Below are 55777 nucleotides of genomic sequence, written 5' to 3'. Positions count from 1 at the left end.
CTGGCGCCAGGATGTGGCTGTAGTTACCGGCGATGGCCAGCACTTGCTCGGCCACGTTTTCTGCCAGGCCATCGGCGAAATAGGGCGCGTCGGCCACGATGACTTTCGTCACGCCGGCGATTTGCGCGGCGGCAGCGGCGGCAGCCGATGCGTTCGAACCTGCGACGAGCACGTGCACGTCGCCGCCGCACTGGGCAGCCGCAGTCACGGTGTGGTGGGTGCTGCCCTTTAAGGTAGCGTTGTCGTGTTCAGCAATAACTAATGCGACCATGATTATTCCTAATAGTATATGCAACTGCCGAAGTCAGGCCTGAAGGACCGACCCCGGGTATAGATATGAACGGCGGGGCCGCGCTTAGATGACTTTGGCTTCGGTACGCAGCTTCGAGACCAGGGTAGCGACGTCCGCTACCTTGATGCCGGCCGAGCGCTTGGCTGGCTCGACGACTTTCAGGGTCTTCAGGCGTGGCGCAACGTCGACGCCCAGGTCTTCCGGCTTGACGGTCTCGAGCGGCTTTTTCTTCGCCTTCATGATGTTCGGCAAGGTCACATAGCGTGGCTCGTTCAGGCGCAGGTCGGTGGTGATGATCGCTGGCAAGGTCAATGCCAGCGTTTCCAGGCCGCCGTCGACTTCACGCGTGACGGTCACTTTGCCGTCTTCCAGCACGACTTTCGAGGCGAACGTGGCTTGCGGCCAACCCAGCAGGGCTGCCAGCATCTGGCCGGTCTGGTTGCTGTCGTCATCGATGGCTTGCTTGCCCAGGATGATCAGTTGCGGCTGCTCTTTCTCGGCCAGGGCTTTCACCAGCTTGGCCACTGCCAGCGGTTCCAGTTCAGTCGTCGTTTCCACCAGGATGCCGCGGTCGGCGCCGATGGCCATGGCGGTGCGCAAGGTTTCCTGGCACTGCGTCACGCCGCAGGAGATGGCGACCACTTCAGTGACCTTGCCGGCTTCTTTCAGGCGCATCGCTTCTTCCAGCGCGATCTCATCGAAAGGGTTCATCGACATTTTGACGTTGGCGGTATCGACGCCAGTGCCGTCACTCTTGACGCGGACTTTGACGTTATAGTCGACCACGCGTTTGACGGGTACCAAGACTTTCATAGCTATGCCTTTGGGAAATTATAAAAATGACGGATCAAGTGCTGATTGTGCGTTCGATTATAAGAGAAATTTGAATCCTGAACCGAATTTAAGCACGATCGTGCGATTTTTTGTTAGAGCAATCCATCTAAATTGTCCAGCTTCGAGTATTTCAGGGAAGTTTGCCGCTACGCTGCAGGGCAGCAAAAGGGCGTGAAAATAAAGAAAAAACTGCACGGCACGGTAGCAAGCAGGCCGCGCCACGGCGGCCCCGGCTGGCAGAATTATTTGCGTTGCATCAGGAAGACGAATTCGGTGCCCGTTTGCACATGCGACAGCAGGGCATTGCCCGTTTGCTTGGCGAAAGCCTGGAAGTCGCGCACGGAACCGGGATCGGTTGCCATGATGCGCAGCACTTCCCCGCTCTGCAGCTCTGACAAAGCCTTTTTCGCCTTCAGAATCGGCAACGGGCAATTCAAGCCGCGCGCGTCGAGTTCTTTGTGAAATTCCATAATCTCGGTATCAAGTAGTGTGTCGCTCATCATCAATATCCCACCATTGTTTTGTTGCACTGATTTTCGACATACTACTCTAAATCAGGGGCATTGACGCGCTGCACCAAAATAGTTCATCGGCTGTTGTGGTGTCACAACGAGATGCCACACGGAAAAACGGCCCGCAAACATCATCTGCGGGCCGTTTTCAAGGGGCTGTGGGGCGAAAACCCCGCATGTCCTCTAGCTTACGCCTTATTTCGCGCGTTCGCCGACCCAGGCCGGTACGCCTGCCAGGGCATTTGCCAGACCACTGGCATCGGTGCCGCCCGCCTGCGCCATATCGGGGCGTCCGCCGCCTTTTCCGCCCACTTGCTGTGCAACGAAGTTCACCAGCTCACCCGCCTTGACCTTGGAAGTCGCATCCGCAGTCACGCCGGCGATCAGGCTGACCTTGCCGTCCGTCACGCTGGCCAGCACGATGGCGGCCGTTTTCAGCTTGTCCTTCAGCTTGTCCATGGTTTCGCGCAAACGGGCCACGTCGGCGCCTTCCAGCACGGCAGCCAGCACCTTGATGCCGTTCACATCGACGGCTTGCGTGACCAGCTCATCACCCTGGCCAGAAGCCAGTTTCGATTTCAGCGCAGCCAGTTCCTTCTCCAGCGCCTTCACATGGTCTTGCACCTGGACGATGCGGGCAGTCAGTTCTTCCGGCTGCGCCTTCAGGGTGTTGGCCGCTTCGACCAGACGGCGGTTGATGGTTTGCACCAGCGCCAGCGCGCCCTCGCCCGTCACCGCTTCCACGCGGCGGATGCCGGCGGCAACACCGCTTTCGCCGATGATCTTGAACAGGCCGATGTCGCCCGTGCGCTGCACGTGGACGCCGCCGCACAGCTCTTTCGAGCTGCCGATGTCGAGCACGCGCACTTCGTCGCCGTATTTCTCGCCGAACAGAGCCATTGCGCCATGCTTGACGGCATCGTCAAACGACATCAGGTGGGCTTGGGTGGCGCGGTTTTCCAGGATCTCTTTGTTGACGATGGTTTCCACGGCGGTGATCTGCTCGGCCGTCATCGGCGCATGGTGGCTGAAGTCGAAACGGGTTTTGTCGGGGTCGACCAGCGACCCCTTTTGCGCCACGTGGCTGCCCAGCACTTCGCGCAAGGCCTTGTGCATCAAGTGCGTGGCCGAGTGGTTGCGGATGGTGCGCGCGCGCTTGGCCGTGTCGACTTGCGCCGAGACGGCGTCGCCCACCTTCAGCACGCCCGATTCCAGCACGCCATGGTGGCCGAATACGTCGGCCTGGACTTTCAGGGTGTCGCTGACGGCAAAGCTGCCCGCGCCCGAGCTGATCACGCCCTGGTCGCCCACCTGGCCGCCCGATTCCGCGTAGAACGGCGTGGTGTCGAGCACGACGATGCCCGCTTCACCGGCTTTCAGTTCCTGCACGGGCGTGCCGGCCGCGTACAGCGCCACGACCTTGCTGCTGAACGTCAATTGATCGTAGCCGACGAAGGTGTTTTTCTCGCCCGTGTACTCGACCTTGCTGTCCTTGTGCGTCTTGCCGCCCTTGCGCGACAGTTCCTGGCTTTCCTTCAGGGCCGCGTCGTAACCCACCTGGTCGAAACTGATATTGCGTTCGCGGCAAATGTCGGCCGTCAGGTCTGGCGGGAAGCCGTAGGTTTCGTACAGGGTGAAGGCGGTGGCGCCGTCGATGCCCGTGGCATCCTTGGCCAGCTGCGCTTCCAGCACTTTCATGCCCGTTTCCAGGGTTTCGCCGAAACGCTCTTCCTCGGCCTTGAGCATGTTGGCGACGTTTTCTTTCGCTTCTTCCAGCTCGGGATAGGCGCCGCCCATCTCGATGGCGAGATCGGCCACCAGCTTGTAGAAGAACGGTTTGGTCTGGCCCAGCTTGTGGCCATGGCGCAAGGCGCGGCGGATGATGCGGCGCAGGACATACGCGCGGCCTTCGCTGCCCGGAATGATGCCATCGACGATCATGAAGGCGGCGGCACGGATGTGGTCGGCGATCACGCGCAGCGACTTGTTTTCCAGGTCCGTGGCGCCCGTTTCGCGCGCGGCGGCGCGGATCAAATGCTGGAACAGGTCGATTTCATAGTTCGAATGCACGTGCTGCAGCACGGCGGCCAGGCGCTCCATGCCCATGCCCGTGTCGACGCACGGCTTCGGCAGCTTGTGCATGACGCCCGCTTCGTCGCGGTTGAACTGCATGAACACCAGGTTCCAGATTTCAATGAAACGGTCGCCATCTTCATCAGGCGAGCCCGGCGGGCCACCAGGAATGTCGGCGCCGTGGTCGTAGAAGATTTCCGTGCATGGACCGCATGGGCCCGTGTCAGCCATCTGCCAGAAATTGTCGGACGCGTAGCGCGAACCCTTGTTGTCGCCGATGCGGATGATGCGCTCGACGGGCACGCCGATTTCTTTCGCCCAGATATCGTACGCTTCGTCATCTTCGATGTACACGGTGACCGTCAGCTTTTCAGCCGGCAAGCCATACACCTTGGTCAGCAGTTCCCACGCGTATTGAATCGCATCGCGCTTGAAGTAGTCGCCGAAGCTGAAGTTGCCCAGCATTTCAAAGAAAGTATGGTGGCGCGCCGTGTAGCCGACGTTTTCCAGGTCGTTGTGCTTGCCGCCGGCGCGCACGCAGCGCTGCACGGAGGTGGCACGCGTGTACGGACGGCTGTCCGTGCCCGTAAACACGTCCTTGAATTGCACCATGCCGCTGTTCGTCAACAGCAAGGTCGGATCGTTGCCTGGCACCAGGGAGCTGGAACGGACGATGGAATGGCCCTTGGATTCGAAAAATTTGAGGAACTTGTCGCGGATTTCAGATGATTTCATGTTTTTTTGGCAAAGAGTGGCGGCAGCTTTAAAGGGAAGATTATACGTGATATGGGTACGGGAATTGACGCCGGGCAGGCAGCATTGTTGCAAGCCTGCCCAGCAATGCAGCCCTGCCCGCTCAGGCTGGGTCGTGGCCGCTGGCGCAGGCGTGCGGGGCCGCGCCAGCGGCAGCCGTACTGGCGCCGGCGGCGGCATTGCAGTCGGCGCAGCGGCCGTACAGGGTCAGCTCGTGGCGCTCGACGACAAAGCCTTGCGGCGCCATGCGTTTCAAGTCGCCCGGACAATCATGCACGTCAAACACACGCTGGCACGTGGTGCACTGGAAATGGTGGTGGTGGTGATTGGCTGCCGTGTTCGACTCATAGCGCGGGTTTTCGCCCGGCAAGGTCACCACGTGCACTTTTTCTTCCAGCACCAGCGATTTCAGATTGCGGTAAACGGTGGCGATGCCCAGCTGCGTCACCTGCAAGCTGGCCTGTTCGAGGATTTCCTGCGCCGAGAGGGGGCGCTGGGCCGATTCGATGGCGGCTTGAATAGCGGTTTTTTGACGTGTTGTGCGTTCCATAGCCGACAGAATACACCATCCGCCTTCTTGCACTACCCGGAAAAAATGTCACGCAGTAATGATAATGGGTTATCATTATCATCTTCGGGCAGTCTCCCCATCCGGCAACAGCCTGCCCAAACCCCGCAAACACCGATAGCCGATAAAGGAACTCTTGCCCATGTCCGTCCGTCCTCAACAACCCACTCCCCTCGCGCTGGCCATCATGCTGGCCTTTGCCGCCCCTGCCAGCGCCCTGGCGCAGCAGGCGGCCACCTTGCCTGCCGTCACCGTTTCGGCCAGCGCACTGGCCCTGGGCAGCGACGACATGAGCACGCCAGTCACCGTACTGGAAGGCGAGGAACTGGTGCGCGCCCGCGAGGCGACCCTGGGCGAAACCCTGGCCGGCCAGCCCGGCATCACGTCCAGCCATTTCGGCGCCGGCGCCAGCCGTCCCATCATTCGCGGCATGGATGGCCCCCGTGTCAAGGTGCTGTCCGACGGCGCCGAAGTGCAGGATGCCTCGACCATCAGCCCCGACCATGCCGTGGCGGCCGAACCGATGCTGTCGGAACAGATTGAAGTCTTGCGTGGCCCGTCTGCGCTGGCCTACGGCGGCGGCGCCGTCGGTGGCGTGGTCAATGTGATCGACAAGAAAATCCCCACACGCGTGCCGGCAAAAGGCTTTGAAGGCAGCGCGGAAGTGCGCGCCAACTCGGCTGCGCGCGAAAAGGCGGGCGCCTTTGAAGTCACTGGCGGCTCCGGCAACATCGCCTTCCACGCGGAAGGCGTCAAGCGCGACGCGAAAGAATACAAGGTCGGCAGCGGCTGGGAAGGCGGCTCCAGGGTGGCCGGCAGCTACAACAAGACGGATACGGGTAGCGTGGGCGTGTCGTGGGTGGGATCTCGCGGTTTCCTGGGCCTGGCCTTCACCAGCCAGCATGCGCAATACGGCTTGCCGGGCCACAACCACGAATTCGAGAGCTGCCACCCGCACGGCGCGCACCTGCATTGCGGCGGCCACGAAGGCCACGACCACGGTGCTGAAGAGGAACATGACCACGAGCACGGCAGCGTGCCGTTCGTGAAGCTGAAGAGCGAGCGCTGGGACGTGCGCGGCGAATTGCGCGATCCCGTGCCCGGCTTCGCCAAGCTGCGCCTGCGCGCCGCGTTCACCGACTACAAGCACGATGAAATCGAAGGTGCGGAAATCGCCACCACGTTTAAAAACAAGGGCCACGACGCGCGCCTGGAAATGGAACACCATCCCCTCTTCGGCTGGCGCGGCGTGGTCGGCCTGCAAACGTCGAAGCGCGATTTCTCCGCCCTGGGCGAGGAAGCCTACGTGGCGCCCACGGTAACGAAGAAACACGCCGCCTTCCTGGTCGAGGGATACAAGCTCGATCAATGGCGCTTCGAGGCGGGCTTGCGCCACGAATGGCAAGACATCACGGTCGACAGCGCCACCTTGCAGGACCGCAGCGCCAAGGGCACGTCCGTGTCGCTGGGCGCCGTATGGAAATTCGCGCCGCAATATTCGCTCGGTTCCACCATCTCGCGCACGCACCGTTTGCCCAGCGCCGAGGAACTGTATGCACACGGCGTGCACATGGCCACGGCCACGTATGAACTGGGCAATCAAAACCTGGGCAAGGAAACGTCCAACAATATCGACTTGACCTTGCGCAAATATGCGGGCGCCACGACATTCTCGGCCAGCGCCTACCGCAACAAGGTAGAAAACTACATCTTCGGCAGCACGCTGGACAGCCATGAAGGCTTCCAGCTGATCCAGTACGCCCAGCGCGACGCCACGTTTACAGGCGTGGAAGGACAAGTCCGCCAGCAGTTGAACCCCATGTTCGGCGCCAGCGTGTTCGGCGACTATGTGCGGGCCAAGCTGGCCGACGGCGGTGGCAACCTGCCGCGCATCCCCGCCCAGCGCCTCGGCGTGAAGTTTGACGCCAACTGGCAGGCGTGGAGCGGCGTGGCCGAGTTCTACCGCGTGGGCAAGCAGGATAAAGTGGCAGCGTTCGAAACGGCAACCCCTGGCTACAACATGCTGAACCTCTCCGCCAACTACGACACGCGCATCGGTACCACGCCCGCCCAGTTCTACGTCAAGGCGAACAATCTGACGAATGAACTGGCGTACAGCCACACTTCCTTCATCAAGAATGCGGCGCCGTTGACGGGACGCAATGTGACGGTCGGCATGCGCGTAACTTTCTAAGCTGTTTGAAACGTAGGTCGGCTTAGCGCGCAAGCGCGTAAGCCGACAACACCAATAACATCAACAATGTTGTCGGATTACGCGGGGCTTTGCCCCGCTAATCCGACCTACGCCATGGATGGAATAATATCTATCCTGTCCGTACAAAACCCATCTACGCCCCAGGCCAGCAGCTCGCTGGCCCGTTCCGGGGTGTTGACGGTGTAGCAGAACAGCCCGTATCCCGCCTCCTTGACTGCCAGCGCCAGCGCGCGCGTCAGCTGCCGATGGTCGCAATGGATGGCCACCACGCCCAGTTCCTTCGCCGTGCATTCCCAGTCAGCGGGAATGGCTTCGACCAGCCAGCCGCGCGCCAGTTCCGGCGCCGTTTGGCGCGCCGCCTGCAGGGCTTCGATGCTGAACGACGACAACAGCGGCAGTAATTGGCCAGCCGCGATTTCTTGCGCAAAGTAATCGCGCGTGGCCCGCGCCACCGCCGTCCCTGTCTGCACGTCGAAGCCGGGCGCCGGCTTGATTTCGATATTCATCCAGATGCGCTGCGCCTTGCAATACGCAACGACGGCGTCAAACGCGGGCACGCCTTCGCCCACGAAGGCAGCACCGAACCAGGCGCCCGCCTCCATGGCCGCCAACTGCGCGGCCGTGTAATCGTTGATATGGCCGCTGCCGGCCACGGTGCGGCCCAGCTCGGGGTCGTGCACGACGACGGGCACGCCGTCGGACGCCAGCATGACGTCGAATTCCACGGCGCGGTAGCCGTAGGCCAGGCCGCAGCGCAGGGCAGCCAGGGTGTTTTCAGGCGCCAGGGTGCCGCCGCCGCGGTGCGCCAGGATGCGTGGATAGGGCCACATGGGGTTCCTTTATCATGAGGAGGTTGTCGGTCAAGACCTCTTGCCATCATCGCGTGCCAGCGCCACCATGTAAAGGACGCGATCAGGCGATTGGCGCCACGCCTGCCCTGTTTCGTCGCAGCGGCGTTGCGCCCGCATGCAGAGCCGCCCATAATTGCCGCATTGCCAACCAGAATGCCCATCCGAAAGCGGTCCCGCATGCACACGACAGACACCGCCCCCAGCAAGAAGGGCTTCCCCTACCGACGCCTCTTGGGCGATGCGCGCTATGCGCTATTGCTCAATGTCCTGTGCGCCCTCTTCATCACCTACGTGCTGAGCGGCGGACAAAGCTTCTGGCTCAACCTGCTTGCGTCCATGTGCATCGGCAGCATCGCCTTCCTGCTCATCGACGGCATCCGCCTGGCGTGGTGGGGCGAACAGCGGCGTGCCCCAGTGCTCCCCTTCACTGCCCTCATCATCGTCAGCGCCGCCGTGGCGCAAGTAGGCGGCACCATGCTGTTCGGCTGGCTGGCCAATATCGACGTTCCCGCGCCCGTCTCCATGTCGCCGCGCAATGTCAGCATGACGGTCTTCACCTTGGCGGCGGCGGGGGCGGCCATCCTGTTTTTTGGCAGCAGAGAAAAAATTGCACGCCTGCAAATGGAGGCAGCCCAGGAAAAAGCCCGTGCCGAATCCGTTGCCCGCCAGGCCATGCAAGCGCAACTGCAGCTGCTGCAGGCGCAAATCGAACCGCACATGCTGTTCAATACCCTGGCCAACTTGCAGGGCCTGATCAGCTTTGATACTGAGCGCGCCCAGTTGCTGCTCGATCAGCTGATCCAGTATTTGCGCGCCACCCTTTCTTCCTCGCGCGCCGAATTCACCACCCTGGAGCAGGAGTTTTCCCTGATGCAAGCCTACCTGGGCCTGATGTCCATCCGCATGGGCGCGCGCCTGCGCTTTACGCTGGACTTGCCCGAGGCCTTGCGCCAGATCAAGGTGCCCCCCATGCTGCTGCAACCGCTGGTGGAAAACGCCATCCAGCACGGCCTGGAACCGAAGATCGAAGGCGGCCATATCCACGTGCAGGCATCGACGGACGGCGGTGTGCTGATGCTGACCGTCAGCGACGATGGCCTGGGCCTCGGGCATCCGGGCCAGACCAAGGGCACGCACCTGGGCGTGGCGAATATCCGCGAACGCCTGCGCGGCATGCATGGTGATGCCGCCAGCCTGTCGCTGGTCCCCAACCATCCGGCAGGCGCGACCGCCCGCCTGACACTCCCCCTTCCACCCACCATCATGAGCCACCTCACATGAGCCACCACACTGCGCGTGCGCCACGCGCCCTGATCGCCGAAGACGAACCCATCCTCGCCGCCGCCCTCGCCCACGCCTTGCAGCGGCTGTGGCCGGAACTCGACATCGTCGCCACCTGCCCCAACGGCGTGGAAGCCTTGCGGCAAGGCCTGGCACTGCAGCCCGACATACTATTTCTCGACATCAAGATGCCAGGCAAGACGGGCCTGGAAACGGCCGAAGAACTGGCGGAACAATGGCCCGACGGCATTGCGTTTCCCCACATCGTGTTCGTCACGGCCTATGATGAATACGCATTGGCCGCCTTCGAGCATGCAGCCGCCGATTACGTACTAAAACCCGTCAACGATACGCGCCTGGGCAAGACGGTGGAGCGCCTGCAGCAGCGCCTGCGCGACAGCGGCAACGGCACAACAACAGCAACCCCAGCGGCAGCGCCAGCCGCCACGACGGCGCCCATGGCGGCGACGGAGACAACAGCGTCCGCCAGCGACGACAACATGGCCCGCTTGCTGAGCCAGCTGCAAGCCATGCTACCGCCCGCGCCCCGCCTGCAAATGATACGGGCGGCCGTCGGCAACAGCGTGCGCATGATCGCGCTTGCCGACGTCGTATATTTCGAGGCGCTGGACAAATACATCAACGTCGTGTGCCAGGACAGCGAAGCGCTGATACGCACGAGCCTGAAGGAACTCTTGCCCCAGCTGGACCCGCAACAGTTCTGGCAAATCCACCGGGGCACCATCGTCAATGCCAGTGCCATCGCCACGGCCGTGCGCGACGAGGCGGGCAAGCTGTCACTGACCCTGCGCCAGCATCCTGCGCAGCTGCGCGTCAGTCCTTTATATGCCCATCTGTTCCGCCAGATGTAAGGCGTTCAAGAGCCAAGGCCTAATGCAGCTGGTGCTTCAGGTCCGACAGTTCATCGTGGACCTTGAGCACGGCGCTCTTCAGTTCCGGCGTCACGCTGGACGCCGTGCCGCACGCCCGCTTGGCGCGGTCGCCCAGCGATTCCATCTGGTCGACGGCCTGGCGGATGCGCGCATCGTCATGCGTGTCGATGGCTTGCCGCACGGCACTCTTTTGCTGGTCCAGCTGCTCGATGCAATCCTTCAAGTCCACGGACATGCCCAGCTGCTTGCCGCACAGCTGGGCCGCCTGGCCGATCGCGTGTTCGATGGCGCCAAAGCGCCGTGCCACCTCCTTTGCCTGCATCATGATCATCTCCTGTTCGCGTGGTATCCGGGTTGGATCGCCAAGCTGGCGCAGGGTTCCCCACCCGCGGCCATGACATCACAATTTCCATGAGGCACTTTTTTGTAAGCGCTTGTGACATTTTAGATAATGATCAAATACCTCAGATACATTGGCGTACCCGAACTACCATGCCTGCCATGACCTCGTTGCCCATCCTGCCCCGCCGCGCGCCCGGCCTGCTGCTGATCGTCCTGCTGCACGCGGGGCTGGCATATGTCATCCTGCAGTCGCGGCCCCGCCTTGCCATTGACGAGCACCTGCCGCAGGGTCCGGCCATCACCTGGCTGCGCCACACGCTCCCCGCGCCGCCCAAGCCCCTACCGTTGCCCAGCATCAAACCAGCCCCCGTGCGCCCTCCGCGCCCGCCAGTGGCGGCGCCAACCAGCCGCCCCCTGCCCGCCCCCAGCATCGAACTGGCGCCAGCGCCAGCAACGCCAGAAGCGATCACAGCGCCGCCAGCGCCCAGCGCGGCCGAGATCCTGGCACAAGCCAAACGCGACGTGGGCAAGATCGACAGGGATTTGCGCAAGGAATTCCCACAGCGTGGCGGGGAGAAATTCGACGACACAGGCTACAAGCGCATGCAGCAAGGCTTTGCCGAGGCCTACGCAGCCGTGCCGCCGAAATGGTATGAAGCGTCAAAAATCGAGGAAGTGGGCGCAAATGCGGCCAGGGGCAGCCGCACCTACAAGATCACCAGCGCGCTGGGCACCTTGTGCGTGACCACGCGCGCGGGCAAGAATGGGGAAACGATGATCGGCAACTGCCCCAAATAGCGGCCTCAGCCCACCGCTTCGCGCGCGCCCAGCGGCTGCAGATGGCGCAGGCGCAAGGCGATCAGCACGCCGCCGCCCAGGCACAGGCCCAGCATGATGATGACGCCCGTCCAGCCGTCGAAGCCCCACATCATGCCCGAGGCGGAACCGATCAGGCTTGAACCCAGGTAATAGAACAGCAGGTAGAAGGCCGAGGCCAGCGCCTGCGGCGCGCGCGCCCGGCGGCTGACCCAGCTGCTGGCGATCGAGTGCGAGGCAAAAAAGCCAAACGTGGCCAGCGCCATGCCGATGACGATCAGCGGCAGGGAATCAAACAGGGTCAATAAAATACCGGACAGCATCACCGACAGCATGATCCACAGCACGCCCCGGCGCCCCAGGCGGTCCACCAGACGACCCGCCCAGACGGAGCTGAAGATGCCGATCAGGTACAAAAAGGCCAGCAAGCCAACCGTACTCTGGCGCAAGCCGAATGGCGCGGCCAGCAGGCGGTAGCCGATGTAGTTATACAGGCTGACGAAACACCCCATCAGCACGAAAGCCAGGCAGAACAGCCACGGCAAACCCTGGTCGGAAAAATGCTGTTTGATGGCATGCGGCAAAGCGTTCCACCCCTTGGTACTGGGCACGAAGTTTTTCGATGCGGGCAGGCTGCGCCAGAACTCTAACGCCGCCAGCACGCCGGCCACGCCCAGTACGCCCAGGGCCCAGCGCCACGAGAGGATATCGCTGAGCAAGGAGGCGATCAAGCGTCCCGACATGCCGCCAAACGCGCTGCCGGCAATATATAGCCCCATCGACAGGCCCAAGGATGGCCCCTCGATTTCCTCGCCCAGGTAAGCCATGGCGACGGCCGGCATGCCGCCCAGGGCCACGCCCAGCGCGGCGCGGATGGCCAGCAGTTGCGCATAATCCTGGGCAAACGCGGACAGAATGGTGAGTATTGCGGCGGAAAACATAGCCGCTACCATCAGCGGCTTGCGGCCGATGCGGTCCGAGACGGCACTGAGCAGCACCAGCGAGATGGCCAGCAAGCCGCTCGACACGGACAAGGACCAGCTGCTTTGCGCCGGCGTCAAATGAAACTGCTGCGACAACAGGGGAAACAGGGGCTGGATGCAATACAGCAAGCTGAAAGTGGAAAAGCCGCCGAAGAACAGGGCGCGGTTGCTGCGTTTGAATTCCGCCGTCCCCTTGGCGATGGCAGAACGGGGAGCGGGAGTGGCCGGAGCAACAGGCGTAAGCGCCGGGGTGGCGGCGGAGGCATAAGCAAGCGATGAATCAGACATGGCCATGTTTCGAAAGAGAAGCGAGTTTTCATCTTAGGATTGCCAACTCATATCGTCCAATATATATTTAAGGCCCAACTCATACTTTAAAACGATTACTGAATCGGACCATACAATGGAATTGCGCCACCTGCGTTACTTCGTCGCCGTCGCCGAAGAGCTGCACTTCACGCGCGCGGCCGAAAGGCTGCATATCGGCCAGCCGCCGCTGAGCCAGCAGATCCAGGCGCTGGAAGGGGAACTGGGTGCGCAGTTGTTTGAGCGCAACAAGCGCTCCGTGCGGCTGACGCAGGCGGGCGCACTCTTCCTCGATGATGCGCGGCGCATCCTGGCCCTGTCGGAACAGGCGGCCGTCACGGCGCGGCGGGCGCAGCGGGGCGAAGCGGGCGAATTGCGCATCGGCTTTACCTTTTCCACGCCATTTACACCGTATTTCGCCACCGTCATCAACCGCTACCGCCAGCAATTCCCGCATGTCACCCTGACCTTGCACGAAATGGCGACCTTGCATCAGCTCGAAGCGATCTCGGGCAGGACGATGGACCTGGGTTTCGTGCGTCCGCCGGAAACGACCTACCCATCCGATATCAAGCTGACGCCACTGCGGCAAGACCCGCTGTTTCTCGTGCTGCCTGTTGCCCATGCGCTGGCGGCCAAGGATGCCATCGCCATTGCCGACATGGCGGGCGAAAGTTTTGTCATGTATCCCAAGGATGCGGGCACGGGGATTTATCCGCAGATCTTCCGCCTGTGCAAGGCGGCCGGCTTCGTGCCCCAGGTAGCGCAGGAAGCGGGCGAAGCGTCGACCATCATCGGCCTGGTGGCGGCCGGTTGCGGCATTTCCGTGCTGCCCGCCTCGTTCGACCGCATCCGCATGGATGGCGTGTGTTACCGCCCCATCGCCGATCCGCAGGCGAGCACCAGCTTGTTATTGGCACAACGGGAAGAAGAAACGTCGCCGCTGGTGGCGGCGTTTGTCAAACTGGCCGAGGCAGCGGCGCTGGAGGAAAAAGAATAGGCCGGCGCATGCCGGCCTACGTTGAGTCGTAGGTCGGATTAGCGGTGGCGAAGCCGCCGCGTAATCCGACAACAGCGTTGGATTACGAATAATCCGCGTCCAGCTCGGAACCCGCATAATTTTCCAGGTCCTCGAACAGGCTTTTCATGCTGGCCCGCGTAAGGATTTTATGCACCACGGTGCAGCTGCGGCGGTAGGATTCTATGCGGTCGAGCAGCACGGGGTGATGCTGCACCGGCACCTTGGCCACCAGGGCGGCCCAGCCTTCCTCGAAGTCGGGCTTGTTCTTGCGCACGGAACGCACGAAGCGTTCAAACTCCTTTTGACCCGTGCGCGCCATGATGCGCCCGCCGCCTTCGATGGCGAAGATGATGGCCACGGCAATGACGCCCTCGGCATTCAAGTCGCTATCGCTGACAGGGCCGTTGTCGTGGTGGCGGCGCAGCCAGCTGGCCAGGCGCACCACGGCTTGCACTTCCTTGCGCTGTTGCAACTGCACCGCGTACTTTTCATAACCGGCCCAGTTCTGGTTAGGGTCGGCCTGGCAAATATCGATGAACAGCTCGCGCAGGCGGCGCGCAAGGTAGACGGGGTCCTGGTCGTACTCACCGACAAGAGCGTCTTCCGGCAACTGCGACAGCTCCTTGATCAGGCGGAAACCCACCTGGAACGCGTGCTCGGCGCCATGCTCGACGAGGAAATCGAGTGCGGCCTGGTCGCCTTCATGTGTGACGGCCTGCTCCAGGCCCAGCGAAACGCCACCCACCGTCAGGAACAGCGCTTTCTGGATGCCGTCGGCCGTGCGTTCATTCGTGAACTTCTCGGCCACCATGGCCGTGATGCCCGTCAATTCATCGGCCAGGTCCAGCGCCGCATCCTCGCGCGGGTCGTTCGGCAACAGCTTGATGGCGCGCACCAGGCGCGGAAGATTCTCTACAACAATTGCTGGCAGCATTAGACGTTCCCTGCTTTCATTACGAGAAAATACCGGTGCCCAGGCTGCGGCGCGTGCTGGAACGCGGTGCGCTGCGCGTGCTCGGCACTTGCTTGCGCAGGCGGTACAGCAATTCCTTGGTACTGCGCTGCAACATGGTCGGTTCTTCGTCCGGGTCGTCCGAGTATTCGGCATCGGCCAGGTCGGCGCTGTGGCGGAAGTCGGGGAACAGTTCGAACAGGGAACGGTCCCAGCCGTCTTCATTCGCTTGCGCCAGCTCAATGGCCAGCGGCACGACGTCGTTGTCGGACGAAGTCACGCCCGTCACATACGGTCCCTTGATGACGATTTCACCCGCCACCTCAAGGATTTCCTTCGGCGCCATCGAGAACAGAATGGCGAACGCCGTGGCGCCCCAGTCGGTGGCGGACGCTTCGAGCAGCAGCTCGCGGCGGCGCTCGGCATCGTCGGTGGAAAACACCACGCCGTGGATGTGCGCGAACAGCGACTCGGCGATGCGTTCCGGATCATCCTCGATCTGGTCATCGCTCCAGGTGGCGGCGATGAAGGCCAGGCTGTCGGCCCAGGCCTTCGGCGGCACCAGCAAGGTGGCCAGCGACATCTTGCCGCCGTCAAAGCCGGCCAGGTGCAGGGCCGTCACTTGCGGCGGGATGGCGCTCAGCACTTCCACCACGGCAAGATCGCCATACTGGTCGGCCGCGTCGGCAAACGCCTGCTCGGCGTGGCCCAGCGAACCGGACAGCACCAATTCCGTGACCTGCTTGGTCAGCGCGGGCAGGTTGCTTTTTTGTTCATCCTTGTTATCGGCCATGGTCATCTCCATCCTGGTCAAACATCTGGGCGAAATCGTCGGTGGCTTCGTCTTCGTCGTGATCGTCGTCGCCGTCGTCATTGGCAGCCAGCTGGTCGAGCGACTGGTCGTCGTCGTCCCACAGGCGCGGATTCTTGTGCAAAAATGCCGTGATGATGGCCTGGCGGGCCAGGTCGGGGAAGCTCTCTTCGATGGCGGCGTACATCTTGGCCGCTTCCGGCGCGGCGCAGGCGGCCATGGAGAACACGCGGGCCGGGTCGCCAAACTCGTAGTCTTCGCTTTCGGCCAGCAAGCCTTTCGGGTCGCTGAAGGTAATGTGATCGACCAGCGCGAAGGCCAGCATGTTCACGTCTTCGATGCCGCCGCCGCTGGCGTACTCGCTGACCAGCGCATCAACCATGCTTTTATAATTCTTGCGGTTAGGCGGGTCGCCGAGGATGCCATCGATCTGGCCTTCCAGCTCGCGCGACTGGTACGCGAATTCAGGGTGTACTCTTCTCATGCTGTGCTTTCCAATGTGATGCGCGGCACTTTTACTTAAAAGCAAAAGCACCATTGTTTGTTGTTTTTCAAATCATTCAGGCTGGCCGGGCGGCCGCCAGCAGGCTTAATCTGCCGGCAGGACGGTGCCATGCAGGCGGAACACGCCACACCACAAGGCATAGGCTTCCGCTTCCGGATCGATGATGATGCGGTGATTCACGCTCTGGTCGTATTCGGCGCGCTTGGCCGGGTCGGCCAGGATTTCATACGCCTTGGTGACGCTCTTGAAGCGCGCCTCGGCGCCGGGGGCCTGGTTGCGGTCGGGGTGGAAGCGCATGGCCAGCGAACGGTAAACCTTCTTGATTTCATCGTCGCTGGCATTGGGCGCGACACCGAGGACGTTATATAAATTTTCCATAAATGGCTCCGGGGTCACGATTTGTTTGCTAATTAAAGGCAGATTATCCTATAGAACGGCGCCCGCGTCCCTTGCATGCTGGGATATGGGGTCAAATACGTGCTTATAAAGCGCTTGCGGTACGGTAAAATGCTTTTTACTGTCACTCTTCCGCATTGATCAATGAGCAACGATAAACCGAATACCGCCGCGCCAGCGCTGGCGCCCAATTTCTTGCGTAACATCATCGAAGCCGACCTGGCTGCCGGCGCCCACGTGCGTCCCGGACTGCCCCAGGTGATCACGCGTTTTCCGCCAGAGCCGAACGGCTACCTGCACGTGGGCCACGCCAAGTCGATCTGCGTCAACTTTGGCCTGGCGCGCGATTACGCCGGCCAGTGCAACCTGCGCTTCGACGACACCAATCCGGCCAAAGAAGAACAGGAATACGTCGACACCATCATGGACAGCGTGAAATGGCTGGGCTTTGACTGGGAACCGAAGCATGCCGATGGCCAGAGCCACCTGCACTACGCGAGCGATTACTTCGACCAGCTGTATGCGATGGCCGAATACCTGATCACGGCCGGCTTTGCCTATGTGGACAGCCAAAGCGCCGAAGACATGGCTGCCAACCGGGGCAATTTCGGCCAGGCTGGCAAGAATTCGCCATTCCGCGACCGTCCGCGCGACGAGTCGCTGGCCCTGTTCCGCGCCATGAAGGCGGGCCAGTTCAAGGATGGCGAGCACATTCTGCGCGCGAAGATGAGCGAAGATGCCATGAGTTCGCCGAACATGAACTTGCGCGACCCGGCCATTTACCGCATCCGCCATGCGCATCATCACCGCACGGGCGACGCCTGGTGCATCTACCCGATGTACGATTACACGCACCCGATCTCGGACGCGCTGGAAAACATCACGCATTCGATCTGCACCCTGGAGTTCCAGGACCACCGCCCGTTCTACGACTGGCTGCTGGAAACCCTGTCGGCCGGCGGCTTCTTCCAGCAGCCCGTGCCGCGCCAGTTCGAATTCTCGCGCCTGAACCTGACCTACATCGTCACCAGCAAGCGCAAGCTGCGCCAGCTGGTGGAAGAAAAAATCGTCGACGGCTGGGACGACCCCCGCATGCCGACCCTGGTGGGCATGCGCCGCCGGGGCTACACGCCGGAAGCAATCCAGCTGATGTGCGAACGCACGGGCGTGACCAAATCCGACGGCTGGATCGACTACAGCGTGCTCGAAGGCTGTTTGCGCGAAGACCTGGACCCGAAGGCGCCGCGCACGGTGGCCGTGCTGCGTCCGTTGAAACTGATCATCGACAATTTCCCTGAAAACGAGAGCGTGGAATGCACGGCGCCCGTGCATCCGCACTTCCCGGAACGGGGCTTGCGCACCTTCCCCATCTCGCGCGAGCTGTGGATCGAGGAAGACGACTTCATGGAAGTGCCGAACAAAGGCTATTTCCGTTTGTATCCACCGATAGCCGACAAGCCGGGCAGCAAGGTACGCCTGCGCTATGGCTATGTGATCGAATGCACGGGCTACGACAAGGATGCAGACGGCAAGGTCATTGCCGTGCATTGCACCTACTTCCCGGACAGCAAGTCGGGCACGGAAGGCAGCGCCAACTACAAGGTCAAGGGCAATATGCACTGGGTCAGCGCGCCGACGGCCATTCCCGCCGAAGTGCGCCTGTACGACCGCCTGTTTACGGACCCGCAGCCGGACGCGGGCGGCAAGGACTTCAAGCTGGCCTTGAATCCGCTGGCCAAGGAAGTGGTGCAAGCCTGGCTGGAACCGGGCGCGGAACTGGCCCAGCCGGAACAGCGCTTCCAGTTCGAGCGCCACGGCTATTTCGCGGCCGACCGGGTCGACAGCCAGCCTGGCAAGCCCGTCTTCAACCGCATCGTCACCCTGAAAGACAGCTGGCAGCCGGCAAAATAAGCCGTCATGTTGCTCACAAAAAAACCGCTTCGGCGGTTTTTTTCTTTTCAGCAACATAGTCACCAGCGAAATATTGCCTGTTGACTACATTCCCGAAAATTTTGTATATTAGGCAGCTATTGAGCAATTTGCAATGTCATTAGTGCTTGTGCAACTTGGTACAGCCTCCAGCACACGGGCGGCACCGATTCCTCTTCCTGATGCGGATGGCGATGTCTACTACTGCCGGCAAACACCCTTTATCTGCTGAAAAAAGACCGCTCTGGCTGCTCGGTTTCGTGGTGTCGCTGTTGGTGGGCCTGATGTTCTACATGGCCGCCTCGCTGTCGATCGAAAACGATGCCAGCGAGCTGTTCAACAATCTGGCGCGCACTACCCAGAAAAACATCGCGTCGCGCATCAAGTCGTATGCCAACTTGCTGCGCGGCACGGCTAGCCTGTTCCACGCCAACGAACACGTGAGCCGCGAGCAATTCCACCGCTACGTGGCGAACATGGACTTGCAACAGAACTATCCGGGGGTGATGAATCTCAATTACAGCCGGGAACTCGACGAGTCGCAGCGCCCCGCCTTCGAAGCGGCCATGCAGCACGACCATCCGCCCGGGCGCGATGGCTATCCGGCGTTTGCCATCCATCCGCCCGGGCCGCGCCCCCATTACTCCGTGATGGTATACCTCGAACCGATTGCCAGCGCCCCGGAAAAGTATGGCTATGACATCGCTTCGCGGCCCCTGATCGCCGAAGCACTGGCACAGTCGCGCGATACGGCGCAGATCAGCAATTCCGGCGTGCCTGTGCCGATGGAAGGGCGGCCGCAGCTGACGGGCATGGCCATGCGCATGCCCGTGTACCGCTTCGGCATGCCCACTGGCACGGTGGGGCAAAGGCGCGCGGCCTACCAGGGTTCCGTCGGCGTCGGCTACGATCTGGTGACGATGATGCGCAGCGCGCTGGCCGACATGCCAGTACGCAATGTCCGCCTGACCCTGTTCGATATCGGCCCGCAAGCGCGCGAACAGCTGGACTTGCCGCACGACATGCGCCCCATCTTCGACAGCACGACGGGGGGCATGCGTGCACCATGGTGGCTGCCCGGCAACTCGGGGCGGTATCTGAGCAGCACGATGCTGATCGACCACAATGGCCGCGCGTGGCAAGCGCTGTTCAGTGTGCGCAAGAGCGACCTGTACACGCGCTTCGGCGCCTTCCTGCCGTGGCTGGCCCTGCTGACCGGTTTTGCCAGCACCATGCTGCTGTACATGCTGTTTCACACCCTGGCGTCGTCGCGCCGGCGCGCCATCCAGCTGGCGACGGGCATGACGGAGGAATTGCGCGCCAGCCAGATCCGCCTGCAGCTGTCGCACCAGAAACTGCGCCGCTTGGCAGCCCACGCCGACCAGATCAAGGAAGAAGAGCGCAAGCGCATCGCGCGCGAAATCCACGACGACCTGGGACAGAACCTGCTGGTGCTGCGCATCGATGCCGACATGCTGGCCTCGCGCACGCAGCGCCGTCACCCGCGCCTGAACGCCCGCGCCAGATCGACCCTGGAGCAGATCGACGCTACGATTAAAAGCGTACGGCAAATCATCAACGACTTGCGTCCAACCGTGCTGGACCTGGGCGTGAATGCGGCCGTCGAATGGCAGGTGGCGCAATTTCGCCAGCGCACGGGCATCGCCTGCGAAGTGAGCGAAAGCCATCACGATATTTATTTGAGCGACCAGTGCGCCACGGCCCTGTTCCGTATCCTGCAAGAGTCGCTCAGCAATATTTCCCAGCACGCCAATGCCAGCCGCGTGCAAGTCAAGCTGGAAAAGTGCCGCGATACCGTGTCGATGTGCGTCAGCGACAACGGCGTGGGCGCGGCCATCGACGGACGCAACAAGCTGGGCTCATTTGGGCTGGTGGGGATCGAGGAGCGCATCAAGCTACTGGGAGGCACTTTCTACATAGAAAGCAGCCCCGGTGCCGGCATGAGCGTGCATGTCAGCGTGCCGCTGGGTGCGGACGCCACTGCATTCCCCTACCAGGAAGACAGCCGGGTCAACGCCTGACAGGCACGTCCCGCATGAAGCAAGCTCAGCTTGCGTATTTTGTCATTAAATGCAATATTGATGTAGAACAACTTAGCACCTGCCCGCCAAGGACTAGGCATTCCTCGACTACTTGCAAGGAGGACACACCCACCACTCTCCCTTGTTGCACCGTATTTCCCACAACGCTCTTTACCAAAGGACATTCATGGATACGAACGACAGTTTCAAGGCAATTGCTGATTTAAATTTGGACGCGATCAAAGTCAAGCTGATGCACAGGGAGTCAGGCGAAGGATGGAGCCTGGAGAAGGCGAATGCGGTGGAGTTCGAATACCGGCGCTTCCTGATCCTGATGAAACAGTTTCCGGAAGAAGAAACGGCGCCGCTGATGGACGTCGATACCTTCTGGCATTACCACATCCTCGACACGCTGAAATATGCAGCGGACTGCGAACAGGTCTTCGGTTATTTCCTGCATCACTTTCCGTACATCGGCTTGCGCGGCGAAGATGACGAAGCGGCGCACCAGCGCGTGGGCGAGCGCATGAAGCAGCTGTATGAGCAAACGTTCGGGGAAGATTATATCCGCGCAGAAACGGCGTATTCGGGACGGGCCGTGCAAGCGGCGTTTTCCAGTGCGGCAGTGCAGGAGACAGCCTACTCGGGCCGGGCGGTGCAGGCGGCGTTTTCCAGTGCAGCAGTGCAGGCGACAGCCTACTCGGGCCGGGCCGTGCAAACGGCGTTTTCCAGTGCGGCGGTGCAGGCGACGGCGTATTCGGGCCGCGCGACCGGGGCTGCCAACACCGCATTTTCCAGCGCGCCCGCCTCACTGGCCGCAGCGGTGGTCAAGTCGTCCACCACTGGCCTGGAAAGGGGGCGTTTCTATGTCGATCGTCCGGTACTGAACCGCGACCCGCAATAGAAAAGCAGACAACAGCTATGGCTGCCGCACGCGGCAAGCCTGACTTACGCAGACGGCACCTCTCAGTTTACCGTCTGTCAGGCGCTCTTAGGCAGCCATCAACTCGCGCAGTTCACGAATGCTGAAATCGCTGATTTCATGCATGCGGATGAGGATAGTGGCGCCGATCGGCAAGGTGTTGTGACGAATCTTGCTGATAACAGGTGGCGCCACTTCCAGAGCTCGCGACAAGGCGGCATCGTTTTTCAGTTGCAGCTTGTCGATGATCGCATCGAGGACGCGATTCGGGTTGTAGGTAGGCAAAGAAGTAATTTGTTTGAGAGACATGATCAAAAATCCGTACTTGTTGTATTAATGCATAAAGAAACCGAATGTCTCTTCTGCAATAATTCAGGGTAAACACACTAAAAAGCGCCATCACTTATGCGGCTTTTAAGCCACAAACAATATAATACACGCTATTGTTGATTTTTGCGTAACTTAAAGCAAAATTGTGATAATTGAAGAGAATTGACGCACTTGGAATGTGCTAGAGGATAACTCAAATCGGAAAAATTTGCTGCAAGTCATCAATTTTTACGATGAGGAACACCGCTGTGCATGAGCCAAGCTATGGCCATGAGGGTGCTCAGGCGGGCCATGTCGGCCGATAAAACCCAGCTGTGCGCGGCCACGTCGGCCGGCATGGCCAGCAAACAGGCGCCCGGGAAGGCATCCATGCGGCACCAGGCCAGTTGCCGGCGAATTTCATCGGGCGGTGGCGGTGGCCGCAGCGCATGTTCGCGACCGCGCATGTAGGCGCGTACTTGTTCCTTGCTGGGGTAACTCGCAGTTCGCATGGCTCGCTCCTACTGACGGGTAACAGCGTCGCGCTGTGTAGAGCCCACCACAAATAACCTGGACGCGTGACGACTTTGCTCAGCATATCGCCAGTTCGCCATGATGCCCTTGCGCTGCATCAAATGGCCAAGCCCCGGCATTGCGCCGAAGCCCGCACTGTTCCCTGCGCCAGCGGCCAGGCAGCCGATGGTCCGCCCTTATTTCTTTTGCTGGCGCACGCGCTGTTGCTGTTTTTCCTGCGTTTGCTGGCGATTCTGCTTGCGCTCGAACAGGGTGACCGCATCTTTCTTGGCTTGCTCGGCGGTACGCATTTCCTCATGCGCATCGTGCGGAACAAAAAATTCGGCATCCTGAGCCGCCACGACCAGCTTGATGGCGGCATCGTCGTCGAGGTCGTACAGTTCCGTCAGGACGGTGGTGACCTCGTCCAGGTATTCTTCGTAAGTGAGGGTGCTCATGCTGTAGTCCTTAAGTGAATGGCGCACCGCCGCAACGGCGCGCTGCGCGCCGGCCCAGCAAAGTGCGCAGATAACCGGCCATTTTACCCGATGCCGGCCACATCGTCGGACAGCGACTGCAAGGCATCGGCAACGCGCGCGTAGCGCAGGCACACACCCAGCTCGCGCTTGAGACGCGTATTGTGCAGCCGGCGCGATTCGGACATGAACGACAGCAGCATCGGCGTGACCACTTGCTGCAACTCGGCACGCGGCAGGCGCGGCGGGCGCGGCAAGCCGAACGTATCGGCCACGGCATCGAAATAGTCCGCCATCTTGAGTTCGCTGTCATCGCTGGCGTGATACACGCGTCCCGGCTTGCCCCGCCACAAGGCCCGTTCGATGATGCGCGCCAGGTCATCGGCATGGATATGGTTGGTGTACACGTCGTCGCCAGCGGCCAGAGCCGGCGTGCCTTCGCGCAGGCGCTTCAGTGGCAGACGGTCGTGCGCATAAATGCCCGGCACGCGCAGGATGGCCACGCTGGCGCCGCGGCGCGCGCCCCAGCCACGCAAGACCTGCTCCGCATCCACGCGCCGCTTCGCCCGCGCATTCGCCGGCGCTGTCGACCGCGTCTCATCGACCCAGGCGCCAGCGCAATCGCCATACACGCCGCTGGTACTCACATACACCATGCGGGCATGCTCGGGTAAAATGGCGACCAGATTGCGCGTGCGCAGGTCCAGCAAGCCCGACGACAGGGGCGGTGCCAGATGCACGACCATACTCGCCAGTCCCGCCAGCCGCTTCAGACTGGCGCGGTCGTCGAGGTTGGCCACGATGGGCACGGCGCCGGCCGCCCGCAGCTGCGCGCAACGCGCCGGCTGGCTGGTGACGGCAAAGACGCGAAAACGCGCGCGCAGCAGGGGCAGCAGACGCATGCCGACGTCGCCGCAGCCCAGGATCAGCAGGCGCGGCAAACCCACCGGCTTGCGCAAAGAGTGCATTAACATATTTTTCATATCAAGGATTGTATGACTTTTCAAATTACTGTTCAGCCCAGCGGCCACCAATTCAGCTGTGAAGCGGACGAAACCGTTCTGTCGGCAGCGATCCGCGCCGGCGTGGGCTTGCCGTATAGCTGCAAGAGCGGCGCCTGCAGTTCCTGCAAGGGCAAGATCGTGTCCGGCGATGTACAGCATAAGCCATACCAGGCCCGCTCCCTGACGGAAGATGAAGCGGCCGCCGGCTACTCGCTGCTGTGCTGCGCCGTGCCCCAGGGCGACCTGGTGGTGCAGGCGCGCGAAGTGGCAGGCAGCAGCGACTATCCGATCAAGAAAATGCCGTCGCGCGTGACCACCATCGACAAAGTCGCGCCTGACGTCGTTGTGCTGACCCTGCAATTGCCGGCCAGCGAGCGCCTGCACTACCGCGCCGGCCAGTATATCGAAATCATGCTGCGCGACAACAAGCGCCGCAGCTACAGCATGGCCAGCGCGCCCGTCGACGGTGGCCCCGTGAGCCTGCACATCCGCCACATGCCGGGCGGGCTGTTCACCGACCAGGTGTTCGGCAGCATGAAAGAGCGCGACATCCTGCGCTTCGAAGGTCCGATGGGCACCTTCTTCCTGCGCGAAGACAGCGACAAGCCCGTCGTGCTGCTGGCCTCGGGCACGGGTTTTGCCCCGTTGAAAGCCATCGTCGAACACATGATCAACGAGCAATCCCCGCGCCCGATCACCCTGTACTGGGGCGCGCGCCGCCCGCACGACCTGTACATGGATGCGCTGTGCCGCCAGTGGGCCGCTGACCTGCCGCAATTTACGTATGTGCCTGTCGTATCGGACGCGTTGCCGGAAGACGCCTGGAGCGGCCGCACGGGCTTCGTGCACCAGGCCGTCATGGCCGACCTGCCAGATATGTCCGCTTACCAGGTGTATGCCTGCGGTGCACCGATCGTCGTGGAGTCGGCCAACCGCGATTTCGTGCAATTGTGTCAACTTCCAGCCGACGAGTTCTACGCGGACGCCTTCACCACCGAAGCCGACCTGGCCAAGTAGGCATCCAGACAGCGGGGGCTGCTGGTGCGGCATCCGCTGCCCCCCCCCTCCCCGCTGCTCCCTGGAAATATCATGTCCCTCGCGTCCGCCGGCAACGGCTTCAGTATCTTGCGTCACCGCAATTTCGCCTTTTACCTGTCCGCCCGCGTACTGGGCACGGTGGCCGTGCAGATGCAAAGCGTGGCCATCGGCTGGCAGGTGTACCAGATCACGGGCAGCCTGTTCGACCTTGGCCTGATCGGCCTGGCGCAGTTCGCCCCCTTCCTCGTGCTGATCCTGCCGGCCGGCCATGTCGCCGACCGCTACAACCGCCGCAACATCATCGCCTGGTGCCTGGCGGCGCAGCTCGCTTGCGCGCTGGCCCTGCTGGCCTTTACGCTGAGTGGACTCTCCATCGTCTGGCCCGTGTTTGCCGTGCTGGTGCTGTTCGGCAGCGCGCGCGCCTTCATGATGCCGGCCACACAAGCCGTGCTGGTAAACATGGTGCCCACGCAGCACTTCAGCCGCGCCGTCGCGCTCAGCTCATCGAGCTCGCACGTGGCCATCATCCTGGGCCCCACCCTGGGCGGCTTGCTGTATTACTTCGGCCCCAAGGTGGTGTATTTGATCTCGTCCGCGCTGCTGGTGGTATCCGTCTTGCTGATGCGCGCCACCACGCCGGCGCCGCAAGTGGTGAAGCGCGAACCCGTCAGCTGGCATACCCTGCTCGAAGGCTTGCGCTTCGTCTGGTCGAAACCCATCGTGCTGGGCGCCATTTCACTCGACCTGTTCGCCGTGCTGTTCGGCGGCGCCACGGCCCTGCTGCCGGCACTCGCGCATGACGTGCTGCATATCGGCCCCAGCGGCCTGGGCCTGCTGCGCACGGCACCGGGCGCCGGCGCCGCCCTGTGCTCGATCATTCTGGCCATCTTCCCCATCACGCGCCGCGTGGGCGCCTGGATGTTCGGCGGCGTGGCCGTCTTCGGCCTGGGCACCCTGGTGCTGGGCAGCACCAGCTATTTCCCGCTGGCGCTGGCGGCGCTGTTCCTGATGGGCGCCGGCGACATGGTCAGCGTCTACATCCGCCACCTGCTGGTGCAGTTCGAGACGCCTGACGAGATCCGCGGCCGGGTCAGCGCCGTGAATGCCGTCTTCATCGGTGCCTCGAACGAGCTGGGCGAATTCGAATCGGGCCTGACGGCTGGCTGGTTCGGCCTGGTGCGCGCCGTGCTCTTCGGCGGCGCCGCCACCCTGGCCGTGACGGGCATCTGGGCCGTGCTGTTCCCCGTGCTGTCACGCATGGACCGCTTCCCCCACCACGAAAAGGAAGCGGCCGCCAGAACGGCGACCGCGAGCGCACACTAAGCGCTAAGATGCGCTATCGCTACTGACCAACTCGCACCATGAAAATCACGTTTCCCTTGCGCAGCTTCATCCGCAGCCGCCCCCACCTGAGCATGGCCACGGCCATCGGCGTGGTAGCCGGCCTGCTGCTGCCCTCGTCCTGGCAACAGATGACGCGGTTGCTGACGGCGTGGAACGTCGCCGTCTGGTTTTACCTGGCGACGATGGCCTGGATGATGATGCGCGCCAACCATCACAAGGTGAAGGTGATGGCAGCGCGCCAGGATGAGCGGGCCGCCACGGTCCTGTCGGCCCTGTCCGTCGCCTCCGTGATGAGCCTGGCGGCCATCGTCTCGCAACTGTCGTCGATGAAAGACATGGCGCCGGACGAGCGCGCGCTGCATTACGGCTTGACGATCCTCACGCTGGTCGGCTCCTGGTTTCTCGTCGGCACCCTGTTCTGCTTTCACTATGCCCACCTGTATTACCAGGCCGACCCCGCACTACGTCCCCTGAAATTTCCCGACGACGAGCAAAACCCCGATTACTGGGATTTTTTGTATTTCTCCTTCACCATCGCCGTGGCCGTGCAAACGTCGGACGTTTGCGTGCAGACGCGATCGATGCGGCAGATCGTGCTGGGGCAATCCGTGCTGAGCTTTTTCTTCAACCTGGTCGTGCTGGGACTGTCCATCAATATTGCCGCCGGCTTGATCAATGGATAAGCAGCAGGGCAAAAAGATTCCACAAGGAAACTTGATCTGGCTGAAGGGTTAAGCGCATCTTAATCGTGCAGACCCCTTGAAATTGTGGAAACTGGAGTAAGATAAGTCATGCACAGAGATCAAGTGCATGAGGCAAGAACCAGGCGCCGACGCGCACCCGCAGTGGAATAGACCGCTGCCGTGCATGGCGCCTGAGATGGGTTTTTTTTGAATTGACAGGAGTAAGCATATGCAAATCAATATTCATACCGACAGCACCATCGCCAACACCGCTGGACTGAACGAACATGTGCAATCCGTACTTGAAAGCGCACTCAACCGCTTCCGCGACAACCTGACCCGCATCGAAGTCCACATCAGCGATACGAACGGCCCGAAAGGCGGCGCCGACGATATCCGCTGCGTCATGGAAGCTCGCGTTGCTGGCTATCAGCCGATTGCCGTGACCGAACAGAACGCCACCGTGCATCAATCCGTGGCCGGCGCCACCGACAAGCTGAAACGTGCCATCGATAGCGCCCTGGGCCGCCTGCAAGACAGCAAGCGCCACGCCACCGGCAAGAATGCCGTGATCGATACGGCCGAAGCGGAAGAAACCGCCGAGTAACTCCACCCACCGCAGTACTCTAGTGACCAAGGCAGCCGTTCAAGGCTGCCTTTGCACATCCGGCCCGCCTTTCGCGCGCGGCAACAACAATGCCAAAACCATCAGCATTCCCGCTGATTAACGCGACATTGAAATAATTGTCGTATTTCCCACAGTAAGTGACATCAAGCAAGCCTTTGCCGTTACAGCCAAGGCCGCTTTACGCTATCATGAAGATACCGTCCCGCTGCTCGCGCGCGTCGGCTTTTTGAAAGTATGATTGTGGAACATATCGGCAACTTCGGTGCTTCAGGCTGCAACATCGGCGATTTACAGCTATTTTGCGATGCTGCTGACAGCCAGACGGCCGCCATGCTGGCGCCCTGCCCCGTCATGCGCCTCGAAGCGGGCGAAGCCATTGCCGACAGCAAGGGCACCAGCCTGTACATCGTCCTGCGCGGCTCGCTAGCCGTGGCGGCCGACACCCACACGGGTATGGATGACGGCACCGTCAGCAAGGTCTTGCCCGGCGAAAGCGTGGGCGAACAATCGGTGCTCGATGAAGCAAGCAACCTGGCCGCCATTTCTGCCCTGGAAGAAACCGATTTGCTGGTGATCGACGCGGCCGTCGTCTGGGAATTGATCGAACAATCGAACGGTCTGGCGCGCAACCTGCTGCGCTTGCTGTCCTTCCGCATCCGCGCCGCCAATGCCCTGCTGCGCAGGCGCCAGAAACTGGGCGAATTCTACCGCCAGCTGTCTATGGTCGACAGCCTGACGGGCTTGTACAACCGCGCCTGGCTGACCGATTTACTGCCGAACATGATCATCACCGCTCACGCCAGCAACTCTCCGCTGTCGCTGGTGATGATAGATCTCGACCATTTCAAGCGCTTCAACGACACGCACGGCCACCAGGCGGGCGACCAGGCGCTGCGCATCGCCGCGCAAGTGCTGGGCGCAGCCCTGAGGCCCACGGATTTTGCCGTGCGCTATGGTGGCGAGGAAATGATGGTGATCTTGCCAGATACCAACGAACACGTCGCCTTGCGGGTGGCCGAGCGCCTGTGCGAGCGCATGGAGCACGCCGTCATCTTCGCCGACATGCGCAGCGCGCTGCCGCACATCACGGGCTCGTTCGGCGTGGCCAGGCTGGAGGCGGAACAGGACGACGAAGCGTTGATCGCGGCGGCCGATGCGGCGCTGTACCGCGCCAAAGCCGGCGGGCGAAACCGCGTAAGCACCTGATAAAAAGCCCATGGCGTCGTTGCATTGCCTCGTCGTACATTCGTACTGCCTTCGGCAATGCGCCTCGCCCTGGACATTTTCTCCGGCGCTTCCGGCGTAATAAGGATCAGGCGGCCTTGCTGTCGGCCGGCTTGGCGGTCTCATCCTTCTTGCTGCTGTGCGCGGCGATGAAATCCGCATAGCCCTTCTGCACCAGTTCATACGTCTTGTCGATATTGCCGGCGATATCGCCATTCAGCACTTTCAAGCCACCCAGAATGTCGCGCGCTTCCTTGAAGCCTTTTTCCATGCCGCCGCTGATGGTGTCCATGAACTTGGTCAGGGCCGTATCGTCATCCAGGCCGGGGTTCTGTTTTTTGAACGCGTCAAAAAACCCCGTCGACAGCGATACAATGCGGCTTGCCGTCGCCTCGGCGCTATTGTCCTGCGAGGCTGCGTTCTGGATGGCGTCGTCGCCGTACTGGCCCTTCAGCGCTTCATTGATATTCGTGATGGCCGTCTTGTACAGCAGCGCCAGCGGCTCGTTTTCCGAACCGATCGAGACATTTAGCGACGCCTGCATGATGGAGGCGTTCAACTGCAGCTTGCTGCGGTCATTCACGCTCATTTCAGTCTTGACGCCGTCCTTTTGCTGGACTTTATCGTCCTTGCCGGCAACGCCGGTACTGACGGAAGTCACGGAAGGGGTGGAATTGCCGCTTGCGGCGATGGGAATTGACACGATAGACCTCCTTGAACGGGCAATATATGCCACCATGCGGGAAACGCAATGATGACCATGCTCTCGTGTAGTATCGGCAGGTTTTCAGAAAACTGTAGCAGTGGCACTTTTAGCGGCCCGGATAACCAATTAAGCAACGACCATCAACGACCATCAATGACTACCCAGACTTTCCTTTGGCACGACTACGAAACCTTTGGCGCCCAGCCGCGCCGCGACCGTCCGGCCCAGTTCGCAGCCATCCGCACGGATGCCGACCTGAACGAGATCGGCGACCCGATCATGCTGTATTGCCAGCCTGCAAATGACTTCCTGCCCGACCCGCAATCGTGCCTGATCACGGGCATCACGCCGCAGCAATGCTTGCAGCTGGGCGTGCCCGAACACCAGTTCGCCGCCACCATCGAAGCGGCCTTTTCGGAACCGGGCACCATCGGCGTGGGCTACAACACCATCCGTTTCGATGATGAAGTCACGCGTTTCCTGTTCTGGCGCAACCTGATCGACCCGTATGCGCGCGAATGGAAGAACCATTGCGGCCGTTGGGACATTCTCGACGTGGTGCGCATGACGCACGCGCTGCGCCCGGAAGGCATTCAATGGCCGAAGCGCGACGATGGCCAGACCAGTTTCAGGCTGGAACACTTGAGCAAGGCCAATGGCCTGGCCCACGAAGCGGCGCATGATGCGCTGTCCGACGTGCGCGCCACCATCGCCCTGGCCCGCCTGATCCGTGAAAGGCAGCCGAAACTGTTCGAATTCTGCCTGGCCCTGCACAAGAAAGACAGGGTCGCCAGTGAAATGGGCATGCACCTGGCCGCCGGCGAGCGCCAGCCCTTCCTGCACGTGTCCGGCATGTTCCCCGCCGAACGGGGCTGCCTGGGCATCGTCTGGCCGCTGGCCACGCACCCGAGCAATAAAAATGAAATTCTCGTCTGGGACTGCGCCTACGATCCGCGCGAACTGTTCAACCTGGATGCCGACACCATCCGTACGCGTTTGTTCACGCGCAAGGAGGCCATGCCGGAAGGCATGACGCGCCTGCCCGTGAAAAGCGTGCACCTGAACAAGTCGCCCATGCTGGTCGGCAACCTGAAAACCCTGTCGCCCGCCATGGCCGAGCAATGGGGCATCGATGTGGAAGCGGCGCGCGCCAACGCGCAGCTGGCCGCCACGGCGCCGAACATGGAGGCGATCTGGGCCGAAGTGTTCCAGCGCCCGGGCGCGAATGTCGCCCTGGATGTGGATGAAGATTTGTACAATGGTTTCGTCAGCAACGACGACCGCCGCCTGCTCGAATCCCTGCGCCGCGATACGCCGGCCAAGCTGGCCACGGCCCGCCCCTCGTTTGCCGACGAACGCTTGCAGGAATTGCTGTTCCGCTACCGCGCCCGCAATTTCCCGCAAACCCTGAGCGAAGCGGAAAGCCTGCGCTGGGAACAGCACCGCGCCGCCCGATTGTTCGACGGCGACGGCGGCGCCCGCACCATCGAGATGCTGTTTACGGAAATCGACGTGCTGTCGGAGTCCGTGGATGAGCGGGGAGAAGAAATTTTGGGGGAGCTGTACGATTACGCGGAGATCGTCGCGCCGCAGCGCGACTAAATGAAAAATGCCGGGCTAGCCCGGCATTTTGCATGGATGACAAACAACAGTCATCACGGTGCCTGACAGAAGCGTAGCGAGCGGATGAGAGTTGCGGCCGAGAAGCGCAACTGTGCTATAGCACAGTGAGCATCGCCGGCCGCAAATCGCGACGCGCAGTAGCTTATGTCAGACACCATCAGACGCGCGGTGTTGATTGATGGCATCGCGCGTTTCAATCGCCACGCGGCGCGCCGCATCGGCGAAGTCTTCGCCCGCTTGCGGCGTGGCGTAGATGATGGCGCGCGAAGAGCTGATCATCATGCCCATGCCGTTCGCCGTCTGGCCCGCGCCGACGGTGGCGGCAATATCTCCGCCCTGGGCGCCGATGCCGGGCACCAGCAGCGGCATGTCGCCCACGATGGCGCGTACTTGCGCCAGTTCTTCAGGGAAGGTGGCGCCGACGACGAGCGCGCACTGGCCGTTCTTGTTCCATTTCTCGGCCACCAGGCGCGCCACGCGCTGGTACAGGGGCACGCCGTCCGTGTCGAGGAATTGCAGATCCGAGCCGCCCGGGTTCGAGGTGCGGCACAGGATGATCACGCCGCGGTCTTTCCACGCCAGGTAGGGATCGAGCGAATCCTCGCCCATGTAGGGATTCACGGTGACGGCGTCGGCGCCGTAGCGCTCGAACGCTTCGCGCGCGTATTGCGTGGCCGTGGCGCCGATGTCGCCCCGTTTCGCGTCGAGGATCAGCGGGATATGCGGGTAATTCTCGCGCACGTAGCGGCAGATGTCTTCCAGCTGATTTTCCGCGCCCAGCGCGCCGAAATACGCGATCTGCGGCTTGAAGGCGCAGGCCAGGTCGGCCGTGGCGTCGATGATGCGCGTGCAAAAGGTGGTGATTCCATCGGGCAAGTCGCGCAGTTCGGCCGGCAGTTTCGCCAGGTCGGGGTCCAGTCCCACGCACAGCAGGGAATTATTGGCCGTCCATGCGGCGGATAATTTATTGATGAAATTCACGGCACACCTTCTCTATATTCAGTTGCAAACCCCATATTGTAACGCGGCGCGGGCCTTACAAGACAGGAGACAGCCCCCCAGGGGCGGCGGCCTGCGCTTATTAAACCGACATCCCGGGCCGTTTCAGGTATATTTGCCTCATCCCTTTTACTCTGCACGGAACCCATCATGCAAATCACCAATCAATTCACCAAATGGCTGCGCCTGGCGCTGAGCGTTACCGTCCTGGCCGGTATCCTGACGGGCTGCGGCTACAACGACTTCCAGACCAAGGACGAAGCGACCAAGGCCGCCTGGGGCGAAGTGGTCAACCAGTACCAGCGCCGTGCCGACCTGATCCCCAACCTGGTGAATACCGTCAAGGGCTATGCCACGCACGAGCGAGAAACGCTGGAAGCGGTGACCAAGGCGCGCGCCGCCGCCACCAGTTTCCAGATCACGCCCGAAGTGCTGAACGACCCGGCCGCGTTCGAAAAATTCCAGCAAGTGCAGGGACAGCTGTCGTCGGCCCTGTCGCGCCTGATGGTGGTGTCCGAGAAGTATCCTGACTTGAAGGCCGATACGAGCTTTCGCGACTTGCAGTCGCAGCTGGAAGGCACGGAAAACCGCATCACCGTGGCGCGCCAGCGTTACATCGTTGCCGTGCAAGATTACAACGTGCATGCGCGCAGCTTCCCGAACAACCTGACGGCCATGATGTTCGGCTACAAGGTCAAGCCTTCGTTCACGGTGGAAAACGAAAAATCCATTTCGACCGCGCCAACCGTCAACTTCGGCAAATAAGATGAAAGCCTGGTCTTCCCTGGCAGCGCTGGCGATGGCAATGCTGCTGTGCGCCAGCCTGCCCGCCAGCGCACAGGGCTTGCAAGCCGTGCCGCCGCTGGCGGCGCGCGTGACGGATAACGCCGGCATGCTCGACGCCAAGCAGAAAGCGGCGTTGGAAGGCGTGCTGGCCGACTACGAAGCCAAGACGGGCAGCCAGATCGCCGTACTGCTGGTCAAGAGCACGGAACCGGAAGCCATCGAGCAATACAGCATCCGCGTGACGGATGCCTGGAAGCTGGGCCGCAAGGGCGTCGATGACGGCGTGTTGCTGATGGTGGCGAAAGACAACCCATCGTCCCTGCGCCGCCTGCGTATCGAAGCCGGGCGCGGCGTGCAGGGCATGCTGACGGATGCGCAATCGAAACGCATCCTGCAGGACGTGATCGCGCCCCATTTCAAGCAAAATGACTATTACGGTGGCCTGGTCGCTGGTATTGGCGCGATTGCCACCCTGCTGAACCAGGAGCAATTCCCCGCCCCCGCACAGCAGAAGGCTCCGGCCACAGTGGAAGCGGGCGGCCTGACCTTCTGGCTGCCGCTGCTGTTCTTCGGCTTTCTCGTCTTGCTGACCGTATTCCGCTCGCGCGGCGGACCTACGCGGCTGCAGCGCGGCAGCAACTGGTCCAGCGGCGCCACGGGCGTCGTGCTGGGCAGCATCCTCAGCCAGGCGCTGAACAACCGTGGCGGCGGCGGCTTCGGCGGCGGTGGCGGATTTGGCGGTGGCGGTGGCGGCGGTGGTTTCGGTGGCGGCGGCGGCGGTTTTGACGGCGGCGGCGCCTCGGGAGATTGGTAATGACGAAACAACTGACCTTTGGACAGCGCTGCGGACGCGCCTTGAAGCATTTGCGCGGCACGCCGGCAACGGCGCGCCAGGCCTTTCCTGAACGCACGCTGAAAGCCATCGAAACGACGATTGCCGACGGTGAGGCGATGCACCAGGCGGAAGTACGCCTGATCGTTGAGGCGGCCCTGACACCCGGCATGGCCTACCAGGGCGTGAGCAACCGCGAGCGGGCACGCGAACTGTTCGCCCAGTATGGTGTATGGGATACGGAAGATAACGTTGGTGTACTGATCTATATCAACCTGGCCGAACACCAGGTCGATATCGTGGCCGACCGCAACGTGGGCCGGCGCGTCACGCCGGAACAGTGGCAAGCCGTGTGCCGCATCATGACGGGAGGCTTCAAGGAGGGTAATTTCCATGATAGTACGCTCGATGCCTTGCAGCAGCTGAATACCTTGTTGCAAAGCCACTTCCCCGCCAGCGGCACGCGTGGCAACCAGTTACCGAACGAACCCATCCTCCTCTAATTCCTGCCCAGGGATTAAAATCTGCCCATTGCCGCGCGAGCTGGGCGCGGCCCCTAATACCGCCGAGGAGACCGCATGAAACTGATCAATCAAACCGCCATCGTCACGGGGGCCACGCAAGGCATCGGCCTGGCGTGCGCCACCCGCCTGATCGCCGAAGGGGCGCAAGTGATGCTGGTCGACATCAAGGAAGAAGGCGCGCAGGCAGCCGCCGCCCTCGGCCCGCAAGCGCGCTTCTTTTGCGCCGACGTGAGCCAGAAGGCAGACGTCGATGCCATGCTGAAGGAAACTCTGGCCCAGTTCGGCCACATCGATATCCTCATCAACAATGCGGGCGTCACGCACGCGGCCGATTTCCTCGACGTCTGCGAAGACGATTTCGACAGGGTCATGCGCATCAACCTGAAATCGATGTTCCTGTGCGGCCAGGCCGTAGCGCGCGAGATGGTCAAGCGCAACAGCGGCTGCATCATCAACATGTCCAGCGTGAACGCGGAATTGGCGATCCCGAATCAAGTGCCCTATGTGGTGTCGAAAGGCGCGATCAACCAGCTGACAAAGGTCATGGCCCTGAACCTGGCGCCGCATGGCGTGCGCGTCAACGGCATCGGGCCGGGCACCATCCTGACGGAACTGGCCAAGCAGGCGGTATTGTCCAGCCCGCAGGCGCGCCACACGATTTTGTCGCGCACGCCGTTGGGCCGCTGCGGCGAGCCGGAAGAAGTGGCCGGCATCGCCGCCTTCCTGGCCAGCGACGACGCCACCTACATGACGGGCCAGACCATCTATGTCGATGGCGGACGCATGGCGCTCAACTACACGGTGGCCGTGAAGGAGTGAGAGGGAAACAAGGGAGTTATATAAAAAAATAATAACGCATATCTAAAAAGATCATTAGACACATATCGTGCAACGCAGCATAATGCACCTGTCTCCACTATTCTCCTCCAAGAAAATAGTTTTAAGCCCGCTTTCACCAGCGGGCTTTTTTTTTGCTGTCACTCATGAAACATGGCCATTCTTGCCATGCCACCCAATCTTTCCAGTCATTCTGCCTGTCGCAAAAAAATGTTGCGGCGTGTCATCAGCCCGTCATGTTCGCCCCCTATACTTGCTTCATCTGCTGTACAGGCAACCGATATGCCTGACTACAGACAGGTGTGCTGCGATGGCACACCACTCCCCTTTCATGACCGTGGCGGGCACCGGCAAGGTGCGCGACATGGTAAGTACCGAGCAACTCTCAACTCTTGACCCACTCATTTGGGTTTTTGGCCCGCGTCCCCGCGGGCCTTTTTTTTGCCTGCAAGACAAGCTCCTGCGCAAAAACACAAGGGTCCGCCATGCACATGATATTGTGACTGCCTTTCCACCGTCCTGACGCATCATGCCTGCACCCTTGCTTGAACTCTGTTTTGCCGACCGCCACGCACGCCTGCGCTACCGCACGGCCCTGGTGTTGTACTCGCTGGTGATTCTGATCGGCGACATACCCGGCATGCGCGCTGACGTGGGCCAATATGCCTCGGGCGGCGTACTGCATTCCTTCGGCTATGGCGTGCTGGCCCTGATCCTGTTCAGCGGCACGGGCGGCGGCATGACCCGCCGGGCGCTGTTGTCGGTGCTGATGGTGGCGGCCATGGGCGCGCTGGACGAATTCATCCAGAGTTTCCTGCCTTACCGCCATGGCGCCGTGAGCGACTGGGTGGTCGATATCACGGCCGCAGCGGTGGTCTGCCTGCCTCTGTGTTTCCTCTGGCCAAAAATGGTCGTCGCCGCCCTTGGCAAGGACGCAGCGCAGCCTGGAATCTGAACTGGGGCAATGCCAGCCAGTCAGGCACGGTCCGCTTCGCAATCCTGCAATGCCAGCGGCAACTGCCCCTGGCTACGCGTGCCCAGGCGCCGCATCAGGGCGCGCGTCTCGCGCCGGCTGCCGGCGCTCACGGCGCGTGCAGCATCACGCTGCATGTCCAGCAAGTGCTCCGAACGCGCCAGCCGCACCAGACCATGCAAGGCCTGGGCCAGTACATGGCGCGCACGGGCATCGCGCGCGGTGCCGACTACGGCCAGCACCAACTCATCGATCAGTTTTGCGGTAGGACCAGATGACATTTTTTCTCCCGAATCAACAGTGAGGAAACGTGCAGGCGCACGACCTAGTGATTACCAGCATCGTTTATACCAAGCACAGCAATGAGACGCTTGATCTAGCTCAATCGCTCATGACGGCTGCCGAACATCCCTGCGCCGCCATGCTCTTCATGTAGCAATCGCTGCCATCCGTATCAGCGCAGGTGACGATCCTGCGTGTTCGACCATGAGCAGACCAAGCTGAGATTGAAAACAACGCTGCTGCCGACCTGCCTGGCATGCACGCGGGCGGCAGCACGCAGGGGGTGGCGGGCATGGGCTGTACCGCGTCACCTTGCACCTGGACGACGGCACGACGCGCACCTTCACGCAAAATACCCGGTTCGCCTTCCAGATCGACGACCGGGTCAGCATGCAAAAGGCATGATGCAGCGCTATTGATCGATGCCGGGGCTTGCCGATGCTTGCCGCTGCGCACATGGCCGCATCAGGCCATGGCCAGTGTCAGCGGCCGGCTGCGCCCCTGCACCACGGCCGAAGGCCAGGCCGGGTCGTGCGTGAGGTTATGCAATTGCTTGCCGTCGAGCAGAAAGGTGTCTTCCACCGTGCTGCCGGGCAGGCTGGGGTGGAAGGCCAGCGCCATGCCACGCTTGAGGATGATTTCCGTGTGCGCGCCGGCCGCCACTTCGGGCGCCAGGTAGCCATGGATGCCGCCCTGCCTGCTGGTGCGCACTGCGTCGGGTTGGCCTGCATACGCGTAGGCGCTGTCGAGCGCGTGATACACCATGCTCAGCGTATGGCCCGTTTCGCAAGCGTCGAGCGCCACCGCTTCCAGCGCCAGCATGGCGGCATCGGCATCGTCCATGGCCACCGCCGCGCCATCAACGCGACGCTGCGCGGGGCCGAAGCGCCGTTGACGGCTGAGACTAGCGCACAGGCCGAAACGCCGTGCGCACAGGGCCAGCACGGCTTGCCTGCCCAGCACCACCTGGGCCGGCGGCGCGCGCCGATACCGGTGCTGGCGCGCCTCGCCGCTGACCAGCACGTGTACGGCCTGCAAGCCCCGCAGCCACAGGGCGCGCACGCAGGCGGCGGCCAGTTCCTGCTCGCTCCAGTCGGGTCGGGCCTGGCGCAGCGCATCGGCGGCGGCCCCGGCGGCCAGCTGACCGACCTGGCGATAGCGCTGCTGCTCCGATTCCAGCAGCACCAGCCGCTCTTCGCGCAAGGCCACGGGCAGGCTGCGTTCGTGCAAGCCTGCCCGGTCGGACAATACAGGCGCACCACCGGCCGCATGCTGCACGAAATGCTCGCGCAATTCATACAACTGCGGCTGCATCCAGGGCGACACTTGCCACGTCCATGGCCCGCGCACTTCCTCGTCGCGCATGCGCATGGCTTCGGCTTCGTCCGTCAGGATGTAGTTGGCGTCGCGCGTCACCAGCACTTCCGCGCAGCCGCACTCGGCCGTATGGCTATGGCTGTTCGACGCGCCCGCCGTGGCCCACGCAAACCAGTCCACGCCGCGCAGGCGCACGGCACCGGCACGCTCCTGTTCCAGCCAGCCCCGCATCTGCGCCAGCTTGTGCGCCACTTCCATTTCCAGCGGCCAGTTCATGACCACTCCTGACTCGGGTTCAGGCTCGGCACCACCCCGCCTGGCATGCCTGGCGCCTGCCGGGCCTCCTGTTGTTCATGCATAGCTGCTCCCTTCCTGCATACAGACGTAAGACCGGCATGCGCATAAAAAGTTCGGCGCCTGGATTCGTCTCAGGCTTGCAGTCTATGACTTCCTTCTATTTTTGCAAGCAGCTATTTCGCCAGCTCGATCAGCACGGCCGTGTACATCTGCAAGTTCAGCAGCAGCTGTTTTTCCGTGATGAACTCGTGTTCGGAATGCCCCGTATACACCGTGTGCGGCATGGCCGGGCCGAAGCTGACGGCGTTTGGAAACAGCCGTGAATTGGTGCCGCCGCCAATCGCCACCGGTTGCGGATTCGCCATGCCCGTGTAATGCTCGAAGACGGACAATAAAGTGGGAATCTGCGGCGCGCCCGTCTGCAGCCACGGCTCGCCGATCTGCACCTGCAGCGCGGCCGGCACCTGGCGCCGCGCCTTCCAGGCATCGAAGGCGGCCGTCACCTGCTGCTGCAGCACGGCCGCCGTCTTGCCTTGCGGACGGCGCAAATTGATGTTCAGTTCCAGCGTGCTGCCATCTTGTTTGAGCACGGTAGGCGCCACCGTCATCGGCCCCATGAAACCGTCGCGGTAAGCGATCTGGCCAAAGCGCTCGCCGTAGATGCCCGTACCCACCAGTTCATTCAGGAATGACAGCATGTCGGCCGCCTGCGTGCCCTGCCAAGGCTGCACGGCCAGCGCGTCGGCCAGCATGCTGATGGCGTTGACGCCATCTTCCGGTTTCGACGAGTGGGCCGACACGCCCAGCGCCGTCACCGTCAGGGTGTCGCCAGCGCGCGCATAGCTGTAGCGCATGCCCTGCTGGCCCTGCGCACGGGCGCGGATGGCCGCTTCCAGCGCCGCCGGAGCGTGCGCGATGACGGCGATTGCATCTTCCGGAATCTGGCTGCCGAAAAAGCCGCCCGTCAGCCGCGTCAGCACGGGGCCGCCATCGGCTGGCAGTGCCGTGCGCGGCGGCAAGGCCAGCTTGATCGAACCGTAGCCCTTCTCGGCCGTCACCACCGGATATTCCGCATCGATGGTGATGTTCACCTGCGGCGGCGTGTGGGTTTTCAAGAACTGTTTCAACGGTTCCCAGTCCGATTCCTCGGCCATGTAGACGTACAGCTCGATGCGCTTGTTCAGCGGTATCTGTTTGTCCTGGATGGCTTTCATCGCATACAGGGCCGTGGCGATGGGGCCCTTGTCGTCTTCCGTGCCCCGTCCCAGCAGTTTTCCAGCTTCGCTGGTACGGTCCAGTTCGAACGGTGAGCGGGCCCATTTGGCGGGATTGACGGGCTGCACATCGCCGTGCGTGATCACACCCACCCTTTCGCTGCCTTTGCCCATGCCGATAACCAGTACGTGGCCATGATCGTGGAAGTCGAAACCGAGGCGCTGCGCCTCGGCGGCCAGGTAGCGCTTGAAGCCCGTGTGCTGGGGATTGTCGGCAAACGGCACGGCCGGATCGGCCACCGTGTTGAAACTGACCATTTTTGCCAGGCTGGCGATCAGCGCTTCGGGATAGGTGGCCAGCGCATGGCGTGCCGTGTCCTGCGCCTGCAAGCTGACGGGGGCGGCGTGAACGGAGGGCTGCAGCATCAGGGCTAGCAGGGACAGCAGGAGGGGTTTCTTGAACATGGCGGGGTGCATAAAGTGGGGAGGCCCACTCTAGCATCGCCCGCACCGATTTCCAATCAGCATGAGTTTTTTACCGATCAGTACGCAAATTCCCGATTCGCATTATCATGTGCGCAGCCTGTCTTCCCCGCCACGCTGTCCAGGGTGACCCTGCCAGCATCAGGGGATAGACAAATCGTCCATTGTGATTTTCCACCACGTCCCGATATCGCTACCATGATTCCATTTTCCTTACTCGACCTCGCGCCCATCGCTGAAGGCAGCAACGCCAGCCAGTCATTCAAGAACACGCTGGACCTGGCGCAGCACGGCGAACGCTGGGGCTACAACCGCTATTGGCTGGCCGAACACCACGGCATGCCCGGCATCGCCAGCGCCGCCACGGCGGTCGTGATCGCCCATGTGGCGGCCGGCACCAAGACCATTCGCGTGGGCGCCGGTGGCGTCATGCTGCCGAACCACTCGCCGCTGGTCATCGCGGAACAGTTCGGCACCCTGGAAGCGCTGCACCCGGGCCGCATCGATCTGGGCCTGGGCCGCGCGCCCGGCTCCGACCAGACGACGGCGCGCGCGCTGCGCCGCGACCTGCAGTCCGACGCGGAGCAGTTTCCGCAAGACGTGCTGGAATTGATCGACTATATGTCCGACGAGCCGCGCCAGCGCGTGCTGGCCGTGCCCGGCAAGGGCGCGAAAGTGCCCGTGTGGATACTGGGGTCGAGCCTGTTCGGCGCCCAGCTGGCCGCGCACCTGGGCTTGCCATACGCCTTCGCCTCGCACTTCGCGCCGCAAATGATGATGCAAGCCGTGGCGTATTACCGCGAACACTTCAAGCCTTCAAAACAACTGGCCAAACCGTACGTGATGCTGGGCTTCAATGTGTTTGCCGCCGACACGGATGCCGAGGCGCACCTGCGCGCCACCTCGATGCAGCAAGCCTTCGTCAACCTACGCACGGGCCGCCCGTCACGCTTGCAGCCGCCCGTGCCCGGCTATCTGGAACAGCTGGGTCCGCAGGAACGCGCCATGCTCGACTCCGTCCTTTCCTGCACGGCCATCGGCGCGCCGGAGACGGTGAAGGCAAAGATGGCCGCCTTCATCGCCGAAACGGGTGCCGACGAGCTGATGATCACCTCGCAGATCTTCGAACACCAGCACCGGCTGCGCTCGTATGAAATCACGGCGCAGGTGCATGCGGAATTGGCGCAGCAGCAGTAACGGACATTTTCCTCCCTCGGTATATCCCCCTATACCCTTTTCCCGGCCGTCGGCAACGATCGCCGGGATTTTTTTGCCTGCTGTCTTGTCCACCGCCCCGCCGCAAAAATCGGCCGCGCCCGGCAAGAAATGCGCAGCCCCGCTATCATGCTGATCCAAAAGCATCACTCGAAAGCTGTATCGCATGAAACCTGCAGTCCCCCCTTCCCTCGACGCCAGCACCCTGCTGAGCGCCACCCGCATCCTGCTGTTCGCCCTGTCCGCCGGCGTGCTCGTCGCCAGCCTGTACTACGTGCAGCCGCTCACGTCCATGTTGGCCGCCTCGTTTGGCGTGAGCGTGCCGCAAGCGGGCTACCTGGTCACGGCCACGCAAATCGGCTATGTGCTGGGTATCGTGTTTCTGGTGCCGCTCAGCGACGTGCTGAACCGCCGCCAGTTGCTGACGTGGATGCTGATCGCCAAGATAGGCGCCCTGCTGCTGGCTGCCACCAGTCAGAACATCATCGTCTTTGCCATCGCCAGCGTCTTGATGGGGATCACGGCCAGCGCCTTGATGGTGGTCACGGCCATGGTGGCCTCGTATGCGCCCGATCACAGCCGGGGCCGCATGGTGGGTACCGTCATGACGGGCTTGTTGCTGGGCATCTTGCTGGCGCGTACCGTCTCCGGCACCGTGTCGCAGATCAGCGGCGGCTGGCGCACCGTCTACGTGCTGGCCGCCATCGTCGTGGCCGCCCTGCTCGTCATGCTGCGCCGCATCCTGCCGAACGAAGCGCCGCGTGGCAAGCTGCAATATGGCAAGCTGATGGCCTCGCTGGCCGACATCATCCGCCAGGAACCCCTGCTGCGCCAGCGCGCCCTGTTCTCGGGCCTGGGCCTGGGCACCTTCAGCGTGTTCTGGACGGGCCTGACCTTCTTGCTCAGCGGCGCTCCCTACCACTATTCGGAAATGCAGATCGGCCTGTTCGGCCTGGCCGGTGCCACGGGCGCCTTTGCCGCGAATACGGCGGGCCGCATGGCCGACCGCGGCTACGCGCGCCAGGCCACCTGGCTGCTGGCCGTCGCCTCGATCGCGGGCTGGGCCCTGATCGGCTTTGGCGCCCATTCGCTGGTGCTATTGCTGATTGGCATCGTCCTGCTGGACATGGGCGTGATGGGCTTGCAAGTGACGCACCAGTCCATCATTTACAAACTGGCGCCGCATGCGCGGGCGCGCGTGACCACCGTCTTCATCGCGGGTGGCTTCATCGGCGCTTCGGCAGGCTCGGCGCTGGCCAGCGCCAGCTTCGCCGCCGGCGGCTGGCCCGCGCTATGCATGGTGGGCGGCGCCATGCCGCTGTTGATGCTGCTGGTGTGGAGCAAGTACCGATTCGAGCAGCGAAAGCTGGGGTCAGACCCCCGGGTGAGTTAGCGCTAATTTTGATGTTGGCGGTGTTGAGGGTCTGACCCCGGGTTTATTTTGTTTGCTCACGCGCCTTGCCAAACGCATCGCCCGCCTTCCAGGCCGGCATCCTGGCGGCGTTCGCCACGGCCTGCCCCAGGTTCAAGGTGAACTGCGCCTGCTGCGTCATGCCGGACAAATCCCAGCTGGCGTCGTACTCATCGGTCACTTGATGGTAGCGGGGGCCGTAGGCGGCCGCCTTGGCTTTCGACGCTGCCACGTCCTTGATGTACTCGCGTCCGCCATTGATGGAAAACGCGGGCACGCCCGCCTTGGCAAAGCTGAAATGGTCGCTGCGGAAGTAGCCGCCGGCCAGGTCAGGACGCGCGGCAGCAATGTGCATGCCCATGGCTTTGGCCACCGTAGCGGCCATGGCGCCCAGCTCCGTGCGCTCGCTGCCCTGCGCGCCGATGTCGTGCGTGGCGCCGACAAAGTTCAGGCTGTCAAGATTCAACGCGGCGGCCGTCTTGTTCAAAGGCCACAACGGGTCAGCCGCGTAGGCGGCACTGCCCAGCAAGCCTTGTTCCTCGGCCGCTACCCACAGGAAAATCTGCGTGCGCTTCGCCGGCTTTTTCACGGCTTCCTGCGCCATGGCCAGCAAGCCGGCCGTACCGGAAGCGTTGTCCACGGCGCCGTTGTAGATGGTGTCGCCAGTCTCCCCTTGCTTGCCCAGGTGGTCCCAGTGGCCGCTGTAAATGACGGCTTCATCCTTCAATGTCGGATCGGTGCCCGGCACCATGCCGGCGATATTGAACTGCTCCACCTTGCGCACGGCGGACTTCATCTCGCCCGACAGCTTGGCATTCAATGCGACGGCCTTGAAGTCCTTGCTTTCCGCTTGCGCGCGCAAGGCATCCAGGTCCTGGCCACCGGCCGCAAACAGACGGCGCGCCGCATCTTCTGCAATCCAGCCCTGCAGCGGCGTGCCGGCGGTGCGGTCGGCCAATTGAAAGCGCTCGCTGCCGCTCCAGCTGTTCTGCACCACGCTCCAGTCGTACGAAGCGGACGGTTTCGTGTGGATCAGCAATACGCCAGCGGCGCCCTGGCGTTTGGCTTCTTCGAATTTGTAGGTCCAGCGGCCGTAATAGGTCAGCGCCTTGCCAGCGAAGCGGCTCGGCTCGGCACTGGTCGGCTGCGGGTCGTTGACCATCATGACGACGATCTTGCCTTTGACATCGGCGCCCTTGAAATCGTTCCAGCCCTCTTCCGGTGCCGTGATGCCGTAGCCGACGAACACGAGCGGCGCGTCAAAGGAATGTGCGGCAACGGAGTCGCCCGTGGCCCAGACCCAGTCCGGGCCGAATGCCAGCGGCACGCTCTTGCCACCCGCCACGGCTTGCAGGCTGCTCTCTTGTGGCAAGGACTTCACGCCGGCAATTTGCACGCTCTGGCGGTAGCTATTGCCACGCACGGGTTGCAGTCCGGCCATCTGTGCCTGGGTTTCCAGGTAAGCCACCGTCAGGTCGGCGCCGCGCTGGCCCGTGCCCCTGCCTTCCAGTAAATCGTTGGACAGGAAGGCCAGGTGGGCGCGCAGCGGCGCTTCCTGCACGATGGGCAAGCCCTGCGCGGCAGGCGCGGCGGCTTGCGCGGAAAATGCCAGCGCCAGGCTGGAAGCGAGGGCGGTGGCGGCCAGGGAAGAAAACAGCTTCTGCATAAAATCCTTTGGGTAAGAGGAGGAAAGCGGTCCGGCGGATAGCCGGGCCGGCGATTGTATGCCATGGGGCAAGCGCATCAAAATGCGGACGAAAAAAATCCCCGCAGCAAAGGCGGGGATAGCAGAAAGAAGAGCGTCAGACCAGCAAGGCCGCGGCCAGGGATTCGATCTCTTCGGCCGATTCGTCGAGGATGGTGTGCAGGGTGCTGCCGCCGATGCCGAAGTCGATCTTCGCCGCCGCCTGGCGCCGCGCGGCGCTTTCCGGCGGATGCAGGGGCGAGCCCACGGGCGACAAATCATTGGCCAGCACCAGGGTCGCGCCCAGGGTGCGGGGCGGAAACGGGCTACCGCCGTGCCACATGCCTTCCACGGCTTGCAAGACCATGTCGGGCACTTGCAGCTGGCGCAGTACGCCGCGGCCGATCAGTTTTTCGCCGTATTCGATCCAGTCTTCCGTGTTGTCGTCGAGCAAGCCAGGATATTCCTCGGCGCGCGACAGCAGATAAAAGCCGCCCACTTCATGCACGATGGCGGCGAACATGGCCGTTTCCACGTCCACATGCGTGACCTTTTTGGCGATGACCTGACTCAACGCAGCCACGTGGGCCGTGTGTTCCCACAGCTTGGCGGACTTGGCGCGCAATTGCGGGTCCGTGATCTGGCTGCCCAGCTGGCGCACGATAACGGACGCCACCATCGACTTCAAGGTGGCAAAGCCCAGGCGCGAGACGGCCGCGCGCACATTGGCGATTTCATTGCCGGAACGGTTGTAGGCGGCCGAGTTGGCCAAGGCCACGACCCTGGCCGACAGCAACGGCTCGGCCATGACCATCCGTGCGGCCGCTTCGATATGGCAATCGGGGTCGTCCAGCGCTTCCTGCAGCTTCAAGGTGGCCTTGACGTTGGCGGGGAACGTCAGTTCTCCCTTGCTCGCTTGCAGCGCGATAATCTTGAATACTTCCAGTCTATCCATGGGTCGATCTCCGGTACGGGCTTGTTCAAGCTCTGCTCTATGGGTAGGCCGGGAATGCGCATGTATCCCCGGCCCGACTCCCGTTTCCGGCAATATTACAGCAAGTCTATATGCAAACCTATTACTTTCCGGAAACTTTCCCTGCCACGCCTTCGACAAAATAATCCATCTTCGTCAGCGCTGCATCGTCCAGCACGCCTTTGTCCAGGCGCATCTTGCCGTCGTTATCCTTGATCGGCGCACTGAAAGGATTAAGCTTGCCAGCTACCAAGTCTTTCTCACGCGCCAATACAAACTGTTTCACATCGGCGGGCACGGCAGCGTTGATGCCTTCCAGCTTGACCATGCCGTCCTTGATGCCGCCCCAGGTGCTGCTGGACTTCCACGTACCGTCCAGCACGGCTTGCGCCTGCTTCGTGTAGTACTCGCCCCAATGGTGGGTGACGGCAGCCAGCTGCGCCTTCGGTCCGTACTTTTTCATGTCAGAGTGGTAGGCGATCGCGTACTTGCCCTTCTCTTCCGCCGCCTGCACCACGGCGGTCGAGTCCGTGTGGTGGGTGACCACGTCGGCGCCCTGGCCCATCAGGGTGATGGCCGCGTCGCGTTCCTTGCCCGGGTCGAACCAGCTATTGACCCATACCACTTTCACTTCCGCCTTCGGGTCGACGCTGCGCATGCCGCGCGTGAAGGCGTTAACTCCTTGCAACACTTCCGGGATGGGGAATGCCGCCACGTAACCGGCCACATGGGTCTTGCTCATCTTGCCGGCCAACACGCCAGCCAGGTAGCGGCCCTCGTAGAAACGGGCGTTGGTGTTGGCCACGTTCGGCGCCGTCTTGTAGCCAGTCAGGTGGATGAACTTCACATTGGGAAATTGCTTCGCCACTTTCAAGGTGGGATTCATGTAGCCGAACGAGGTCGTGATGACCAGCTTGCTGCCCGTTTGCGCCAGGTCCCGGATCACGCGCTCCGCATCGGCGCTTTCCGGCACGTTTTCCACAAACCTGGTGCTGATCTTGTTACCCAGCGCCTTTTCCATTTCCTTGCGCGCCTGGTCGTGCTGGGTGGTCCAGCCCGCGTCGCCGATGGGGCTGATATACACGAAGCCGACGTTCAGCGGCGCATTGGCGGGTGCAGCGGCCATGACAGGCATCAAAACAGCACTGCATACGGCGGCGCACAATAGTTTCTTGGACATGGTTTTCCTTGTGATGGCCCCCCATCGAAAATAAAAAAGACAGCGCGCCGCGGGGGAGTGACGGCGCGCCTGGGCACGGTACGGGCTAGCTGCCCGGATTGAAATTCTTGCCCAGTGAAGCAGGCATGTTCAGCTTGATGTAATTGGCATTGCTGGAGATCAACACCAGCACGACGATGGCCGCCACATACGGCAGCATCGACAGCAGTTGCGAGGCGACGGGCACGCCCAGCGCCTGCGCATGGAAGGTCAATATCGTGATGCCGCCAAACAGATAGGCGCCCCCCACCACGCGCGCCGGGCGCCAGGTGGCGAACGTGGTCAGCGCCAGCGCGATCCATCCGCGTCCCGCCACCATGCCCTCGACCCACAGCGGCGTGTAGACAAGCGACAAAAAGGCGCCGGCCAGGCCGCAGCAGGCGCCGCCAAACAGCACGGCTGCCAGGCGGATGCGGCGCACAGGGTAACCGAGCGCATGCGCGGACGCTGGCGACTCGCCCACCGCGCGCAGCACCAGGCCCGCCCGCGTGCGGTACAAAAACCAGGCGATGGCCAGGCACAGCAACAGGGACAAATACACCATCGCATGCTGGCGGAACAGGGCCGGCCCCAGCACGGGAATGTCTTCCAGGAAGGGGATGCCGAAGCGGCCGTTGTGCAAGCTGTTGCCCACATAGTTCAGGCCGATGTACGTGGACGCGCCCGCACCAAATAGCGACAGGGCCAGGCCCGTCGCATACTGGTTCGTGCCCAGCCACACGGTCAGCCAGGCAAAGAAGCCGGACAAGACCATGCTGGCGCCCGCCCCCGCCAGAAATCCCAGGGTGGGGCTGCCCGTGTTGACGGCCACGGCAAAGCCCGTGATGGCCGATACCAGCATCATGCCTTCCGCGCCCAGGTTCACCACGCCCGCCTTTTCATTGACGAGCAGCCCCAGCGCGGCAAGCATCAGCGGCGTGCCCGCATTGATGCTGGCGGCAATCAAGGGCGCTATCGTCAGGGCCAGGTTATCCATGTTTTCTCCAGCGCAGTTTGTATTGGATCAGCACATCGCAAGCGAGCAAGGCGAACAGCAAGATGCCCTGGAACACGCCCGTGATTGCGCTGGGCAAGCCCAGGCGTGATTGCGCCAGTTCGCCGCCGATATAGAACAGGGCCATGACAAAGCTGGAGAAGATCACGCCCACGGGATGCAACCGCCCCACGAAAGCGACGATGATGGCGGCAAAGCCGTAGCCGGGCGAGACCGTGGGCGTCAACTGCCCCATCGGCCCCAGCACTTCGCACGCGCCGGCCAGGCCGGACAGGGCGCCGCAGATCAGCAGGGACGACCATAAAGTCTTGCGCGAAGAAAAGCCCGCATACCGGGCGGCGGCAGGTGCCATGCCGCCCACGCGCAGGCGGAAGCCGGAGATGCTTCTGGATAAGTACAGCCAGCCGCCCAGGGAAGCCAGCAAGGCAAACACGATGCCCACGTGCAAGCGCGTATCGCTGATCACCATCGGCAACAGCAAACCGTCCGACAACAGTTTCGATTGAGGGAAGTTAAACCCTTCCGGGTCGCGCAGCACGCCGTACACCAGATAGCTGAGCAGCAATTGCGCGATGTAGACCAGCATCAGCGAGACGAGGATTTCGCTGGCGTTATAGCGGTCGCGCAACCACGCCACCAAGCCCGCCCAGGCCATGCCGCCCAGCATGCCGGCCAGCAAGGAAACGCCGATGATGGCCGCACTTCCCACGCCATCGTCCAGGTACAAGGCCGCCGCCCCGCCGCAGATGGCGCCCAGGGTCAGTTGCCCTTCCGCGCCGATGTTATAAATATTGGCGCGAAAGCAGATGGCCAGGCCGACGGCAATCAGCAGCAAGGGCGCCACTTTGAGGCCCAGTTCGGACCACCCGTGCGCGTCGCGCAAGGGTTCCACAAAAAAGACGGCAAGGCCGGCCAGCGGATCGTGTCCCAGCGCCAGAAACAGCAAGGCGCCGCACAGCACGGTAAGCAGCACGGCCAGCACGGGCGACAGCCACGACATCAGCCGCGACGGTGTGGGACGGGCTTCGAGACGCAAGGCGAACTTAGCCATGGACTACCTCCTGCGGCCACAGCCCGCTCATCCATTGCCCCACGAGGGTCACGCTGGCGCCGCCCACCTCCAGGGACGGTGAAATTTTTCCTTTTGCCATCACCAGCAGGCGGTCGCTGATCTCGAACAATTCATCGAGTTCCTCCGATACCACCAGCAGGGCGCAGCCCGCGTCGCGCAGCGCCAGCAATTCGGCGCGGATTTGCGCGGCCGCGCCCACGTCCACGCCCCAGGTCGGCTGCGCCACCACCAGCACGGTGGGCTCGCGCATGACTTCGCGTCCGACTATGTATTTCTGCAAGTTGCCACCCGACAGGCTGCGCGCCAGCGCTTGCGGCCCGCCCGCCTTCACCTGGAAGCGGGCGATGATGGCCGCCGCCCGCTGCGCGATGACCTTGTGGCGCACGAAGCCATGGCGGATGGTGGCTGGTGTCTGCAAGCTGAGCAACACGTTGTCGGCCAGCCCCATGTCGGGCACGGCGCCCCGCCCCAGTCGCTCCTCCGGCACAAAGCCGAAGCCCAGGGCGCGCCGGCGTCCCGGCGGCAAGCGTCCCGCCTGCGTGCCGTTCAGGACGATGCTGGCGGGGGCCGCGCGCATGTCTTCGCCCGACAGGGCGGCCAGCAATTCCTGCTGGCCATTACCGGACACGCCAGCGATGCCGACGATCTCGCCCGCGCGCACGTCGAAATTGATGTCCGTCAACTGCGTGGCGAACGGATGGCTCTTCGGCAAGTCCAGCTGCCGCACGCTCAGCATGACGGCACCGGGCGTGCGCGCCACGCGCTTGACTGCGGGCGGCTCGGCACCGATCATCATGCGCGACAGGCTGGCCGCAGACTCTTGCGATGGGTCGCACACGCCCGCGTTCTTGCCGGAGCGCACCACCGTGCAGGTATGGCACAGGGCGCGGATCTCGTCGAGTTTGTGGCTGATGTACAGAATGCTGCAGCCTTCGGCCGCCAGTTGACGCAAGGTGCCAAACAGTTTCTCCACGGCGCCCGGCGTCAGCACGGACGTCGGTTCGTCGAGGATCAACAGTTGCGGCTTGGCCAGCAGGGCGCGCACGATTTCCACGCGCTGGCATTCGCCGACGGAAAGCGTGTGCACGTGGCGTTGCGGTTCCAGGTCCAGGCCGTACTGGCGCGCCGTCGCTTCGATGCGCTGCGCCAGTTCCGCCATGTTGGTACCGGCGGGCAAGCCGAGGGCGATGTTTTCCGTCACGGTGAGCGTGTCGAACAAGGAAAAGTGCTGGAACACCATGGCGATGCCCAGCGCGCGCGCAGCCGACGGATTGGCGATCTCGACCTCGCGGCCATTCCACAGGATGCGGCCACCATCGGGTTGCACTGCACCGTAAATGATTTTCATCAAAGTCGATTTGCCGGCACCGTTTTCTCCGAGCACGGCGTGAATCTGTCCTGGCGCCACGGTCAGGTGGATGCCGTCATTGGCTACCACGGACGGATAGCGCTTGCTGATGTCGTGTAATTCCAGGCGTGCCGTCATTGTTTTTTTCGTGCCTCGCTGCATGGTCGCCGGCATCGTCGCCGGTGGGATAAATCAAGCTGGTGTCTCTATCGTATCGGCATCCGCAGCGCTTGGGGGCAGGCGTGGCGGCGCGCATTTCTATTTCCGCAAAAAAACAACACCTGTATACAATTTTGAAAAAAATTATCAGCTTTACAGCAGCCGCCTTGCCCCGCAAGGGCGAGAAGGTGCGATGATTATATGCAGAAAATGATAGTAACTATGCAGAAAATACATATCGTCCGGTGCGGCGATGCTCGCATCATGGATTGAACGGTGCGCAATATGTTCCATCGCAGCGCTTCATGCGGGCTACGCCCCCTGCCATCCCGAATATCCGTTTTTCAACACCGCCATCAGGAGCCGAAAGTGCCAAAAACCATACCGTGTCTGTTGCTCTGCCTCACTACTACCCTCGGCGTGGGCGCGACCGCCCAGGCTGCCGAATGGAGCGATACCGCGCTGAGCTGGCGCGCCGGCAATGATTACCGCGAGCCGTTCAATCCGGACGACATCAAGAAAAACATCTTTGCGATCACGCATGCCAGCGGCTACAAATACGGCAGCAACTTCGTCAACCTGGATTTCCTGCTGTCCGACAGCAAGGACCCTGGCGCACTGGGCAAGACTTCCGGCGCGCAAGAGGCGTACCTGGTGTACCGCAACACCATCGACATCGGCAAGGTGCGCGGCAGCGACATCAAGTTCGGCCCCGTGCGCGGCGTCGGCGTCACCCTGGGCTTTGACGTCAACACGAAAAATGACGTCGGCTACAACTCGCGCAAGCGCATGCTGGTGGCCGGCCCCACGCTGATGTGGGACGTGCCCGGCTTCTTCAACACCAGCCTGCTGTTGCTGCGTGAAAGCAACGCCCCCAGCGGCGCCTTCCCGCCCATCTCGCAAGTGACGGGACGCTACACGTATAAAACGCACGCCATGCTGGCGGGCGCCTGGGCCATTCCCCTGTCGCCGCTGTTCTCGTTCGAAGGTTTCTTTAACCTCATCGATTCCAAAGGCAAGGATGAAGTGGGACGCGACACGGCGGTGGAAACGAATATCGACATGCAAGTGATGTACGACGTGGGTGCTGCCCTGGGCAGCGCCAAGAACACCTTCCGCGTGGGCCTGGAATACCAGTACTGGAAGAACAAGTTCGGCAACTCGCCCGCCACCACGGGCAATGTGGGCCAGACGGCGAAGACGCCGATGATACGCGCGGAGTACCATTTCTAAGAATCATTGTCACGCATCAACACCCACGCTCGTGCCTGATGCCAGCATGGAGCTTTCCAGTAGGCGGAGAGCGCGACCGTGGAACAACTATTGCCATATTACGAGCGCGAGCTGGGTTTGTTTCGCCAGTACACGCGCGAGTTTGCCAGCGCGTATGACCTGATGCTGGCAACGCTGGCCATTTCGCGCCGGCACTTTTCGCCCATCATCAATGCGCCGCCCGGCCTGCGCCTGTATGCTGGCGCCAGCGCCTTGCTCAGCATTCAATTCACCAGCAGCAGCGCTCAGTACCATCTGGGTCAACCGGGTTTTTCCAGCCTGCGCCTGTTTGCCAATGGCGTACCGTCCGTGCGCGCGGCCCTGCTCGACGCCCTGCTACTGCACGGTGCAGGCGCCTACGTCGCGCTGAATAAACACACCATCGATGGCACCTTGCGGCCGCACGAAACGCTTGTGTTCGCTATTGCTACAGTCGGCCAGCGATTTCTGGCCACATATGAAACAGGGCCGTAATTTGACTTGAAAATCACTCTGAACGATACTTGGATGCGTCATCGCTCATAGCCACACCAGCACGTATCACTACTGTCAACAACCTTCATCCGTATGCCCCTGTCCACCGCACCCTACATCGGCCGCTTCGCCCCCTCCCCCTCCGGTCCCCTGCACATGGGCTCGCTCGTTGCCGCCATGGCCAGCTATCTCGATGCCAAGGTTCATCGCGGCACGTGGCTATTGCGCATCGAGGACCTGGACTATGACCGCAATGTCGAGGGTGCCGATATGGCGATCCTGGCGACCCTGCAACGCTGCGGCATGACGTGGGATGGCGAGGCGACGTGGCAGAGCCGCAGGCTGCCGCTGTACGAGGCGGCGCTGAAGCAGTTGCAGGATGATGGCCTCGTGTATGCGTGCGGCTGTTCGCGCAAGGAGATCCACGATTCGGTGCTGCAGGCGGGTATGCACAAGAACGGGGCCGCCGTGTATCCGGGCACTTGCCGCCACGGCTTGGCGCCGGGCAAGGCGGCGCGGGCCCTGCGGCTGCGCGTGCCAGAGGGCACGCAAGCCGTGTATGGTTTTACCGACCGCTGGCATGGTCCGCAGCAGCAGCAGGACCTGGCTGGCGAAGTGGGCGACTTCATCGTGCTGCGCGGCGATGGTTACTGGGCGTATCAGCTGGCCGTGGTGGTCGATGATGGCGCACAGGGCATCACGCAGGTGGTGCGCGGGGCGGATTTGCTCGATTCCACGCCGCGCCAGCTGTATCTGCAGGATGTGCTGGGCTTGCCGCATCCGGGCTTTCTGCACGTGCCTGTCGTCAACAATGACAGCGGCGAGAAACTATCGAAGCAGACAGGCGCCCTCGCCTTCGACACGGGCACGCATGCCGCCGAACTGCTGGCATCGGCACTGCTGCCGGCTGCCCGCTTCCTCGGCCTCGACGTGCGCGCCGAGAGCCTGGAAGACTTCTGGCGGCAAGCCGTTCCCGCCTGGGCGCAGCGGCTGGCGCAGCTTCCCGAGCGGGCATAAAAAAACCCGCCGCGGCGCAAACCGGGCGGGTTGAAGCAGGCGCTGGCCGCAAGGGCCGGCGCCTGGTATCGGGCAATTAGAAGTTGCCCTTGAATTGCACACCAAATTGACGTGGCTCATTGATGAAGCCCGTGCGGTTGTTGAAGTCGATGGCGCCGGTGATACGCTGGGTATCGGTGATGTTGCGGCCAAAAGCGGCCACTTCATACTTGCCGGCATCCCAGGTGTAGCCTACGCGCAAGCCACCTTCGACCATCGGCTTGCCGGTGAACTCGGTTGCTTCATACAGGAAGAAATTGATCTTGCTGCGGTAAGCCCAGTCCGTGAAGACGAAGAATTCGCCGTTTTCCATCGGGATCGAATAGCGGCCCGTGGCGGTGATCGTCCACTTCGGCGCTTGCGGCAATGGATTGCCGTCGATGATGGCGCGGTTGCCCGTGGTCAGCGGATCGGTCACGGTGCAACGCGTTTGGGCGCAGGTGGCGATCGACAGGCTAGGATCCTTGATTTCCGTGAAGTTGTAGCTGCCGCCCAGGGACATCTTCAGGCTAGGCGTGACAAAACCTTCCAGTTCCAGTTCCGCGCCACGGCCATTCGTCTTGGCTGCATTGATCAAACGCGTGACGTTCGAGGTGCCGCCCACCACCGTCAATTGCTGGTTCTTCACCTGGTAGTTGTACAGGCTGAAAGCGACGCGGGCGCGGCGCTCGAACAGGTCAGCCTTGATACCCGCTTCGAACGAGGTGATCGTTTCCGCATCGGCCACGGTGACAGGCACGCTGGTGCTGGCTGGGGCGATACTTGGTGCGCGGAAACCGGTGGCGATACGGCCGTAGAAGTTCACGTCCTTGTTGTACTTGTAGGTACCGCTCAAGTCCCAGTTGACCTTGGCTTTGCTGACATCGGCGCTGGTCGGGTTGACCTGCACGATGTTGGTCGCTTCCACCGTGTTGAAATCTTTCTTGTCCTTGGTATAGCGCAAACCGGCGCGCAGCATGAAGTCATCGTTGACGGCGTAGTTGACGGAACCAAACGTTGCCCAGGCCGAGTTCTTCTGGCGGCTGGCCAGGTGCGTGGTCAGCACATGCGTGTCGGTATTGAAGTTGTCCGTGAAACCGTTGGCATCTTCATTGAAGTAATACACGCCAGCCTGCCAGTTGAGCGGACCGGCATTCTTCGATTCGGCGCGGAATTCTTGCGAGTATTGTTTCACGCTGGTGATGCCGCCGGCCGTTTCAACCTGGAAAGGAATGAAGCCGGGGCCCGTCGGCGTGCCGCCATCGATATCGCCATGCGACACGTAATTGCCGACCTGTTCAAAGCCGGTGATCGAGTACAGCTTGACGCCGTCCAGGTCCCAGCTCAGGCGGGCGCTGGCGCCATTGGTGCGCAGGCGCTGGAAGTTCGGTGCATTCGTAAACGACTTGTTCGGGTCGAAACCATCGACGATGTCGTTCGTGCCTTGCTTGATCATGTTGGCGTAGAAGATGCGCGCGCTGCCAGTCGTATTGCGCTGGTGCACATTGAACAGGGCATTGAACATGGTGTTCGGTGCGTACAGCAGTTGCACGCGTTCGGCGTGTTCGTTGTAGCCGTCCAGCGCGTTTTTCTGGCTCGAAAAGGTATTGTCGACGTAGTCGTCGCGGTGCTGGCGCAGGGTCGAAAAGCGCAGCGCCCATTCTTTGCTCAGCGGCACGTTGACGGCGCCATCGAAATTGCTGGTGTTGTGCGTGGCGGTGGAAACGTTGTAATAGCCTTCAACCTTGTCCAGGTTCGGCTTGACGGATTCGAACTTGACCACGCCGGCAGGGGTATTGCGGCCGAACAAGGTGCCTTGCGGGCCGCGCAGCACTTCCACGCCAGCCACGTCGAAAATCGGATAACCCTTGAGGATAGGATTTTCCTGCACGACATCGTCGTAAATCAGGGAAACAGGTTGCGATGCAAAGATGTTGAAGTCGGTATTGCCGTAGCCGCGGATGTAAAAGCGGGGGAAGGTGCGGCCATTCGACGATTCCACGTTCAGGCTAGGCACTTTGCCAGCCAGCACGCGAATGTCTTGTCCGCCGGACACCAGCACGTCGAGCTTCTCGTCGCGCAACAGCGACACGGAGACGGGCACATCGCGGATATTTTCCTTGCGGCGCTGCGCCGTCACGGTCACGGTTTCCAGCTGGCTGGCGGCAGGGGTCGTATCAGCAGCGACTTCATCTGCATACGCCGAGCCGATAGGCAAGGCAGCGGACAGTGCCAGCATGGCGGCGCTTTTGGCGCACAAACGCTGGTGCATCTTGGACATCTTGATCATGTTGTTTCCCAGAAGTTTAAAAAAGAATTGCGAAATCTGTCTTCCAACTTGTCTCCGGCTTATGTACGGCGCTGGATGATCGTATGCACCATCACGGTGCAGCAGCGCGAGCGGATGTTTCTCCGCACCTGGCGTCACTGGCTCTGCCCTGGCTGTCGTCCAAGCTGACAGCGGTCTGGCCGCATCTCTGGGATGTCTGATGAACACCAACTTTTGAGTAAGGCGCCAATTTAATTCAAGCGCCTTATGCGCTGCAAGAATATTGTTATGTAAAATATTCATTCATCAACATAATGGCCCGACTAGTGGTTATTCAGCCACAATAGCGCCCTTGCCTTGCTGTTTCACCCGAAGATTTTCCGCAGGACGCGATTTTTTCTCGTGGCCTGCAGAAAGCAGAATGGGCATCCTGCAAGACAGCCCAGAGCGTAAAAATAGTTGTAATATCGCCAGAATTGAGCTGCCATGCCGCCCCATCCCAGTGCGGCGGCGGTACCCCGCACCATCGTCGATCGCCTCCATGCCAGAACCGAGCCAGCCCAGCAACGCCGTCCCGTCCTCCATCGCCGCCGCCCAGGCCGCACATTTACTGCTGGGCGCCCATTGCGACATCGTCTGGAGCACGAAAACCTTCGGCCAGTTCGATGCCGACCAGCCTTCCTGGCGCGCCTTCACGGGCCAGACCGAGGCCGAACTGTTGGGCCGCGGCTGGCTCAATGCCCTGCATCCGGATGACCGCAACTTGCCTTACGTCATGCCATCGCACCTGACCAGCGTGTTCGAAGCGGAATACCGGCTGCGCCACGTCAGCGGCACTTACCGCAATATGGTCGTGCGCATGCTGCCTGTGCTGGCGCCCGACGGCAGCATCGTTGAATGGCTGGGTTCGCATTGCGACGTGACGCAGCAAAGACAGACGGAGCAGCAGTTGCGCCTGGCCATGAAGGGCGGCCGCATGGGCACGTGGGAGATCGACCTGGGCAGCGGCAGCATGGCCTGCTCCGATGCGTTCAAGGCCAATCTGGGCCTGCCGCCTGCCAGCCACATGGACTACGCGCAACTGACAAGCGCCATGCTCGACGGCGACCTGCAGCACTGGCAAACGGTGATGCATGCAGCCATCGCCAGCGCCAGCGATTTCGACATCGATATCCGCGTGCGCTGGCCCGATGGCGCGCTGCACTGGGCGCACATGCGCGGCACCTGCACCAGCGACGGCGCCGGCAACGTGATCACCCTGTC

The 55777-nt window shown here is 62.0% G+C and carries 55 protein-coding genes (2 of these 55 running past the window's edge); 26 read left to right on the top strand and 29 right to left on the bottom strand.

The window, feature by feature from the left end; translation table 11 throughout:
- The 5 genes from ACQ4WZ_RS19680 to ACQ4WZ_RS19660 form a co-directional block, all read right to left on the bottom strand.
- On the bottom strand, positions 1-271 hold the start of the coding sequence (locus ACQ4WZ_RS19680; RefSeq protein ID WP_034759881.1) for an electron transfer flavoprotein subunit alpha/FixB family protein. It extends 662 nt beyond the left edge of the window; 271 of the gene's 933 nt are visible here — the first part of the coding sequence; its start codon is at positions 269-271; the stop codon falls past the left edge of the window.
- Between the two features lie 84 nt (positions 272-355).
- Positions 356-1105, bottom strand: a complete 750-nt coding sequence (locus ACQ4WZ_RS19675) for an electron transfer flavoprotein subunit beta/FixA family protein (RefSeq protein ID WP_101484158.1) — start codon at positions 1103-1105, stop codon at positions 356-358.
- A gap of 263 nt (positions 1106-1368) precedes the next feature.
- On the bottom strand, positions 1369-1596 hold the full coding sequence (locus tag ACQ4WZ_RS19670) for a sulfurtransferase TusA family protein (protein ID WP_010395510.1): 228 nt from the start codon (positions 1594-1596) through the stop codon (positions 1369-1371).
- A 237-nt stretch (positions 1597-1833) separates the two neighbouring features.
- The gene (gene alaS, locus ACQ4WZ_RS19665) at positions 1834-4446 is read right to left on the bottom strand and encodes an alanine--tRNA ligase (RefSeq protein ID WP_436574297.1); all 2613 of its coding nucleotides are present in this window, start codon (positions 4444-4446) and stop codon (positions 1834-1836) included.
- A 121-nt stretch (positions 4447-4567) separates the two neighbouring features.
- A complete protein-coding gene (locus tag ACQ4WZ_RS19660) occupies positions 4568-5014 on the bottom strand; it encodes a Fur family transcriptional regulator (RefSeq protein WP_436574296.1) in 447 nt (148 codons plus the stop codon).
- Between the two features lie 160 nt (positions 5015-5174).
- On the opposite strand from ACQ4WZ_RS19660, the gene ACQ4WZ_RS19655 reads away from it, so the two are divergent.
- On the top strand, positions 5175-7226 hold the full coding sequence (locus ACQ4WZ_RS19655; protein ID WP_436574295.1) for a TonB-dependent receptor domain-containing protein: 2052 nt from the start codon (positions 5175-5177) through the stop codon (positions 7224-7226).
- Between the two features lie 107 nt (positions 7227-7333).
- Here the strand turns inward: ACQ4WZ_RS19655 and ugpQ are convergent, their stop codons facing one another.
- On the bottom strand, positions 7334-8077 hold the full coding sequence (gene ugpQ / locus ACQ4WZ_RS19650) for a glycerophosphodiester phosphodiesterase (RefSeq protein WP_436574294.1): 744 nt from the start codon (positions 8075-8077) through the stop codon (positions 7334-7336).
- Positions 8078-8275: 198 nt separating this feature from the next.
- Between ugpQ and ACQ4WZ_RS19645 the strand changes: the two genes are divergently transcribed.
- Entirely contained in the window at positions 8276-9379 is a 1104-nt protein-coding gene (locus tag ACQ4WZ_RS19645) for a sensor histidine kinase (protein ID WP_436574293.1), read from the top strand.
- The gene (locus tag ACQ4WZ_RS19640; protein WP_436574292.1) at positions 9376-10251 is read left to right on the top strand and encodes a LytR/AlgR family response regulator transcription factor; all 876 of its coding nucleotides are present in this window, start codon (positions 9376-9378) and stop codon (positions 10249-10251) included. Before ACQ4WZ_RS19645 ends, ACQ4WZ_RS19640 begins: the two co-directional genes overlap by 4 nt.
- A gap of 19 nt (positions 10252-10270) precedes the next feature.
- Here ACQ4WZ_RS19640 and ACQ4WZ_RS19635 read toward each other — a convergent pair whose 3' ends face one another.
- A complete protein-coding gene (locus ACQ4WZ_RS19635; RefSeq protein WP_133993925.1) occupies positions 10271-10597 on the bottom strand; it encodes a hypothetical protein in 327 nt (108 codons plus the stop codon).
- Between the two features lie 167 nt (positions 10598-10764).
- Between ACQ4WZ_RS19635 and ACQ4WZ_RS19630 the strand changes: the two genes are divergently transcribed.
- On the top strand, positions 10765-11412 hold the full coding sequence (locus ACQ4WZ_RS19630; RefSeq protein WP_436574291.1) for a hypothetical protein: 648 nt from the start codon (positions 10765-10767) through the stop codon (positions 11410-11412).
- A gap of 5 nt (positions 11413-11417) precedes the next feature.
- Here ACQ4WZ_RS19630 and ACQ4WZ_RS19625 read toward each other — a convergent pair whose 3' ends face one another.
- The gene (locus ACQ4WZ_RS19625; RefSeq protein WP_166674915.1) at positions 11418-12701 is read right to left on the bottom strand and encodes an MFS transporter; all 1284 of its coding nucleotides are present in this window, start codon (positions 12699-12701) and stop codon (positions 11418-11420) included.
- Positions 12702-12816: 115 nt separating this feature from the next.
- Between ACQ4WZ_RS19625 and ACQ4WZ_RS19620 the strand changes: the two genes are divergently transcribed.
- Complete coding sequence (locus ACQ4WZ_RS19620) at positions 12817-13719, top strand: LysR substrate-binding domain-containing protein (RefSeq protein WP_436574290.1); 903 nt, start codon at positions 12817-12819, stop codon at positions 13717-13719.
- 82 nt (positions 13720-13801) lie between these two features.
- Here the strand turns inward: ACQ4WZ_RS19620 and ACQ4WZ_RS19615 are convergent, their stop codons facing one another.
- The 4 genes from ACQ4WZ_RS19615 to ACQ4WZ_RS19600 all read right to left on the bottom strand — a co-directional run bounded on the left by ACQ4WZ_RS19615 (position 13802) and on the right by ACQ4WZ_RS19600 (position 16386).
- Positions 13802-14674 carry a hypothetical protein gene (locus ACQ4WZ_RS19615; RefSeq protein WP_101484149.1) on the bottom strand — a complete coding sequence of 291 codons (873 nt, stop codon included), beginning with the start codon at positions 14672-14674 and terminating at the stop codon, positions 13802-13804.
- A gap of 19 nt (positions 14675-14693) precedes the next feature.
- Positions 14694-15485 (bottom strand): hypothetical protein, encoded by a 792-nt coding sequence (locus ACQ4WZ_RS19610; RefSeq protein ID WP_101484148.1) that lies wholly within the window; start codon positions 15483-15485, stop codon positions 14694-14696.
- A complete protein-coding gene (locus tag ACQ4WZ_RS19605; RefSeq protein ID WP_101484147.1) occupies positions 15475-15987 on the bottom strand; it encodes a hypothetical protein in 513 nt (170 codons plus the stop codon). Before ACQ4WZ_RS19605 ends, ACQ4WZ_RS19610 begins: the two co-directional genes overlap by 11 nt.
- Positions 15988-16092: 105 nt before the next feature.
- Positions 16093-16386 carry a DnaJ domain-containing protein gene (locus ACQ4WZ_RS19600; RefSeq protein ID WP_010395442.1) on the bottom strand — a complete coding sequence of 98 codons (294 nt, stop codon included), beginning with the start codon at positions 16384-16386 and terminating at the stop codon, positions 16093-16095.
- Between the two features lie 162 nt (positions 16387-16548).
- Between ACQ4WZ_RS19600 and ACQ4WZ_RS19595 the strand changes: the two genes are divergently transcribed.
- The 3 genes from ACQ4WZ_RS19595 to ACQ4WZ_RS19585 all read left to right on the top strand — a co-directional run bounded on the left by ACQ4WZ_RS19595 (position 16549) and on the right by ACQ4WZ_RS19585 (position 21279).
- A complete protein-coding gene (locus ACQ4WZ_RS19595) occupies positions 16549-18315 on the top strand; it encodes a glutamine--tRNA ligase/YqeY domain fusion protein (protein WP_101484146.1) in 1767 nt (588 codons plus the stop codon).
- A 212-nt stretch (positions 18316-18527) separates the two neighbouring features.
- On the top strand, positions 18528-20375 hold the full coding sequence (locus ACQ4WZ_RS19590; RefSeq protein ID WP_436574289.1) for a sensor histidine kinase: 1848 nt from the start codon (positions 18528-18530) through the stop codon (positions 20373-20375).
- 187 nt (positions 20376-20562) lie between these two features.
- Entirely contained in the window at positions 20563-21279 is a 717-nt protein-coding gene (locus tag ACQ4WZ_RS19585) for a glycine-rich domain-containing protein (protein WP_436574288.1), read from the top strand.
- An 87-nt stretch (positions 21280-21366) separates the two neighbouring features.
- Here ACQ4WZ_RS19585 and ACQ4WZ_RS19580 read toward each other — a convergent pair whose 3' ends face one another.
- The 4 genes from ACQ4WZ_RS19580 to ACQ4WZ_RS19565 all read right to left on the bottom strand — a co-directional run bounded on the left by ACQ4WZ_RS19580 (position 21367) and on the right by ACQ4WZ_RS19565 (position 23578).
- Positions 21367-21606 (bottom strand): hypothetical protein, encoded by a 240-nt coding sequence (locus ACQ4WZ_RS19580; RefSeq protein ID WP_029496207.1) that lies wholly within the window; start codon positions 21604-21606, stop codon positions 21367-21369.
- A gap of 242 nt (positions 21607-21848) precedes the next feature.
- Positions 21849-22118 (bottom strand): hypothetical protein, encoded by a 270-nt coding sequence (locus ACQ4WZ_RS19575; protein WP_133993932.1) that lies wholly within the window; start codon positions 22116-22118, stop codon positions 21849-21851.
- Between the two features lie 198 nt (positions 22119-22316).
- On the bottom strand, positions 22317-22577 hold the full coding sequence (locus ACQ4WZ_RS19570; RefSeq protein WP_070257479.1) for a hypothetical protein: 261 nt from the start codon (positions 22575-22577) through the stop codon (positions 22317-22319).
- Between the two features lie 83 nt (positions 22578-22660).
- On the bottom strand, positions 22661-23578 hold the full coding sequence (locus ACQ4WZ_RS19565) for an SDR family oxidoreductase (protein ID WP_101484143.1): 918 nt from the start codon (positions 23576-23578) through the stop codon (positions 22661-22663).
- Positions 23579-23590: 12 nt separating this feature from the next.
- On the opposite strand from ACQ4WZ_RS19565, the gene ACQ4WZ_RS19560 reads away from it, so the two are divergent.
- The 5 genes from ACQ4WZ_RS19560 (at position 23591) to ACQ4WZ_RS19540 (ending at position 28498) form a co-directional block, all read left to right on the top strand.
- Positions 23591-24616, top strand: a complete 1026-nt coding sequence (locus ACQ4WZ_RS19560) for a CDP-6-deoxy-delta-3,4-glucoseen reductase (protein ID WP_436574287.1) — start codon at positions 23591-23593, stop codon at positions 24614-24616.
- A 72-nt stretch (positions 24617-24688) separates the two neighbouring features.
- Entirely contained in the window at positions 24689-25960 is a 1272-nt protein-coding gene (locus ACQ4WZ_RS19555; RefSeq protein WP_133993934.1) for an MFS transporter, read from the top strand.
- A 38-nt stretch (positions 25961-25998) separates the two neighbouring features.
- Positions 25999-26664: a DUF1345 domain-containing protein gene (locus tag ACQ4WZ_RS19550; RefSeq protein WP_436574286.1), complete on the top strand. Its 666-nt coding sequence runs from the start codon at positions 25999-26001 to the stop codon at positions 26662-26664.
- Positions 26665-26893: 229 nt separating this feature from the next.
- On the top strand, positions 26894-27271 hold the full coding sequence (locus tag ACQ4WZ_RS19545; RefSeq protein WP_034781728.1) for an HPF/RaiA family ribosome-associated protein: 378 nt from the start codon (positions 26894-26896) through the stop codon (positions 27269-27271).
- A gap of 261 nt (positions 27272-27532) precedes the next feature.
- The gene (locus ACQ4WZ_RS19540) at positions 27533-28498 is read left to right on the top strand and encodes a GGDEF domain-containing protein (protein WP_101484890.1); all 966 of its coding nucleotides are present in this window, start codon (positions 27533-27535) and stop codon (positions 28496-28498) included.
- 106 nt (positions 28499-28604) lie between these two features.
- Here ACQ4WZ_RS19540 and ACQ4WZ_RS19535 read toward each other — a convergent pair whose 3' ends face one another.
- Entirely contained in the window at positions 28605-29219 is a 615-nt protein-coding gene (locus tag ACQ4WZ_RS19535; RefSeq protein ID WP_436574285.1) for a DUF5610 domain-containing protein, read from the bottom strand.
- 156 nt (positions 29220-29375) lie between these two features.
- Here ACQ4WZ_RS19535 and sbcB point away from each other — a divergent pair, with 156 nt between their 5' ends.
- The gene (gene sbcB, locus ACQ4WZ_RS19530) at positions 29376-30824 is read left to right on the top strand and encodes an exodeoxyribonuclease I (protein WP_436574284.1); all 1449 of its coding nucleotides are present in this window, start codon (positions 29376-29378) and stop codon (positions 30822-30824) included.
- A 168-nt stretch (positions 30825-30992) separates the two neighbouring features.
- Here sbcB and pyrF read toward each other — a convergent pair whose 3' ends face one another.
- Positions 30993-31826 carry an orotidine-5'-phosphate decarboxylase gene (gene pyrF / locus ACQ4WZ_RS19525; RefSeq protein ID WP_436574283.1) on the bottom strand — a complete coding sequence of 278 codons (834 nt, stop codon included), beginning with the start codon at positions 31824-31826 and terminating at the stop codon, positions 30993-30995.
- 168 nt (positions 31827-31994) lie between these two features.
- Between pyrF and ACQ4WZ_RS19520 the strand changes: the two genes are divergently transcribed.
- The 5 genes from ACQ4WZ_RS19520 (at position 31995) to ACQ4WZ_RS19500 (ending at position 35778) form a co-directional block, all read left to right on the top strand.
- On the top strand, positions 31995-32609 hold the full coding sequence (locus ACQ4WZ_RS19520; protein ID WP_101484137.1) for a LemA family protein: 615 nt from the start codon (positions 31995-31997) through the stop codon (positions 32607-32609).
- 1 nt (position 32610) lies between these two features.
- Entirely contained in the window at positions 32611-33444 is an 834-nt protein-coding gene (locus tag ACQ4WZ_RS19515; protein ID WP_436574282.1) for a TPM domain-containing protein, read from the top strand.
- Entirely contained in the window at positions 33444-33965 is a 522-nt protein-coding gene (locus ACQ4WZ_RS19510; RefSeq protein WP_101484135.1) for a TPM domain-containing protein, read from the top strand. The genes ACQ4WZ_RS19515 and ACQ4WZ_RS19510 overlap by 1 nt, the downstream gene beginning before the upstream one ends.
- Positions 33966-34040: 75 nt before the next feature.
- Positions 34041-34805 carry an SDR family NAD(P)-dependent oxidoreductase gene (locus tag ACQ4WZ_RS19505; protein ID WP_436574281.1) on the top strand — a complete coding sequence of 255 codons (765 nt, stop codon included), beginning with the start codon at positions 34041-34043 and terminating at the stop codon, positions 34803-34805.
- A 547-nt stretch (positions 34806-35352) separates the two neighbouring features.
- Positions 35353-35778, top strand: coding sequence for a VanZ family protein (locus ACQ4WZ_RS19500; protein ID WP_436574280.1), 426 nt, complete (start codon positions 35353-35355; stop codon positions 35776-35778).
- A gap of 20 nt (positions 35779-35798) precedes the next feature.
- Here the strand turns inward: ACQ4WZ_RS19500 and ACQ4WZ_RS19495 are convergent, their stop codons facing one another.
- From ACQ4WZ_RS19495 to ACQ4WZ_RS19485, 3 genes are all read right to left on the bottom strand, one after another.
- Positions 35799-36077: a hypothetical protein gene (locus tag ACQ4WZ_RS19495; RefSeq protein WP_101484133.1), complete on the bottom strand. Its 279-nt coding sequence runs from the start codon at positions 36075-36077 to the stop codon at positions 35799-35801.
- A gap of 466 nt (positions 36078-36543) precedes the next feature.
- Positions 36544-37671, bottom strand: a complete 1128-nt coding sequence (locus tag ACQ4WZ_RS19490; protein ID WP_436574279.1) for a M24 family metallopeptidase — start codon at positions 37669-37671, stop codon at positions 36544-36546.
- Between the two features lie 194 nt (positions 37672-37865).
- Positions 37866-39371, bottom strand: a complete 1506-nt coding sequence (locus tag ACQ4WZ_RS19485) for a dipeptidase (RefSeq protein WP_436574278.1) — start codon at positions 39369-39371, stop codon at positions 37866-37868.
- Between the two features lie 216 nt (positions 39372-39587).
- On the opposite strand from ACQ4WZ_RS19485, the gene ACQ4WZ_RS19480 reads away from it, so the two are divergent.
- Both ACQ4WZ_RS19480 and ACQ4WZ_RS19475 read left to right on the top strand, forming a co-directional pair.
- The gene (locus ACQ4WZ_RS19480; protein WP_436574277.1) at positions 39588-40586 is read left to right on the top strand and encodes an LLM class flavin-dependent oxidoreductase; all 999 of its coding nucleotides are present in this window, start codon (positions 39588-39590) and stop codon (positions 40584-40586) included.
- A 184-nt stretch (positions 40587-40770) separates the two neighbouring features.
- On the top strand, positions 40771-41997 hold the full coding sequence (locus tag ACQ4WZ_RS19475; RefSeq protein WP_436574276.1) for an MFS transporter: 1227 nt from the start codon (positions 40771-40773) through the stop codon (positions 41995-41997).
- Between the two features lie 43 nt (positions 41998-42040).
- On the opposite strand, the gene ACQ4WZ_RS19470 is transcribed toward ACQ4WZ_RS19475, so the two are convergent.
- The 6 genes from ACQ4WZ_RS19470 to ACQ4WZ_RS19445 all read right to left on the bottom strand — a co-directional run bounded on the left by ACQ4WZ_RS19470 (position 42041) and on the right by ACQ4WZ_RS19445 (position 49443).
- The gene (locus ACQ4WZ_RS19470; protein ID WP_436574275.1) at positions 42041-43681 is read right to left on the bottom strand and encodes a M28 family peptidase; all 1641 of its coding nucleotides are present in this window, start codon (positions 43679-43681) and stop codon (positions 42041-42043) included.
- A 136-nt stretch (positions 43682-43817) separates the two neighbouring features.
- Positions 43818-44654, bottom strand: a complete 837-nt coding sequence (locus ACQ4WZ_RS19465; RefSeq protein WP_101484127.1) for an HDOD domain-containing protein — start codon at positions 44652-44654, stop codon at positions 43818-43820.
- A gap of 121 nt (positions 44655-44775) precedes the next feature.
- A complete protein-coding gene (locus tag ACQ4WZ_RS19460) occupies positions 44776-45852 on the bottom strand; it encodes a BMP family ABC transporter substrate-binding protein (RefSeq protein WP_436574274.1) in 1077 nt (358 codons plus the stop codon).
- 85 nt (positions 45853-45937) lie between these two features.
- Positions 45938-46867: an ABC transporter permease gene (locus ACQ4WZ_RS19455; RefSeq protein WP_133993948.1), complete on the bottom strand. Its 930-nt coding sequence runs from the start codon at positions 46865-46867 to the stop codon at positions 45938-45940.
- The gene (locus ACQ4WZ_RS19450) at positions 46860-47936 is read right to left on the bottom strand and encodes an ABC transporter permease (protein WP_101484124.1); all 1077 of its coding nucleotides are present in this window, start codon (positions 47934-47936) and stop codon (positions 46860-46862) included. Before ACQ4WZ_RS19450 ends, ACQ4WZ_RS19455 begins: the two co-directional genes overlap by 8 nt.
- Positions 47929-49443 (bottom strand): ABC transporter ATP-binding protein, encoded by a 1515-nt coding sequence (locus ACQ4WZ_RS19445; protein WP_436574273.1) that lies wholly within the window; start codon positions 49441-49443, stop codon positions 47929-47931. Before ACQ4WZ_RS19445 ends, ACQ4WZ_RS19450 begins: the two co-directional genes overlap by 8 nt.
- Before the next feature lie 22 nt (positions 49444-49465).
- Between ACQ4WZ_RS19445 and ACQ4WZ_RS19440 the strand changes: the two genes are divergently transcribed.
- The 4 genes from ACQ4WZ_RS19440 to gluQRS all read left to right on the top strand — a co-directional run bounded on the left by ACQ4WZ_RS19440 (position 49466) and on the right by gluQRS (position 52227).
- Positions 49466-49678 (top strand): hypothetical protein, encoded by a 213-nt coding sequence (locus ACQ4WZ_RS19440; protein ID WP_133993952.1) that lies wholly within the window; start codon positions 49466-49468, stop codon positions 49676-49678.
- A gap of 206 nt (positions 49679-49884) precedes the next feature.
- Positions 49885-50697 carry an outer envelope protein gene (locus ACQ4WZ_RS19435; protein ID WP_133994187.1) on the top strand — a complete coding sequence of 271 codons (813 nt, stop codon included), beginning with the start codon at positions 49885-49887 and terminating at the stop codon, positions 50695-50697.
- A gap of 78 nt (positions 50698-50775) precedes the next feature.
- Entirely contained in the window at positions 50776-51210 is a 435-nt protein-coding gene (locus ACQ4WZ_RS19430) for a type VI secretion system baseplate subunit TssF (RefSeq protein ID WP_436574272.1), read from the top strand.
- A gap of 72 nt (positions 51211-51282) precedes the next feature.
- Positions 51283-52227, top strand: a complete 945-nt coding sequence (gene gluQRS, locus ACQ4WZ_RS19425; protein WP_436574465.1) for a tRNA glutamyl-Q(34) synthetase GluQRS — start codon at positions 51283-51285, stop codon at positions 52225-52227.
- 76 nt (positions 52228-52303) lie between these two features.
- On the opposite strand, the gene ACQ4WZ_RS19420 is transcribed toward gluQRS, so the two are convergent.
- Together ACQ4WZ_RS19420 and ACQ4WZ_RS19415 are read right to left on the bottom strand one after the other, a co-directional pair.
- Entirely contained in the window at positions 52304-54535 is a 2232-nt protein-coding gene (locus ACQ4WZ_RS19420; RefSeq protein ID WP_436574271.1) for a TonB-dependent receptor, read from the bottom strand.
- 309 nt (positions 54536-54844) lie between these two features.
- Positions 54845-55057 (bottom strand): hypothetical protein, encoded by a 213-nt coding sequence (locus ACQ4WZ_RS19415; RefSeq protein ID WP_436574270.1) that lies wholly within the window; start codon positions 55055-55057, stop codon positions 54845-54847.
- Between ACQ4WZ_RS19415 and ACQ4WZ_RS19410 the strand changes: the two genes are divergently transcribed.
- Positions 55056-55777, top strand: the beginning of a protein-coding gene (locus tag ACQ4WZ_RS19410; protein WP_436574269.1) for a hybrid sensor histidine kinase/response regulator. Its footprint extends 1960 nt past the window's final position; only the first 722 of its 2682 coding nucleotides appear in the window; the start codon lies at positions 55056-55058; its stop codon lies beyond the right edge, outside the window. The genes ACQ4WZ_RS19415 and ACQ4WZ_RS19410 overlap by 2 nt on opposite strands.

Origin of the sequence: Janthinobacterium darwini (assembly GCF_051380905.1) — a bacterium.
GTDB lineage: Bacteria > Pseudomonadota > Gammaproteobacteria > Burkholderiales > Burkholderiaceae_D > Janthinobacterium.
Note: the sequence above shows the minus strand (reverse complement) of the source record. Positions and strands in the feature narration are given on the sequence as shown.

Excerpts from the sequence above, each read along its gene's own strand:
- ACQ4WZ_RS19675 (WP_101484158.1), bottom strand. The coding sequence starts at position 1,105 with ATGAAAGTCTTGGTACCCGTCAAACGCGTGGTCGACTATAACGTCAAA.
- ACQ4WZ_RS19670 (WP_010395510.1), bottom strand. The coding sequence starts at position 1,596 with ATGGAATTTCACAAAGAACTCGACGCGCGCGGCTTGAATTGCCCGTTG.
- alaS (WP_436574297.1), bottom strand. The coding sequence starts at position 4,446 with ATGAAATCATCTGAAATCCGCGACAAGTTCCTCAAATTTTTCGAATCC.
- ACQ4WZ_RS19660 (WP_436574296.1), bottom strand. The coding sequence starts at position 5,014 with ATGGAACGCACAACACGTCAAAAAACCGCTATTCAAGCCGCCATCGAA.
- ACQ4WZ_RS19655 (WP_436574295.1), top strand. The coding sequence starts at position 5,175 with ATGTCCGTCCGTCCTCAACAACCCACTCCCCTCGCGCTGGCCATCATG.
- ugpQ (WP_436574294.1), bottom strand. The coding sequence starts at position 8,077 with ATGTGGCCCTATCCACGCATCCTGGCGCACCGCGGCGGCGGCACCCTG.
- ACQ4WZ_RS19645 (WP_436574293.1), top strand. The coding sequence starts at position 8,276 with ATGCACACGACAGACACCGCCCCCAGCAAGAAGGGCTTCCCCTACCGA.
- ACQ4WZ_RS19640 (WP_436574292.1), top strand. The coding sequence starts at position 9,376 with ATGAGCCACCACACTGCGCGTGCGCCACGCGCCCTGATCGCCGAAGAC.
- ACQ4WZ_RS19635 (WP_133993925.1), bottom strand. The coding sequence starts at position 10,597 with ATGATGCAGGCAAAGGAGGTGGCACGGCGCTTTGGCGCCATCGAACAC.
- ACQ4WZ_RS19630 (WP_436574291.1), top strand. The coding sequence starts at position 10,765 with ATGCCTGCCATGACCTCGTTGCCCATCCTGCCCCGCCGCGCGCCCGGC.
- ACQ4WZ_RS19625 (WP_166674915.1), bottom strand. The coding sequence starts at position 12,701 with ATGTCTGATTCATCGCTTGCTTATGCCTCCGCCGCCACCCCGGCGCTT.
- ACQ4WZ_RS19620 (WP_436574290.1), top strand. The coding sequence starts at position 12,817 with ATGGAATTGCGCCACCTGCGTTACTTCGTCGCCGTCGCCGAAGAGCTG.
- ACQ4WZ_RS19615 (WP_101484149.1), bottom strand. The coding sequence starts at position 14,674 with ATGCTGCCAGCAATTGTTGTAGAGAATCTTCCGCGCCTGGTGCGCGCC.
- ACQ4WZ_RS19610 (WP_101484148.1), bottom strand. The coding sequence starts at position 15,485 with ATGGCCGATAACAAGGATGAACAAAAAAGCAACCTGCCCGCGCTGACC.
- ACQ4WZ_RS19605 (WP_101484147.1), bottom strand. The coding sequence starts at position 15,987 with ATGAGAAGAGTACACCCTGAATTCGCGTACCAGTCGCGCGAGCTGGAA.
- ACQ4WZ_RS19600 (WP_010395442.1), bottom strand. The coding sequence starts at position 16,386 with ATGGAAAATTTATATAACGTCCTCGGTGTCGCGCCCAATGCCAGCGAC.
- ACQ4WZ_RS19595 (WP_101484146.1), top strand. The coding sequence starts at position 16,549 with ATGAGCAACGATAAACCGAATACCGCCGCGCCAGCGCTGGCGCCCAAT.
- ACQ4WZ_RS19590 (WP_436574289.1), top strand. The coding sequence starts at position 18,528 with ATGTCTACTACTGCCGGCAAACACCCTTTATCTGCTGAAAAAAGACCG.
- ACQ4WZ_RS19585 (WP_436574288.1), top strand. The coding sequence starts at position 20,563 with ATGGATACGAACGACAGTTTCAAGGCAATTGCTGATTTAAATTTGGAC.
- ACQ4WZ_RS19580 (WP_029496207.1), bottom strand. The coding sequence starts at position 21,606 with ATGTCTCTCAAACAAATTACTTCTTTGCCTACCTACAACCCGAATCGC.
- ACQ4WZ_RS19575 (WP_133993932.1), bottom strand. The coding sequence starts at position 22,118 with ATGCGAACTGCGAGTTACCCCAGCAAGGAACAAGTACGCGCCTACATG.
- ACQ4WZ_RS19570 (WP_070257479.1), bottom strand. The coding sequence starts at position 22,577 with ATGAGCACCCTCACTTACGAAGAATACCTGGACGAGGTCACCACCGTC.
- ACQ4WZ_RS19565 (WP_101484143.1), bottom strand. The coding sequence starts at position 23,578 with ATGAAAAATATGTTAATGCACTCTTTGCGCAAGCCGGTGGGTTTGCCG.
- ACQ4WZ_RS19560 (WP_436574287.1), top strand. The coding sequence starts at position 23,591 with ATGACTTTTCAAATTACTGTTCAGCCCAGCGGCCACCAATTCAGCTGT.
- ACQ4WZ_RS19555 (WP_133993934.1), top strand. The coding sequence starts at position 24,689 with ATGTCCCTCGCGTCCGCCGGCAACGGCTTCAGTATCTTGCGTCACCGC.
- ACQ4WZ_RS19550 (WP_436574286.1), top strand. The coding sequence starts at position 25,999 with ATGAAAATCACGTTTCCCTTGCGCAGCTTCATCCGCAGCCGCCCCCAC.
- ACQ4WZ_RS19545 (WP_034781728.1), top strand. The coding sequence starts at position 26,894 with ATGCAAATCAATATTCATACCGACAGCACCATCGCCAACACCGCTGGA.
- sbcB (WP_436574284.1), top strand. The coding sequence starts at position 29,376 with ATGACTACCCAGACTTTCCTTTGGCACGACTACGAAACCTTTGGCGCC.
- ACQ4WZ_RS19520 (WP_101484137.1), top strand. The coding sequence starts at position 31,995 with ATGCAAATCACCAATCAATTCACCAAATGGCTGCGCCTGGCGCTGAGC.
- ACQ4WZ_RS19515 (WP_436574282.1), top strand. The coding sequence starts at position 32,611 with ATGAAAGCCTGGTCTTCCCTGGCAGCGCTGGCGATGGCAATGCTGCTG.
- ACQ4WZ_RS19510 (WP_101484135.1), top strand. The coding sequence starts at position 33,444 with ATGACGAAACAACTGACCTTTGGACAGCGCTGCGGACGCGCCTTGAAG.
- ACQ4WZ_RS19505 (WP_436574281.1), top strand. The coding sequence starts at position 34,041 with ATGAAACTGATCAATCAAACCGCCATCGTCACGGGGGCCACGCAAGGC.
- ACQ4WZ_RS19500 (WP_436574280.1), top strand. The coding sequence starts at position 35,353 with ATGCCTGCACCCTTGCTTGAACTCTGTTTTGCCGACCGCCACGCACGC.
- ACQ4WZ_RS19495 (WP_101484133.1), bottom strand. The coding sequence starts at position 36,077 with ATGTCATCTGGTCCTACCGCAAAACTGATCGATGAGTTGGTGCTGGCC.
- ACQ4WZ_RS19490 (WP_436574279.1), bottom strand. The coding sequence starts at position 37,671 with ATGAACTGGCCGCTGGAAATGGAAGTGGCGCACAAGCTGGCGCAGATG.
- ACQ4WZ_RS19485 (WP_436574278.1), bottom strand. The coding sequence starts at position 39,371 with ATGTTCAAGAAACCCCTCCTGCTGTCCCTGCTAGCCCTGATGCTGCAG.
- ACQ4WZ_RS19480 (WP_436574277.1), top strand. The coding sequence starts at position 39,588 with ATGATTCCATTTTCCTTACTCGACCTCGCGCCCATCGCTGAAGGCAGC.
- ACQ4WZ_RS19475 (WP_436574276.1), top strand. The coding sequence starts at position 40,771 with ATGAAACCTGCAGTCCCCCCTTCCCTCGACGCCAGCACCCTGCTGAGC.
- ACQ4WZ_RS19470 (WP_436574275.1), bottom strand. The coding sequence starts at position 43,681 with ATGCAGAAGCTGTTTTCTTCCCTGGCCGCCACCGCCCTCGCTTCCAGC.
- ACQ4WZ_RS19465 (WP_101484127.1), bottom strand. The coding sequence starts at position 44,654 with ATGGATAGACTGGAAGTATTCAAGATTATCGCGCTGCAAGCGAGCAAG.
- ACQ4WZ_RS19460 (WP_436574274.1), bottom strand. The coding sequence starts at position 45,852 with ATGTCCAAGAAACTATTGTGCGCCGCCGTATGCAGTGCTGTTTTGATG.
- ACQ4WZ_RS19455 (WP_133993948.1), bottom strand. The coding sequence starts at position 46,867 with ATGGATAACCTGGCCCTGACGATAGCGCCCTTGATTGCCGCCAGCATC.
- ACQ4WZ_RS19450 (WP_101484124.1), bottom strand. The coding sequence starts at position 47,936 with ATGGCTAAGTTCGCCTTGCGTCTCGAAGCCCGTCCCACACCGTCGCGG.
- ACQ4WZ_RS19445 (WP_436574273.1), bottom strand. The coding sequence starts at position 49,443 with ATGACGGCACGCCTGGAATTACACGACATCAGCAAGCGCTATCCGTCC.
- ACQ4WZ_RS19440 (WP_133993952.1), top strand. The coding sequence starts at position 49,466 with ATGGTCGCCGGCATCGTCGCCGGTGGGATAAATCAAGCTGGTGTCTCT.
- ACQ4WZ_RS19420 (WP_436574271.1), bottom strand. The coding sequence starts at position 54,535 with ATGATCAAGATGTCCAAGATGCACCAGCGTTTGTGCGCCAAAAGCGCC.
- ACQ4WZ_RS19415 (WP_436574270.1), bottom strand. The coding sequence starts at position 55,057 with ATGGAGGCGATCGACGATGGTGCGGGGTACCGCCGCCGCACTGGGATG.